General features: G+C 73.6%; 43 protein-coding genes, 1 tRNA gene and 2 pseudogenes (1 of these 46 only partly in view). 24 read left to right on the plus strand and 22 right to left on the minus strand.

The features are described from left to right. Positions 1–69 carry the 5' portion of an anthrone oxygenase family protein gene (locus tag OO48_RS20125; RefSeq protein ID WP_033218220.1) on the minus strand. 423 nt of this gene lie to the left of the window's left edge, so only the first 69 of its 492 coding nucleotides appear in the window; the start codon lies at positions 67–69; its stop codon lies off the left edge, out of view. A 131-nt stretch (positions 70–200) separates the two neighbouring features. Between OO48_RS20125 and OO48_RS20130 the strand changes: the two genes are divergently transcribed. Further along, positions 201–1,205 (plus strand): AraC family transcriptional regulator, encoded by a 1,005-nt coding sequence (locus OO48_RS20130; protein ID WP_051732347.1) that lies wholly within the window; start codon positions 201–203, stop codon positions 1,203–1,205. Between the two features lie 231 nt (positions 1,206–1,436). Then, positions 1,437–2,945, plus strand: coding sequence for a hypothetical protein (locus OO48_RS40735; protein WP_033218222.1), 1,509 nt, complete (start codon positions 1,437–1,439; stop codon positions 2,943–2,945). A gap of 48 nt (positions 2,946–2,993) precedes the next feature. Here OO48_RS40735 and OO48_RS20140 read toward each other — a convergent pair whose 3' ends face one another. The 3 genes from OO48_RS20140 to OO48_RS20150 all read right to left on the minus strand — a co-directional run bounded on the left by OO48_RS20140 (position 2,994) and on the right by OO48_RS20150 (position 6,145). Then, a complete protein-coding gene (locus OO48_RS20140) occupies positions 2,994–3,581 on the minus strand; it encodes a TMEM165/GDT1 family protein (RefSeq protein WP_033218223.1) in 588 nt (195 codons plus the stop codon). Between the two features lie 217 nt (positions 3,582–3,798). Beyond that, a complete protein-coding gene (locus OO48_RS20145) occupies positions 3,799–4,593 on the minus strand; it encodes an ABC transporter permease (protein ID WP_033218225.1) in 795 nt (264 codons plus the stop codon). Positions 4,594–4,600: 7 nt separating this feature from the next. Then, entirely contained in the window at positions 4,601–6,145 is a 1,545-nt protein-coding gene (locus OO48_RS20150) for a dolichyl-phosphate-mannose--protein mannosyltransferase (protein ID WP_033218228.1), read from the minus strand. Between the two features lie 169 nt (positions 6,146–6,314). Here OO48_RS20150 and OO48_RS20155 point away from each other — a divergent pair, with 169 nt between their 5' ends. Beyond that, positions 6,315–7,328, plus strand: a complete 1,014-nt coding sequence (locus tag OO48_RS20155) for a DNA polymerase III subunit beta family protein (RefSeq protein ID WP_245194723.1) — start codon at positions 6,315–6,317, stop codon at positions 7,326–7,328. Between the two features lie 187 nt (positions 7,329–7,515). On the opposite strand, the gene OO48_RS20160 is transcribed toward OO48_RS20155, so the two are convergent. Then, complete coding sequence (locus OO48_RS20160; protein ID WP_033218232.1) at positions 7,516–8,802, minus strand: MFS transporter; 1,287 nt, start codon at positions 8,800–8,802, stop codon at positions 7,516–7,518. Between the two features lie 142 nt (positions 8,803–8,944). Here OO48_RS20160 and OO48_RS20165 point away from each other — a divergent pair, with 142 nt between their 5' ends. Beyond that, the gene (locus OO48_RS20165; RefSeq protein ID WP_033218234.1) at positions 8,945–9,508 is read left to right on the plus strand and encodes a MarR family winged helix-turn-helix transcriptional regulator; all 564 of its coding nucleotides are present in this window, start codon (positions 8,945–8,947) and stop codon (positions 9,506–9,508) included. Positions 9,509–9,629: 121 nt separating this feature from the next. Here OO48_RS20165 and OO48_RS20170 read toward each other — a convergent pair whose 3' ends face one another. The 3 genes from OO48_RS20170 to OO48_RS20180 form a co-directional block, all read right to left on the minus strand. Next, positions 9,630–11,453: a glycosyl hydrolase family 18 protein gene (locus OO48_RS20170; RefSeq protein ID WP_033218236.1), complete on the minus strand. Its 1,824-nt coding sequence runs from the start codon at positions 11,451–11,453 to the stop codon at positions 9,630–9,632. Positions 11,454–11,719: 266 nt separating this feature from the next. Next, complete coding sequence (locus tag OO48_RS20175) at positions 11,720–12,238, minus strand: hypothetical protein (RefSeq protein ID WP_081952249.1); 519 nt, start codon at positions 12,236–12,238, stop codon at positions 11,720–11,722. Positions 12,239–12,356: 118 nt separating this feature from the next. After that, the gene (locus OO48_RS20180) at positions 12,357–12,920 is read right to left on the minus strand and encodes a DoxX family protein (protein WP_033218240.1); all 564 of its coding nucleotides are present in this window, start codon (positions 12,918–12,920) and stop codon (positions 12,357–12,359) included. 116 nt (positions 12,921–13,036) lie between these two features. Here OO48_RS20180 and OO48_RS20185 point away from each other — a divergent pair, with 116 nt between their 5' ends. Both OO48_RS20185 and OO48_RS20190 read left to right on the plus strand, forming a co-directional pair. Then, complete coding sequence (locus OO48_RS20185; RefSeq protein WP_051732348.1) at positions 13,037–13,354, plus strand: barstar family protein; 318 nt, start codon at positions 13,037–13,039, stop codon at positions 13,352–13,354. Between the two features lie 17 nt (positions 13,355–13,371). Further along, entirely contained in the window at positions 13,372–14,010 is a 639-nt protein-coding gene (locus tag OO48_RS20190; protein ID WP_033218242.1) for a MarC family protein, read from the plus strand. A gap of 24 nt (positions 14,011–14,034) precedes the next feature. Here OO48_RS20190 and OO48_RS20195 read toward each other — a convergent pair whose 3' ends face one another. Beyond that, positions 14,035–14,466, minus strand: coding sequence for an Lrp/AsnC family transcriptional regulator (locus OO48_RS20195; protein WP_033218244.1), 432 nt, complete (start codon positions 14,464–14,466; stop codon positions 14,035–14,037). Between the two features lie 165 nt (positions 14,467–14,631). On the opposite strand from OO48_RS20195, the gene OO48_RS20200 reads away from it, so the two are divergent. Together OO48_RS20200 and kynU are read left to right on the plus strand one after the other, a co-directional pair. Then, positions 14,632–15,474, plus strand: a complete 843-nt coding sequence (locus tag OO48_RS20200) for a tryptophan 2,3-dioxygenase (RefSeq protein ID WP_033218246.1) — start codon at positions 14,632–14,634, stop codon at positions 15,472–15,474. Positions 15,475–15,494: 20 nt separating this feature from the next. Continuing rightward, positions 15,495–16,724 (plus strand): kynureninase, encoded by a 1,230-nt coding sequence (gene kynU, locus OO48_RS20205; RefSeq protein WP_033218248.1) that lies wholly within the window; start codon positions 15,495–15,497, stop codon positions 16,722–16,724. A gap of 68 nt (positions 16,725–16,792) precedes the next feature. Here kynU and OO48_RS20210 read toward each other — a convergent pair whose 3' ends face one another. Further along, positions 16,793–18,154 carry a choice-of-anchor A family protein gene (locus OO48_RS20210; RefSeq protein WP_167346461.1) on the minus strand — a complete coding sequence of 454 codons (1,362 nt, stop codon included), beginning with the start codon at positions 18,152–18,154 and terminating at the stop codon, positions 16,793–16,795. Positions 18,155–18,335: 181 nt separating this feature from the next. On the opposite strand from OO48_RS20210, the gene OO48_RS20215 reads away from it, so the two are divergent. Beyond that, on the plus strand, positions 18,336–19,004 hold the full coding sequence (locus OO48_RS20215) for a 4'-phosphopantetheinyl transferase family protein (RefSeq protein WP_033218249.1): 669 nt from the start codon (positions 18,336–18,338) through the stop codon (positions 19,002–19,004). Between the two features lie 257 nt (positions 19,005–19,261). Here OO48_RS20215 and OO48_RS34490 read toward each other — a convergent pair. Further along, positions 19,262–20,286, minus strand: a pseudogene (locus tag OO48_RS34490) (IS701 family transposase); the annotation flags it as partial. A gap of 579 nt (positions 20,287–20,865) precedes the next feature. Further along, positions 20,866–21,674, minus strand: a protein-coding gene (locus tag OO48_RS36435) for an IS5 family transposase (RefSeq protein ID WP_106970366.1) whose coding sequence is annotated in 2 segments (ribosomal slippage) — positions 20,866–21,335 and positions 21,335–21,674 — 810 coding nt in all. Because the reading frame shifts where the segments join, the coding sequence is not laid out codon by codon here. A 62-nt stretch (positions 21,675–21,736) separates the two neighbouring features. Here OO48_RS36435 and OO48_RS20230 point away from each other — a divergent pair. The 8 genes from OO48_RS20230 to OO48_RS20265 all read left to right on the plus strand — a co-directional run bounded on the left by OO48_RS20230 (position 21,737) and on the right by OO48_RS20265 (position 29,793). Next, positions 21,737–22,132: a hypothetical protein gene (locus tag OO48_RS20230; protein WP_033218250.1), complete on the plus strand. Its 396-nt coding sequence runs from the start codon at positions 21,737–21,739 to the stop codon at positions 22,130–22,132. Positions 22,133–22,310: 178 nt separating this feature from the next. Next, a complete protein-coding gene (locus OO48_RS20235; protein WP_209439517.1) occupies positions 22,311–24,263 on the plus strand; it encodes an ATP-binding protein in 1,953 nt (650 codons plus the stop codon). Positions 24,264–24,493: 230 nt separating this feature from the next. Next, positions 24,494–25,060, plus strand: coding sequence for a TetR/AcrR family transcriptional regulator (locus OO48_RS20240; RefSeq protein ID WP_033218252.1), 567 nt, complete (start codon positions 24,494–24,496; stop codon positions 25,058–25,060). Positions 25,061–25,158: 98 nt separating this feature from the next. Then, a complete protein-coding gene (locus OO48_RS20245) occupies positions 25,159–26,607 on the plus strand; it encodes an MFS transporter (protein ID WP_051732351.1) in 1,449 nt (482 codons plus the stop codon). 63 nt (positions 26,608–26,670) lie between these two features. After that, positions 26,671–27,111 (plus strand): SRPBCC family protein, encoded by a 441-nt coding sequence (locus OO48_RS20250; protein WP_033218254.1) that lies wholly within the window; start codon positions 26,671–26,673, stop codon positions 27,109–27,111. Between the two features lie 41 nt (positions 27,112–27,152). Next, entirely contained in the window at positions 27,153–28,508 is a 1,356-nt protein-coding gene (locus tag OO48_RS20255) for a carotenoid oxygenase family protein (protein ID WP_033218255.1), read from the plus strand. A gap of 78 nt (positions 28,509–28,586) precedes the next feature. After that, on the plus strand, positions 28,587–29,180 hold the full coding sequence (locus tag OO48_RS20260; RefSeq protein ID WP_051732352.1) for an SRPBCC family protein: 594 nt from the start codon (positions 28,587–28,589) through the stop codon (positions 29,178–29,180). 64 nt (positions 29,181–29,244) lie between these two features. Next, positions 29,245–29,793, plus strand: a complete 549-nt coding sequence (locus OO48_RS20265; protein ID WP_033218256.1) for a hypothetical protein — start codon at positions 29,245–29,247, stop codon at positions 29,791–29,793. 370 nt (positions 29,794–30,163) lie between these two features. Here the strand turns inward: OO48_RS20265 and OO48_RS20270 are convergent, their stop codons facing one another. Continuing rightward, positions 30,164–30,949 carry an inositol monophosphatase family protein gene (locus OO48_RS20270; protein WP_033218261.1) on the minus strand — a complete coding sequence of 262 codons (786 nt, stop codon included), beginning with the start codon at positions 30,947–30,949 and terminating at the stop codon, positions 30,164–30,166. 95 nt (positions 30,950–31,044) lie between these two features. Between OO48_RS20270 and OO48_RS20275 the strand changes: the two genes are divergently transcribed. Next, positions 31,045–32,040: an Lrp/AsnC family transcriptional regulator gene (locus OO48_RS20275; RefSeq protein ID WP_033218263.1), complete on the plus strand. Its 996-nt coding sequence runs from the start codon at positions 31,045–31,047 to the stop codon at positions 32,038–32,040. Positions 32,041–32,069: 29 nt separating this feature from the next. Then, entirely contained in the window at positions 32,070–32,306 is a 237-nt protein-coding gene (locus tag OO48_RS20280; protein WP_033218265.1) for a DUF2277 domain-containing protein, read from the plus strand. On the opposite strand, the gene OO48_RS20285 is transcribed toward OO48_RS20280, so the two are convergent. The 3 genes from OO48_RS20285 to gcl all read right to left on the minus strand — a co-directional run bounded on the left by OO48_RS20285 (position 32,275) and on the right by gcl (position 35,644). After that, entirely contained in the window at positions 32,275–32,760 is a 486-nt protein-coding gene (locus OO48_RS20285) for a membrane protein (protein WP_033218267.1), read from the minus strand. The genes OO48_RS20280 and OO48_RS20285 overlap by 32 nt on opposite strands. A gap of 135 nt (positions 32,761–32,895) precedes the next feature. Beyond that, positions 32,896–33,714, minus strand: a complete 819-nt coding sequence (locus tag OO48_RS20290; protein ID WP_033218269.1) for a S1 family peptidase — start codon at positions 33,712–33,714, stop codon at positions 32,896–32,898. Positions 33,715–33,862: 148 nt separating this feature from the next. Then, entirely contained in the window at positions 33,863–35,644 is a 1,782-nt protein-coding gene (gcl, locus tag OO48_RS20295) for a glyoxylate carboligase (RefSeq protein ID WP_033218271.1), read from the minus strand. Between the two features lie 274 nt (positions 35,645–35,918). On the opposite strand from gcl, the gene OO48_RS20300 reads away from it, so the two are divergent. After that, entirely contained in the window at positions 35,919–36,569 is a 651-nt protein-coding gene (locus OO48_RS20300; protein ID WP_033218273.1) for an NAD(P)-dependent oxidoreductase, read from the plus strand. A gap of 63 nt (positions 36,570–36,632) precedes the next feature. Here OO48_RS20300 and OO48_RS20305 read toward each other — a convergent pair whose 3' ends face one another. Then, positions 36,633–38,192, minus strand: coding sequence for an APC family permease (locus OO48_RS20305; protein ID WP_033218276.1), 1,560 nt, complete (start codon positions 38,190–38,192; stop codon positions 36,633–36,635). Between the two features lie 316 nt (positions 38,193–38,508). Between OO48_RS20305 and OO48_RS20310 the strand changes: the two genes are divergently transcribed. Beyond that, positions 38,509–39,855 (plus strand): acyltransferase, encoded by a 1,347-nt coding sequence (locus tag OO48_RS20310; protein ID WP_033218279.1) that lies wholly within the window; start codon positions 38,509–38,511, stop codon positions 39,853–39,855. A gap of 7 nt (positions 39,856–39,862) precedes the next feature. Here OO48_RS20310 and OO48_RS20315 read toward each other — a convergent pair whose 3' ends face one another. Continuing rightward, the gene (locus tag OO48_RS20315) at positions 39,863–40,432 is read right to left on the minus strand and encodes a flavoprotein (RefSeq protein WP_033218281.1); all 570 of its coding nucleotides are present in this window, start codon (positions 40,430–40,432) and stop codon (positions 39,863–39,865) included. Between the two features lie 113 nt (positions 40,433–40,545). After that, positions 40,546–40,617, minus strand: a tRNA-Val gene (locus tag OO48_RS20320). A 178-nt stretch (positions 40,618–40,795) separates the two neighbouring features. On the opposite strand from OO48_RS20320, the gene OO48_RS20325 reads away from it, so the two are divergent. After that, complete coding sequence (locus OO48_RS20325) at positions 40,796–42,043, plus strand: coiled-coil domain-containing protein (RefSeq protein ID WP_245194725.1); 1,248 nt, start codon at positions 40,796–40,798, stop codon at positions 42,041–42,043. A gap of 25 nt (positions 42,044–42,068) precedes the next feature. After that, positions 42,069–42,287: an FmdB family zinc ribbon protein gene (locus tag OO48_RS20330; RefSeq protein ID WP_033218282.1), complete on the plus strand. Its 219-nt coding sequence runs from the start codon at positions 42,069–42,071 to the stop codon at positions 42,285–42,287. A 94-nt stretch (positions 42,288–42,381) separates the two neighbouring features. On the opposite strand, the gene OO48_RS20335 is transcribed toward OO48_RS20330, so the two are convergent. The 3 genes and pseudogenes from OO48_RS20335 to OO48_RS20345 all read right to left on the minus strand — a co-directional run bounded on the left by OO48_RS20335 (position 42,382) and on the right by OO48_RS20345 (position 47,199). Beyond that, positions 42,382–43,200: an HAD family hydrolase gene (locus OO48_RS20335; protein ID WP_033218285.1), complete on the minus strand. Its 819-nt coding sequence runs from the start codon at positions 43,198–43,200 to the stop codon at positions 42,382–42,384. Between the two features lie 30 nt (positions 43,201–43,230). Then, positions 43,231–45,749: pseudogene (locus OO48_RS38955) on the minus strand (phosphoribosyltransferase). Positions 45,750–46,026: 277 nt separating this feature from the next. Further along, complete coding sequence (locus OO48_RS20345; protein WP_033218288.1) at positions 46,027–47,199, minus strand: HpcH/HpaI aldolase/citrate lyase family protein; 1,173 nt, start codon at positions 47,197–47,199, stop codon at positions 46,027–46,029. Between the two features lie 358 nt (positions 47,200–47,557). On the opposite strand from OO48_RS20345, the gene OO48_RS35265 reads away from it, so the two are divergent. Further along, the coding region (locus tag OO48_RS35265; protein WP_051732354.1) for a TerD family protein at positions 47,558–48,409 on the plus strand (852 nt) is incomplete at its 3' end.

The raw sequence follows: 48,409 nt of genomic DNA on the forward strand, positions 1-48,409 counted from the left end.
GAACAGCCCGGCGCTGAGCCCGGTCAGCAGGACCGCGCCGACCAGCGTCGCCGTACGGAGAACTGCCATGCCGGGAACCCCCGTTCGTGTCGTCATGCCCCCCAGTCAACCCGCCCGGCGGACCATGATCCATGGCTCGGACGCTCGTCGGCATGCGCCTGCGTCCACCGCCCCGGAGGGCCCCGACTACCCTGGCGGCCATGGACGCGCTCACCGCCCTGCTGACCGGCCCCCGGGCGAGCGGGGCGTTCCTGCTCCGCTCGGTGTTCGACCCGCCGTGGTCGCTGCGGATCGAGGACCGCGCTCCGCTGACGGTGCTGACCACGGTGCGCGGCACCGGCTGGGTCGTCCCGGACGGCGCGGCGCCGGTGCCCCTGCACCCCGGCGACCTGGTGATCGTCCGCGGCCCGGAGCCCTACACCGTCGCGGACCTGCCGCAGACCCCGCCGCAGGTGGTGATCCACCCGGGGCAGGTGTCCACCACCGTCGGCGGCGAGCGGATGTGCGAGGAGCTCGACCAGGGCGTGCGCACCTGGGGCACCGGCCGGGACGCGGCGACGGTGCTGCTCAGCGGCACGTACCAGTTGCACGGCGAGGTGAGCGGACGGCTGCTGCGGGCGCTGCCGCCGGTGCTGCGGCTGGACGCCGGGGAGTGGGCCTCGGCGCTGCCGGCGCTGCTGGAGGCGGAGATCGGCCGGGACGAGCCGGGCCAGGACGCGGTGCTCGACCGGCTGCTGGACCTGCTGCTGATCTCCGCGCTGCGCAGCTGGTTCGCCCGGGAGGACGGCCGGGCCCCGGCCTGGTACCGGGCCCACTCCGATCCGCTGGTGGGCCGCGCCCTGGGCCTGCTGCACGCCGACCCGGCCCGGGCCTGGACGGTGCGGGACCTGGCGGCGGAGTGCGGGGTCTCCCGGGCCGCGCTGGCCAGGCGCTTCACCGACCTGGTCGGCGAGCCCCCGATGGCCTACCTCACCGGCTGGCGCCTGGCCCGGGCCGCCGACCTGCTGGCCGAACCGGACGCCACGCTGTCCGCCGTCGCCCGCAAGGTCGGCTACGGCAGCGGTTTCGCCCTCAGCGCCGCGTTCAAGCGGGTCCGCGGGATCAGCCCCCAGCAGTTCCGCGACCGGTCCGCCGCCGCCGGAGCCGGTGCGGACGGCCGAGACCCGGCGGACTGGAGCCCGGACGGCCGGGGCCCGGGCGGCTGAGACCCGACGGTCGAGGCCCGACGGCCGAGGTCCGGCCCCGTCGGCGGAGACGCCCGGCGGGCGGCAAGCGACGGCGGGCGGCAAGCGACGGCAGGCGGCAGGCGGCGACAACCCGGCGAAACCCCGGCAAACCGGGCGGGAAGCGGGCCCGGGCCCGGCCTTCCCTGTCGCCCCGGGGAATGCTCCTGCATAATCACCCCCGTTCGATTCCGACCCGAGGAGGACCGGCCCATGCCGGCAGAGCGCTGCCCCCGTTGCGGTACCCCGCGCACGGCCGGCAGTTGCGGGTGCCACGCCGTCTCCCCGGTCGAGGAGACCGCCGTCCTCCCGCACCTGGAGGGGCCGCCGCTGGTGCGGCCGTACGTGGCCGGGGCGTCCGTGGTGGAGCCCGGGGACCCGGCCCTCGACCCGTTCGCCACCAGGAGCGCCCCGCCGCCGGTGCAGCCGATCGCCGCGTCCCCGCAGGGCCTGCCGCAGCCGCCCGCCGCCGGACCGCCGGTCGCCGTGCCGACCACCGCCGCACGGCCGCCCGCCGTGCAGCCGATCACCGCCCCGCCGGCCGCGCCCGCCACCCCGCCCCCGCCCCCGCCGCCGGACCGGGCCCCGCACGTCCCGCAGGCCGCCAGCCCGTTCGGTCCGCCGCAGCCGGAGCCGGACGCCGCCGCGACCCAACTGCTGCCGCCCGTCCCGCAACAGCAACAGAGCACGCCGCAGCAGAGCACGCCGCAGCAGACCCCGCCGCAGGGGGCGCCGGGCCGCTTCGTCCCGATCCCGCCGCCCGGCCCGGCGCGGGGCCCGGGCCAGGTGCCGGCGGCCGAGCAGACCATGCCGCTCACCCTGGGCCCGGTGGTGGCACCGCCGCCGCCCTCGCCGGTCTCGGCCGCGTACCCGCCGGTGGCCCCGGCGCCGGCCGGCCCCGAGGCGCTCGAAGCGACCCGGGTGCTCAAGCTCGACGGGCACGGTCCGCGGCACGACAGCGGTGACGCGCACGGCGAGGAGGCGTCGCCCCGGCAGGCCGCCGCGCCCACCGCCGACCTCGGCATGTTCACCTTCCGCGAGGACGGCGCCGAGGGCCCGGTCAGCCGGGCCGACCGCCGGGAGCGGCGCCGGCAGAGCGCCGACCGCCGCCGGCTGGTGATCGCGGGCGGCGCGGTCGGGGTGACCGCGCTGGGCGCGAGCCTGGCGATGCTGCTGTCCTCCTCGCCGGCGAAGGTCGACAACGCGCTGCCCGCGCCGACCGGCCCGGCGGTCTCCTCCCCCGCCGAGGTCTCGCCGAGCCCCACCGCCCCCGCCCCGGCCACCGAGACCTCCGCCCCGGCCCAGCCGACGGGGAGCGCCTCGCCGACCCGCACCACGGCCCGTCCGACCCAGGCCGTCACCAGCAAGGCCGCCGCCGCCCCGACCGGCGAGGCCCCGCCCGCGCCGAGCACCCCGGCCGCGCCGAGCACCACCGCCCAGCCGTCGGCCTCCGGCAAGGTGCTGAAGTTCGGCGACACCGGCCCGGAGGTGACGCAGATGCAGCAGGCCCTGATGGCGTACCGGTGCGACCGGATCGGGCCGCTGACCATCGACCGCACCCGCAGCGGCCAGCAGGGCTTCGGCGACTGGACGCGGCAGGTCCTGTCCGGCGTGCAGCACGACCTGTTCGGCGACGCCAAGCCCCGGCCGTACCAGGACGGCGTCTACGACGCGGCCACCCAGGCCGCCCTGGCCCAGACGCCGCGGGGTGCGAGCTGCTGACCCCGCGCCGCCCGGGCCGGGCCCGCCGACCAGGCGGTCGACGCGCCGTCAGCCGGTGACCGCCCTGAACAGGCTCCAGCCCGCCAGCACGATCATCGCCAGCGCGGCGACCCGCACGATGACCTTCATCGGCACGTGCCGGAGCAGCTTCTGCCCGCCGACGACGGCCACGCCGCCGACCGCGCACAGCGCCAGCCACGCGCCGAGGCCGACGGCCGGCGGGTCGGCGTACTTGGCGGCCAGGTTGGCGGTCATGATCTGGGTGAGGTCGCCGAACTCGGCGACCGCGACGACGGCGAAGCTGGTCCCGGCGACCTTCCAGAAGGAGTCGTTCGCGGGTTCCCTGCCCTCGGCGCCGTCGTCCTCCTCCTCCTTGTGCCACAGCAGCATGGCCGCGCCGCCCAGGAACAGCAGTCCGGTGACGCCCTCGACCCAGCGGTGCGGCAGCAGGGCCAGCAGGCTGCCGGCGGCCAGCGCCAGGCCGACCTGGAGGGCGAACGCGGCGGCGATGCCCGCGAAGACGTAGCCGGCCCGGTACTTGGTGCCGAGGACCAGGCTGGCCAGGGCGGTCTTGTCCGGGAGTTCGGCGAGGAAGATGATGCCGAACGTCAGCGCGGCGATGGTCAGGCTGTTCATCGGTGGCGGGGTCTCTCGGTCTCGGGCCGCCGGCCCCGGGGCCACCCGCAGCAGGGGACGCCTCGGCCCGGCAGCACTGGTTCATGGTCACAGCACTGCGGCCGAAGGTCTCGCCGACACCCCGCGGGGTGCCCCGGGCGCCGGGCGGTCCACGAGGGACGGGCCAGTGTGTCGACGGTCCGGTGGAGGGCTACTCCCCTTCAACAACGCGCCGAGCCTACCGGACGCCGGCGGGCGCCCCGACCAGCCCCCGGCCGACCAGTTCCAGCACCGCCGTCACCGCGACCGCCTCCACGGCGAGCAGCGCGACCAGCACGAACAGCTGCACCGCCCCGGCCTGCACGGGCGTCGCCCCGCCGAGCAGCATGCCGACGAACGCGCCGGGCAGGGTGACCAGTCCGACGGTGCGGGTCTGGTCGAGTGCGGGGACCAGCGAGGTCGCGGCGGCGGCGCGGCAGACCTCCAGCCGGGCGTTGCGCTCCTCGAAGCCCAGCGCGAGGGCGGCCTCCACCTCGCCGTGCCGGGACCGCAACTCGTCCAGGGCCCGCCGGCCGGCCAGCGAGGTCGCGGTGAGCGCCCCGCCGATCAGGATCCCGGCCACCGGGACGACGGTGATGCCCTTGGCGGGCAGCAGTCCGGTCGCGGCGAGCAGCAGCAGGACGGGCAGCACCCCGGCGGCGATCGGCACCGCCGCCCACGCCCACTCCCACCTCGCGGCGGACCTCCCGCCCTCGCCGACCCGCCGCCCGGCGGTCCGCACCGCGACGGCGAACATCAGCAGCACGAACAGCGCGGACGTCCACAGCGAGCGCACCACCCAGGCGATCACCAGCGCGACCAGCGCCAACTGGACGGCCGCCCGCAGCCCGGCCCGCAGCACCGCCCGGCCGTGCCCGAGCCCGCCCCGCCCGGCGACCAGGGCGGCGACGGCCAGCAGCACCGCGCAGGCGGCACCCAGCGCCGGGGTGACCGGCAGCAGTCCGGCGCCGCCCGCGGCGACGAACCCGCTCATCGCGGCATCAGATCCAACTGATGAACCACATCCGGTCGTGCCAGTCGGACATCGGGATCACCTCCGCCGTGTACAGCGGGTAGAAGAACGCGAAGCACCCGATGACCGCGACCACGATCAGCCCGGCCCCGGCCGCGCCCCAGCGCCGCCGGCTCGGCGTGCTGCCGGCCGGGCCGAGCATCGCGCCGAGCATCTGCGCGACGGCCAGGCACAGGAACGGCACCAGCACCACCATGTAGAAGGAGAAGACGGTGCGCTCCTGGTACTGGAACCAGGGCAGGTAGACGCCGGCGACGGCGGCCAGGATCGCCCCGGAGCGCCAGTCCCGCCGGAAGAACCAGCGGTAGAGCGCGTACGCCAGCGCGAAGCAGGCCGCCCACCACAGGACCGGGGTGCCCAGCGCGAGGATCTGGCTGGCGCAGCCCTCGGACGCGGTGCAGCCCTTCTGCCCGGCCGCCGGCTGCTCCCAGTACATGGAGACCGGGCGGCCCTGCACCAGCCAGCTCCACGGGTTCGACTGGTAGGTGTGCGGGTCGTGCAGGTTGGTGTTGAAGTGCCAGATCTCGGAGTGGTAGTGCCACAGGCTGCGCAGCGGCGCGGGCACCCAGTCGAACGCCCCGGACCGCCCGTCCGCCCAGTGCCGGTCGTAGCCGCCGTCGGTGGCCAACCAGCCCGTCCAGGACAGCAGGTAGGCGGCCAGCGCGGCGAAGGGCATCGACAGCGCGGCGGGCCACAGGTCGCGCCGGAGCATCGACCGCCAGGGGCGGTGGGCCCCGGCGGCGCGGCGGCCGGCCTGGTCCCAGAGCAGGACGAGGACGGTGAAGACCGCGAGCACGGGCGCGCCGGTCCACTTCACCGCGCAGGCCGCGCCGAGCAGCACGCCGGCGGTGAGCCGCCAGGGGCGCGGGCCGAGGCGGACTTCGTCGGCGGCCCGGCCGCCCTCGGCGCGGGCGGCGCGCAGCAGGCTCCGGGTGCGGTCGCGGTCGACCAGCAGGGCGCCGAACGCGCCGAGCACCAGGAACGCCGAGACGCCGTCGAGCAGGCCGACCCGGCTCATCACGAACTGCAGGCCGTCGACGGCCAGCAGCAGCCCGGCGACGCAGCCGATCAGGGTGGAGCGGAACAGCCGGCGCCCGATCCGGGCGACCATCAGCACGCCGAGGGTGCCGAGCAGCGCGACGACGATCCGCCAGCCGAAGGGGTGCAGGCCCCAGAAGTGGGTGCCCAGGCCGATGATCCACTTGCCGAGCGGCGGGTGGGCGATGAACGCGGCGGCCTTGCCCAGCGGGATGATCTGCGGGTCGCCGAGGATCTGCTGGTTGGCGTTGTCCGGCCAGGTCGTCTCGTAGCCCTCGTGCCACAACGACCAGGCGTCCTTGGGGTAGTACGTCTCGTCGAAGACGAAGGCGTGCGGGTACCCCAGGTTCCACAGCCGCAGCACCCCGGCGAAGACGGCCACCGCCAGCGGCCCCCACCACCGGTACCTGTCCTTCGCCGGCGCGGCGTGCACCGTCTCCCGTTCCTGCCGCCGCTCCGCTACCGCCAGCGCCATACCCTCCCCGTTCGAACGCAGTTGACGACTTGTCCGCAATGTCCGCATCCTAGCCTGCGGCCGCGCGGCCCCACGGGCATCGGCCCGGGGTGCCCGGAGCATTCTCCCCCGTGCGCGCCGCACGGTTACGGTTGACCCTCGACCAGGTCGAGGGCCCAGGGTCAACCCCGTGGAGAGCACCATGCGCAGCATCGGCGAGATGGCCAGGGCCAGCGGCCTCGGCCCCGGCACCCTCCGGTTCTACGACGGCGCGGGCGTCTTCGTCCCCGCCGAGGTGGACCCGCGCACCGGGTACCGCCGGTACGCGGACGAACAGCTGCGGGACGCCCGGCTGCTGGCCCGGCTCCGCCGGGTCGGGATGCCGCTGGCCGGGATCACCCGGGTGCTGACCGGCTCCCCGGCCGAGGCCCGGGCCGAACTGGACGCGCACCTGCGCCGCCTGGAGGACGGCCTGACCGACGCCCGCCGGGAACTCTCCACCGTCCGTGACCTACTCGACTCCCGGGAGTTCCCCGTGCCGCAGACCCGCCTGACCGTAGCCGCCCCCGCACTGGCCGCCGCCCTGGACGCGGTGCGCTTCGCCGCCCCGGCCGACGCCGCCCTGCCCGCCGTCGCCGGCGTCTTCCTGGACGCGGAGGACGGCGCACTGCACCTGGTCGCCACCGACCGCTACCGCCTCGCGGTCGCCGACTGCCCGGCCGCGCTGGACGGCCCGCCGGCCTCCGCCCTGCTGCCCACCGCCCTCGCGGACGCCGCCCGGGCCCTGCTCGCCGACGCCGAGGAAGCCGAACTGACCATCGACGGCGGGCGGTTCACCATCCGCGCGGCCGGCCGAGCCCTCTCCGGCGAGCACGCCGAAGCCGACTTCCCCGACTACCGCCGCCTGCTCCGCCTGGAACCCACCCACCGCATCACCCTGACCGCCGCCCAACTGCGCGCCCTCCCCGGGGGCACCGACTCCGGCGCCCCCACCGCCACCCTCACCGCCACCCCCGCCGACGCCGTCCCCGGCACCCCCGCCCCCGGCGACCTGCTGGTCCACGTCAACCGCGACTTCCTGCTCGAAGCCGCCGGCGCCGCCGAACAGCTCGTCCTCGAACTCGGCGGCCCGATCGCCCCCCTCGCCATCCGCTTCCCCGCCCGCACGGACACCTTCTCCCTGCTGATGCCGGTAGCCCCGTAGGGACGGGAGGGAACGACCAGGGGCCCGGGGAACGGCGGGACCGTGGCCGTGGCCGTGGCCGCTGACGGTGCACCGCCGTCGCGCGCACCGGCTTCCGGTTCCGCCACCGCGGTGCGGCAGCACGGAACCTCCGACGGGCTCCGGCCACCGGCGGCAGCGGCTCCCCGCTCCCCGGGCCCGGTTCCGCTCAGGCCGCCGTCTGCAGCTCCCGCGCCGCCCGCGGCTCGCGCTGCGGCACCGCCAGCACCCGGACGTTGTCCTGCGCGGGCGTGAGGTGCCCGCGCAGGCGGACGGCGAGGGCGACGATCAGCAGCGTGCACAGCGCCATCGCGGCGAGGTACAGCGGCCACGTCCCGGAGCCGACCAGCAGCACGCCGACGGCGGGGCCGACGGCGACCGCGATCTGCTTCACCAGCGCGTACCCGGCGTTGTAGGTGCCGAGCAGCCGGCTGGGGGCGAGGTCCGCGACGATCGGGCCCATGGTGGGCGCGAGCAGCGACTCGCCGACGCCGAACAGGGCGTAGACGGCGACGATCGCCACCGTCGCGGCCACCGTCTCGGTGCGGATCAGCCCGGCGACCACGGCCATGCCCCAGGCCGCCAGCCAGACCGCGCCGGCGGCGGCCATCGCGGTGGTGCGGCGGCGGCGCTCGGTGATCCGGACGACGAACATCTGCAGCAGCACGATGGTCAGCGCGTTGGCGCCGATGGCCAGGCCGAGGGTGGAGGGCGCGGTGCCGACGGTGTCGGTGGCGAACGCGGCGACACCGGACTCGAACTGCCCGTAGCAGGTGAAGAAGATCAGCCCGGCGAGCGCGCACAGCCGCAGCATCGCCTTGTCGGCGACCATCGCCCGCAGCCCGCCGCCGCTCTTCGCCCGGCCGCCCGCCGGGTCCGGTTCGACGACGACCGGGGGCGTCTTCGCGGTGCCGGTGACGGCGGCCAGGCCGAGGAAGGTCAGCGCCTCGATGGTGAACAGCCGGGTGAGGCTGGCCGGGTCGGAGGTGTCGACGATCTGGCCGCCGACCAGGGCGCCGATGCCCATGCCCAGGTTGACCAGGGTGAACTGGAGCGCGAAGGCGCGCGAGCGCTCGGTGCGCCCGGTGCAGCGGACGATCATCGTGGCCAGCGCGGGCTGGCAGGTGGTGACGCCCGCGCCGAACAGGAAGGAGGAGAGCAGCAGCCCGGTCGTGCCGGTGGCCTGCCCGAAGGCGAACGCGCCGGCCGCGGCCATCGCGGTGCCGGCCAGCAGCACCGGCCGCGGCCCGTACCGGTCGATGCCGCGGCCGGTGAACGGCAGCACGGCCAGCGCGGCCAGCGCGAACACGGTGAACACCGCGCCCGCCGCCGCGGCGCCGAGGCCCCGCACCTGGTCCACGTACACGAACATGTACGGCAAGGTGAAGCCGCTGCCGAAAGCGCTGAGCGCGTTTCCGATCTGGACGCGGCGCAGTCGGCCGCCCCGCTCCTTCACTGCACACCCCTCTTCGCATGCGTCGGGCCGCGGCTCCTCGCCCCGGCCTTTACTCCGTAAGATTTCAGACCTAAAGTCTTACCATCCGAAGCCTAAGGCGTCAAAGGCTTAACGGCTGCACCCTGCGTGGGAGGATGGGCGCATGAGCACACGCAGAGCGGAGCCCCAGACCGCCACCGAGCTCGGCATCGCCGAACAGGTGGCCGTCTACCAGCGGGAATTCCCCACCGTGGACCCGCAGGTGGAGACGATCGTCTCCACCCTCTCCCGGCTGGCCCGCCGGATGAACGTGGCGTACGGCCGCCAGCTGGCCACCCTCGGCATCACCTCGGCCGAGTGGGAGGTGCTCAAGGCGCTGGTGTTCGCCGGCGCCCCGTACCGGCTGGGCCCGGGCGAGCTGGCCAAGCGGCTCGGCCTGACCCCGGCCGCGATGACCCACCGGATCGACCGGATGGTCGCCGAGGGCCTGGTCACCCGGGACCGCGACGAGGCCAACCGGGTCCGGGTGATCATCGAGCTGACCGCCGAGGGCCGCGACAAGTGGCTGGAGCTGATGCGGATGGCCGCCGTCTTCGAGGCCGACCTGCTCCAGGACGTGACCGGCGCGGCCCGCCCGGAGCTGGCCGCCGCGCTGACCAGGATGCTGCGCCGGATCGAGGAGACCCAGCCGGACGCGCTCGGCCGCACCGACGACCTGACCTGCTGACCGCCCGGACGCGCCGTCCGGACGCACCGCCCGGGCGCACCGTCCGGGAAAAGCGGACGAGGGGCGCGGGGAGATTCCTCTCCTCGCGCCCCTCGCGGGGTTCAGCTCAGCCGATCAGCGATCAGCAGGCGCCGTTGTCGGTCCAGACGCCCCACTGGCCGCTCAGGCTCGGGTCCTCGTTGGTGGTCCACCACTTGTTGGTGTAGTAGTGGCCCTTCCAGGAGACCTTGGTCGGGGTGGCGTACACGGTGGCCGCGCTCCAGCTCGGGGCACCGGCGCAGGCGCCGGTCGAGGCGGAGGACGACGCGGAGGCCGAAGCGGACGCCGAGGCCGAGGCGGACGCCGAGGCCGAGGCGGACGCGGACGCGGACGGCGACGGGCTGGCCGACTGCGAGGCGGAGGCCGAGGCCGAGGGGCTGGCCGAGCCGGTCGGGGCGGCCGGGCAGGAGGCGGCGGAGCCGTTGGTGGCGCTCACCGTCTTGTCGAACAGCGCGGTCTGGGTGCCCAGGTCGTACATCGAGAACATGAACGAGCCGCCGAGGCCGTTGCAGTGCGCGTAGTCGAGCTTGGCCTGGATGGACTGGGCGTTCTCGCCGGACCAGAAGGTGGTGCCGTCGTAGAAGTAGGCGGCCTTGGCGGTGTCGTCCCAGTAGGTGTAGCCGGGGTTGTCGACGAAGCCGTTCAGCTCCTTGTACATCTTGATGCCGGCGACGCCGCCGGAGTAGGTGCCGCCGGGGGCCGGGGCGGACGCCTTCTGGAACAGGCCGTGGGTGGTGCCGGCGGAGACGCCGGTCCAGCCGCGGTAGTAGAACGGGACGCCGACGTTGATCTTCTTCGCCGGGAAGCCGCCGGGGATGCCGTACTGCGGGTCGCCCACGGTGTAGGCCTTGACCGCCGCGTCCACCGAGTACTTGCCGTTGCCACCCGGGACGGGGTTCATCGGGTCGTTCGGGTTGGTGTAGATCGGGGCCTGGTGGTTGGTCGGGCCCTGGGCCTCCCAACCGCCGTGCATGTCGTACGTCATGATGTCCAGGAAGGTCAGGTACTGGCCGATCTTGTCGGTCTCGACGTACTTGATCTTGTCCTGGCCGGCGCCGACCGCGGCCGCGAGGCCGTAGGTCTTGTTGTCGGTCTTGCCCTGGGCGTCCAGCTGGCTGCGGAACTCGGCGAGCAGCGCGGTGAAGTTCTGCTTGTCGTTGGGCGAGGAGTGGTTGCCGGTGTGGCCGTTGCCACCCGGGTACTCCCAGTCCAGGTCGAAGCCGTCGAAGATGCCGGCGCCGGTGCCCGGGCCGCCGTAGCCGCCCTCGGAGGGCAGGTTGCCCTTGATGAACATGTCGATGCAGGAGGACACCAGCTTCTTGCGGGAAGCGTCGGTGGCCGCGGCGTCGGAGAAGTACTTGGAGTACGTCCAGCCGCCGATCGACATCAGGACCTTGAGGTTCGGGTTCTTCGCCTTCAGCTTCTTCAGCTGGTTGAAGTTGCCGACGATCGGCTGGTTCCAGGTGTCGCCCACGCCGTCGACCGAGATGTCGGCGCCGAAGCTCTTCTGGTAGTCGGCGAACGAGTCGCCCGCGCCGTCACCCGCGTTGGGGTCGTCCTCGTTCTGCGACGCGGCCTTGTTGGCCTCGAAACAGGAGAGGGTGGTCGGGTTGATGTTCGCGAAGTCGTAGATGATGTAGTCGAGCTTCCCGGCGGCGCCGGTGTCCTGCATCGTCTTGAGGTAGTACGCGTTCGAGTAGATCGACCACTGGTCGAAGTACGCGACCTTGATGCCGCCGCTGGTGGCGGGGGCACCGGTGGAGTTGCCCGGCGCGGCCTGGGCGGTGCCGCCGGTCAGCGCCAGGGTGCCGCCGAGCAGCAGGGAGGCCGCGGTGCCGGCCGCGAGCGCGGCCCAGCCCTTCGGCCGCCGGCGCGAAGGCGCCGGGGAGGAAACGGAACGAAGCATGGCTGCGTGACTCCTGGTTGTGGGGGTCCTGTCAAGACCGGGCACGAACCGTGCGAGGTGGGGTCACACGGCCTGGGCATGACAGGGGAATCGAGCTTTGGCCTGCACAAACACCGGATGCGGGTAAGCCGAACCGGCGCCGGTGGTGTAGACCACCGACGCCGGCCCAGGGGCTCCCTGCACCTGCCAAGTAAAATGGACTAGACCAACTCGGCCGTCAAGAGCGGGATCTGACGCTTACGCCGCGCTTAAGGTTCGGTGTCCGGTCAGTAGCGCAGCGCGTTGGCCACCACCGGCTTCACATCGCCCTGCAGCGAACGGTTGCTCTCCGCCGTGGCCTGCGCGGACGCCCCCGCCGCCACCTCCGGCACGTTCACCACCACCGCGTCCAGCAGGTTCCCCGACCCGTCCTCGAAGTTGACTTGAATCGTGTACTTCCCGGACTGGGAACCGTGGTTGGTGACCGTCAGCGGCACCGAGACCTTTCCGTCCGAACCGGTGGCGGCCGTCCCCACCGCCACGTCGTCCTTCGCGTCCAGCCCGCCCTTGACGCTCGCCAGCGCCGAGGAGGCGGCGGCCTGCGCCGAGGCGCCCAGCGAGGCGACGGCCGAACCGACCGCCGCCGTGGCCGAGGAGGCCGCCGAGGCCACCGCCGACTTGGCGCCCTCCACCGCCGAGGACACCGCGGGGGACGGCGAGCCGTCCGAGGAGCACCCGGCCAGCACCGCACCGCCCAGCAGTGCGGCTGCCGTCCATCCGGCGGCGGCCCGCATCGATCGCTTCATCAGCACAAGATCCCTTCGGTTGCGGACGCCCGGCGGGCGCACGGGGGTTCGTGGCGGGCCCGGGTTCCGAACGGGCCCGGCGTCAGGGGCGGGCCCGGGTTCCGGGCGGGCCGGGCGCTCAGGAGAGCCCGGTGCCGTCCTCGCGGGCCGCCTCGTCGGCGGCCCGCGCCTCCCGGCGGCGCACCTCGTCCTGCCGGCGGGCCACCACCGCGGCCGCGCCCAGCGCACTCGCCGCGAACGCCAGCACGCCCATCCACGGGCGGGCCAGCCGGTGCCCCAGCGCGGCGTCCAGCGAGTAGCGGCCCGCGCCGGCCACGCCCAGGGCCAGGCCGCAGGCCCCCAGCAGGGCCGGGTACTCGTAGCCGCCGCCGTGCGCGAAGAAGCCCGCCGGGGCGTGCACCGCGACCGCGCCCGCCATCGTCCCGGCGACGACGGAGCCGGCCGCGGGGGTGGCCAGGCCGATCGCCAGCAGCGCGCCGCCGCCCGCCTCGCCCAGGCCCGCGGCCCGCGCGCTGCGCTCGCCCGGGACGAAGCCCATGTGCTCCATGGCCTGCGCGGTGCCCTCCGGCCCGGCGCCGCCGAACCAGCCGTACAGCTTCTGCGTCCCGTGCGCGAACAGGACACCCCCGACGGCCGCGCGCAGTGCCAGCAGGCCGAGATCCTTGCGGTGCAGACTGGTCATGGTGTGCCCCTGGTGTGGAAAGAGAAGACTTGGGGCCCATCCCAACGCGCGCGCGGGCCCCGTTCGACCCGGCGAACCCATCCGGGCGACGCGCACCGGCAGACAGGAGCCCTCCGATGCCCACCGCACCGAAGCCGCCCGAGTACGCCCTGCACGGCGAACGGGTCACCGACGAGCCCGCGCTCTGGGCCGAACTGGGCCGCGCCGTCGGGGCCCCCGACGGCTACTACGGCCGGAACCTGGACGCCCTGGCCGACTGCCTGCGCGGCGGTTTCGGCCCCGAGCCGCCGTTCGTCCTGGTCTGGCGGCGGGCGCTGGTCTCCGCGCAGGTCCTGACCCGCCGGGTGACCGGCCCCGACGAGGAGGAGCGCTCCTACTTCGACGCGGTCCTCGACGTGCTGCGCCAGGGTGGCGTCACGGTTCGGCTGCGCTGACGGCCCATCATGGGCGCATGTCGGCGATCTCCCTGAGCACCGTCTTCGTCACCTTCTTCGCCGTGGTCGGCCCGCCCAAGGTGCTGCTCGCGTTCGCCCAGCTCAGCCAGAGGCGCACCCCCGCCGAGCTGCGCAAGCTCACCCTGGTGTCCTCGCTGGTGGCGGCCGTGGTCGGTCTGGTGCTGGCCTACAGCGCGGACTTCATGGCCGCGCTGTTCCACATCTCCGACCAGTCGCTGCAGCTCGCCGGCGGGGTGATCTTCTTCATCTACGCGGTGGCCCTGGTCCTGGGCGTCCACCTCGGCGGCGGCAAGGACCAGGGCCACCTGGCCAACCCCCTGGCCGACGGCATCCGGGAACTGCTGCTGCCGTACGTGGCCAGCCCGCTGGCGATCACCGCGCTGCTGGTCGAGTCGCTGACCCGGGACACCCTGGGCTGGCACTCCACCGTCGCCGCCATGTACGTGGCGGTGATCGCGGTGGACTGCCTGTGCGTGCTGCTGCTCGCCCCGCTGCTGCGGGCCAGCCGGCGCACCTCGCTGGAGGTGCTGTCCCGGCTGCTGGGGCTGCTGCTGGCGGCGGTCGGCGTGGAGATGTTCCTGTACGGCCTGGAGAGCCTGGGCGTGCACCTGGCCGAGCCGCGGAACGGCTACTGACCCGGGGCGGCCGCCCGTCCCGGGTCAGGGGCTGAGCGGCCGCCACGGCACCGGGCTGGACAGGATCATCGAACTGGTCGGCTGCCCGTAGCCGCCGAGCCGGTCGGTCAGCCGGGCGAACGCCGGCATGTCCGGCACCCCGACCAGCAGCACGCAGCACGCCCCGCCGGTGACCCGGTGCAGCTGGAACACCTCCGGCCAGGCGGCCACCTCCGGGTCGCGCAGCAGGCAGCGCACCCCGTAGCACTCCACCGTGACCAGCGCCATCACCGCCGCCCCGGCCTTCTCGGGGGCCAGGTGCGCGTGGTAGCCGGTGATCACGCCGTCCGCCTCCAGCCGGCGCACCCGCTCCGCCACGGCCGGCGGGGACAGGTTCACCCGGCGCGACAGCTCGTTGTACGACAGCCGCGCGTCGGCCTGCAGTTCGGCCAGCAGCAGGCGGTCCACCGCGTCCACGGCGGCTCCTTCACGTTCGTCAGGCGATCGGGGCCGAGCGCCTCGCGAACGAAAGGCCGATGCCCCCATCCGGGCTACGACGCCCATTCAAGAGCAGGGCCCGGCGCCGCACAATGGGTGGCGCCCGCCGCACCCCGAGCGGGCGGACCCGAGGAGGTACCGGCCATGACCGGCCAGACCCACCGCCCCCACCTGCGGTTCGGCCCCGACCAGGACCCAGGCGACCAGGACCCCGGCGCGTCCACCCCCTACGCCCGGTACGTGCGCCTGGCCGAGCTGCACGCGCTCCAGCGGCCGCGCAGCACGGAGCCCGCCGAGTACTCGTTCATCGTCACCACCCAGGTGATGGAGCTGCTGTTCGACCTGCTGCACCGCGACTGGGACGCCGCCCGCACCGCCCTGCGCGCCGACGACCTGGACGGCGCGCTGGCCGCGCTGCGCCGCGGGCAGCACACCCAGGACGTGCTGACCGGCTCCTGGGACCTGCTGGCCACCATGACGCCCGCCGAGTTCAGCGCCTTCCGCCCGACCCTGGGCGAGGCCTCCGGCTTCCAGTCCTCGGCCTTCCTGCTGCTGGAGTTCCTGCTCGGCAACCGCAGCGAGGGCCTGCTGGAGATGTACCGGGACTCCCCCGCCGAGTACGACGCGCTGTTCGCCGCGCTGCGCACCCCCAGCCTGTACGCCGAGGCGCTGGCCGTGCTGGCCCGGCGCGGCCTGGAGATACCCGCGCGGCCGGTCACCGCCCGGCACCACCCCGACCCGGCCGTCGAGGCCGCCTGGCGCGCCGTCTACACCGACCCGGCGCTGGCCGACCTGGTCCCGCTCGGCGAGGCCCTGCTGGACACCGCCGAGCGGGTCACCCGCTGGCGCCAGCGCCACTACTCCACCGTCAAGCGGACCATGGGCGGCAAGCCCGGCACCGGCGGCTCCAGCGGCCTCAGCTGGCTCAAGCACTCCGCCGACCAGGACGTCTTCCCCGAGCTGTGGTCCGTCCGCGACAACCTCTGAGCACCCCCGGGAGCAACGCCGTGACCCCCACCCGCGAGCAGTGCGCGGCCCTGGACGCCGCCGACCCGCTGCACGCCCTGCGCGCCGAGTTCGACCTGCCCGCCGGGGTGCTCTACCTCGACGGCAACTCGCTGGGCGCGCTGCCCCGCCGCACCCCCGGCCGGCTGGCGGAGGTGGTGGAGGGCGAGTGGGGAGCCGGCCTGATCAGGTCCTGGAACGACGCCGGCTGGTTCCACCAGCCCGGCCGGCTCGGCGACCGGCTCGGCGCGCACCTGCTGGGCGCCGCGCCCGGGCAGGTGGTGGTCTGCGACTCCACCTCCGTCAACCTGTTCAAGGTGCTCGGCGCGGCCCTGCGGCTGCGCCCCGCCCGCCCGGCGCTGCTCGCCGAGCGGCACGCCTTCCCCACCGACCTGTACGTGGCCGACGGCCTGACCGCCCTGCACCCGGGCGCCAGGCCGGTGCTGCTGGACTCCGCCGCCGGGTTGGACGCCGCCCTGGACTCCGACGCCGCCGTGGTGCTGCTCTCGCACGTCGACTACCGCACCGGCGAACTGCTGGACATGGCGGCCCTCACCGAGCGGATCCACGCCGCCGGGGCGCTGGCCGTCTGGGACCTGTGCCACACCGCGGGCGCGCTGCCGGTCGAACTGGACGCGGCGGGCGCCGACTTCGCCGTCGGCTGCGGCTACAAGTACCTCAACGGCGGCCCCGGCGCGCCCGCCTTCCTGTACGCCGCGGCCCGCCACCAGGCGGACGCCAGGCAGCCGCTGACCGGCTGGTTCGGGCACGCCCGGCAGTTCGACTTCGAGCCCGGCTACCGGCCCGCCGAGGGCGTCACCCGCTTCCTCACCGGCACCCCGCCGATCCTCGGCCTGGCCGCGCTGGAAGCCGGCCTGGAGGTCTGGGAAATGGCCGACCCGGCCGCCGTCCGCGCCAAGAGCCTCGAACTGACCGACCTCTTCCTGGAGTTGACCGCCGACCTGGACGTCGAACCGGTCACCCCGCGGGAGCACGCCCGGCGCGGCAGCCAGGTCGCGCTGCAGCACCCCGACGGCTACGCGGTCGTCCAGGCGCTGATCGCCCGCGGCGTGATCGGCGACTTCCGCGCCCCCGACCTGATGCGCTTCGGTTTCACCCCGCTCTACCTCTCCCGCACCGACGTGCACGACGCGGCGGCCGCCCTGCGCGAGGTGCTGGCGAGCGGCGAGTGGCGCGCCGAGCGCTTCGCCCGCCGCGGCGAGGTCACCTGACGGGCCGCCCGCGCACGGCGACGGCCGGAGCCCGTCCGGGCTCCGGCCGTTCCTCGCTCCGGGCGCTCTCAGCTGTGGCGGCCCCGGGCGCGGCGGGCCAGCGCGATCACGCCGCCGCCCAGGCCCAGCAGCACCGCGGCGGCCCCCGCCGCCGGGGCGACCAGGTCACCGCCGCCGGTGTCCGGCAGCGGCGGTCCGGCCGGGGTCGAGGTGGAGCCGGTCGGCGGCGGGGTGCTCCGGCTCGGCGACGGCGCGGAGGTGCTCCCGCTCGGCGAGGGCGACGGGGACGGGGACGGGCTGGTGCTTCCACTCGGCGACGGGCTCGGCGAGGGCGACGGGCTGGGGCTGTCGCCGCACTCCGGCAGGTCGCCGTTGAACGGGTAGTTGTGGATCTCGGTGCCGGCGCTGCCCTGTTGGAGCAGGCTGCCCGCCAGGTAGACCCGGCCGTTGGTGCCCGGGTTGGAGAGCGTGGTGTTGCTCGCCGGGTTGCCCGTCATGATCGAGCCCTGCCACTGGGCGTCGCCCTCCACCACCACGTTGGTGGCGGTCGGGAAGTTCCACATCAGGTTCGGGCGCAGGATCGTCAGCGGGTCGTCGACCGCGCCGGTGCCGCTGCTGGTGTTGACCGTCACGTCGCTGCCGGTCATGTTGACGATCACCGTCGCGCCGGCCGGGATGCCCGCGAACACGATGGCCCGGCGGCCGCCGTCGGTGCCGATGTTCTGGCCGTAGTCGAAGACCTGCCGGGCGCTGGTGCCGTCGCCGGTGAAGGTGACGGTGGTGCCGTCGTCCACCACGGTGCCGGTGGCGGTCTGCCGGGCCATGCAGGCGGAGTGGTTCTCGATGACCGGCCGCAGCGGCTTGAACTTGTCGATCGCGGCCGGGTCCTGGACGGCCTGGCCGTCGGGGGTGATGTCGTAGGCGCCGGTCAGCGTGGTGCCGTAGACCAGGTTGCCCCACAGGGCCTTCGGCGGCTGGACGAAGAAGTCGGTGCCGCCGATGAACAGTCTGCTGGGGTTGGCCTGCGAGGCGTCCATGGTGACCGAGCCGCCCACCGTGACGTGGTCCGAGCCGTTCGGCGGGGTGACCATCGAACCGACGCCCACCACGCCCATGTTGAACGCGCCGCCCATCGCCTTGTCGATGTCGAGGCTGCCGAGGACCGCGATCTCGCCCTCCGCCTCGGCGGCGTTCTGCCGCACCAGGTAGTCGCCGCCCACGTACACGTTGAGCGAGGCGTCCGCACCGTTGAACGGCCCGGTGTGCGGCGGGTCCCACTGGCTCGGGCAGTCCGGACCGGAGCACGGACCCAGCGGCGGGAGCATCTGGGCGGCCTCGCCGGACGCGGCCAGGGTGATCAGCGGGGCGGCGAGTGCCGCCACAGCAGCGAGGCGGAGCAGCGGGTTCTTGCCACGGATGCCGTGTCGCACGGACACCCCTCTCGTTGACGGTGGGTCAGCAGGCAGCAGACCCGGCCAGCGAAGAGGAGGCCGGCACGGCGTCTCGAACAGCGGGACACCGACTCGCCGGAGAACCATTCGAACGGACTATTTTGATGTCACGTCACTGAATCTCGTCAGCGACCCCGCCAGTACCCGGAAAGGGAGAACCGTGCCGAACCCGCCGTTCGCCATGCTCGCCACCACCGCCGAGGTGCTCGCCCGGCCGGACGCCGACGAGCGGTTGCTCACCGGGTTCGAACGCGAGCGCCTGCAGCGCTTCCGGCGGCCCGCCGACCGCGACGACTACCTCGCCGCCCACCTCCTGGTCCGCCACTGCGCCGCCGCGCACCTCGGCACCGACCCGGCCGACATCGCCTTCGGCCAGCACTGCCCCGGCTGCGGCAGCACCGCCCACGGCCGCCCCCACCTCACCGACCGCCCCGGCACGCACCTGAGCCTCTCCCACACCAGCGGCATCATCGCCGCCGCGGCCGCCCCCGTCCCGGTCGGCGTCGACGTCGAGCACCTCGGCCTGCGCACCAACGACCCGGCCACCCTGCAGCACGTCCTCACCCCCGCCGAGGCCGCGCTGGTCCAAGGCCACCCCGACCCCACCGCCGCCTTCCTCCGGCTGTGGGTGCGCAAGGAGGCGCTGATCAAGCTCGGCCGCACCACCCTCGACGCCCTCACCGGGCTCGACCTCTCGCACCTCCCGCTCGACCCGCCCACCGCCCACCGGGACGGCGACCTCCACTACCTCGAACTCGCCACCCCCACCGCCGTCTTCACCGCCGCCGCGACGCTCCCCGTCGAACTCGTCCCGCTCGCCGGGTTCTAGTACTCCAGTGCGGTTTCGCGATCTACGTGGATGAGGGTGCGGAGAGTCGTCGTCGGTAGTGGCTGCGGCGGGCTGAAGCTTGGTGGCTTCTGCGCCAGTGCGACCACTCCAGGAGTCTCCTGAGAGAGCTGGTGGGTGGGGTTCAGCAGAGCGTCGACCAGGCGGCGGATCTCCGGGACGGTCAGGTCGACCGGGTCCTCGCTGCGGGCGGCGCGATTCGGGTCCGCTGGTCTGCTCGGCCTGGCGTCGTCCACGGCGACGGCGAGGAACGCGAGGGCGAGCATGGCCAAGGTGATGTGCCGGTGCCAGGCGGTCCAGTTGCGGACCTGATAGTGGTCCAGGCCGACCTGGCCCTTGGCCGCCTGGAAGCACTCCTCGATGCTCCAGCGAGACCCGGCGACCCGCACCACCTCCGGAAGGGGCACGTTCCTCGGTGACCAGCAGACGTAGAAGGCGAGCACGCCTGTTGCAGGGTTGCGCCGGATGAGCAGGTGGCGATGTTCCTCGGTTCCGGTGTGCACCCAGGCCCAGTCGTAGTAGCGCGGGCCCTGGCACCGGTCCCGGCACTGTGCCGATGCCAGGCAGCGACGGGCAGCCGACGGGCGGCTTCGTCCGCGCGGATCGCGGTGCGGCCTGAGTTGATCCAAACCCTGGTCGCGCAGGAGACCGCCAGCACGTAGCCGACTCCGCGAGCCTCCAGGCCAGCTCGCAGGCTGGGGTCCTGCCCGTAAGCCTCGTCACCGGTCACCCACGATGCGCCCACTCCCGCGTCCAGGGCCGCCGCGATCATCTGCAGAGCCAGGCGGGGCTTGGTCGCGAACACGACCTCTGCCGGAACACCAGCCAGGCGGCGCCGCTCAGGATCCTGGCACCAGGTCTGCTCGGGAAGGTAGAGCCGACGGTCGATCAATGCCCGGCCCCTGCTGGAGGCGTAGGCGAGGAAGACTCCGACCTGGCTGTTCTCGATCCGCCCGGCGGTGCCGGTGTACTGCCGTTGGACGCCTGCGGAGGCGCGGCCCTTCTTCAAGAAGCCCGTCTCGTCCACGACCAGGATGCCGTCGTCGGCGCCGAGGTGGTCGACGACGTAGCGGCGGACCTGGTCGCGCAGCGCGTCCGCGTCCCAGCGAGCGGTGCGAAGCAGTCGCTGCATCGGTCCGGGCCGGGCGTGCCCGGCCAGCCGCCAGCAGTTCTTCCGCTCGGCGCCGGACAGCAGTCCAAGCAGGTAGGCGCGGGCAGTCGCACGCGGTTCCACCCGCCCGAACAGGCCGGCGATCCGGGCCATGGCCTGGTCGAACAACTCCCGCCAGCGGACAGGGTCTACGCTATGGCCCACGGCCACCGCACGATCTTCAAGAGTCCATACAACCCTTGATCATCTCACGGTGGCCGCATCCGTCTGGCGTCGTAGCACTCGCCGTCGTCGCCTTGGACCCACGCGTCCAGCACTCTCGCCACCTGACACATCTTGGCGAGCAACACGTCGCTCGGATGCTTGGTCGTGATCCGCCCATCCCACCGGTACAGAGCCCCTCCGGACTCACCACCAACTCGGCGATCCATCGCCCCCCTCCGGGCCAGCCACCGCCAGGAATAACCATCACCAGGTCGGGATGCAGCGACCGCTGCCTACCACTCGTGCGTGCTGATGTCCCGCCCCTGCTCGTCCCACCAGTTCTCGCGGCACGTGATGTGCACGTCGTACCTATGGGCAGGCACGGTAGGCCATGGAACCGACAAGATCGCGAAACGGCAGTGGAGTACTAAGCGTTTGCCGTGGCTTGTACGGTGGCGATCCGGGTCGGTGCGTGGTTCGTCTCCACCGAGATGGTTCCATGAGCGCCCACCGCTGTATCTGATCGTTTCAGAATGATCGCGAGAGCCGCCGCAGGCAGATGATCGAGCACGCAAGTTCGAGCAGTCCCTGGTGAAGGTCCGCCCGGCGCTCGTAGCGGATGCGCAGGCGCTTGAACTGATGCAGCCAGGCAAACGCACGCTCCACGACCCAGCGAACTTTGCCAAGGCCGGAGCCGTGAGCGACTCCGCGTCGGGCGATCATGGGCTTGATGCCAAGCTTCCACAGCTGACGCCGGTACTTGTCGAAGTCGTAGCCCCGGTCGGCATACAGGCGTCGGGGTTTGCGGCGGGGGCGCCCTCGCAAGCCTCGGATCGGCGGGACTGCGTCCAGCAGCGGTAGAAGCTGGGTGACGTCGTGTCGGTTACCGCCGGTGAGCTTGACGGCCAGCGGGGTGCCGTGGCGGTCGACAATCAGGTGGTGCTTGGAGCCAGGCCTGGCGCGGTCGACTGGCGAGGGGCCGACGTGATCCCCCCTTTGAGGGCCCGGATGTGCGAGCCGTCCACGGCGCAGTCGTCCAGGTCCAGCAGGTCGGCTCGGCGCAGTTCGGTCAGCAGTGCGGCATGCAGGCGGGGCCAGACGCCCGCCTCGGTCCAGTTCCGCAGCCTGCGCCAGGCCGTCACCCCGGAGCAACCGACGACCTGACTTGGTACGTCGCGCCAGGCGACGCCCTTGCGTAGGACGTAGACGATGCCGGCCAGCGCGACCCGGTCGGGCACTGGGAGCCGCCCGGGATGGCGGTGCCGTCGCGCGGGCTGTGCCGGCAGCAGTGGGGCTATCCGATCCCACAGCTCGTTGGGGACAAGGTTCGCGGTCACGATGCGGAAGCATGCCAGAGAACCCGGTTGAGCCCTTCGAGTCCGCTCGACATACTCCCCGAATGACCAACACTGGGACCGAAGACGCAGAGCAGGGATGGGACGGACCCTGGTACCGCGTCCGAACGGATCAGTTCGAGGCGTCGTTCCTACCCAACGCGGGCGAAGCTCTGGACAGCGTCTGCAACGTCGATGTCGAGGTCCGGCTCACAGCGGACGGCTCACGCTGGAGCGCGACCGTATTCACGCTTGCCGAGGTAGAACGCATCATGGAGCGGTGGTCCCGCACCGGCGAGGCACTGGGCGGCCGCTACTTCTGGTGCTCCGATGGCCTCATCGTCCGAGATCCCGGAATCGACAGTATCACCCAGGTGCTGGCCGGCCTCCTCGACGACGGCGACTTCGCGCAGGTTCTCCAGCAGCTCGACGGCGAAGGACCGTCCGACGCCTCATTCTGAAATGATCAGTATGTCATGGTCGCCATAGTCGCGGGGGATAATTTGCTCTCTGGCCTGCGGCGATGATGTGGCGGGCGGTTACTGACGTCAGTGGGTCCGTCGCGGATTCTTCGAGGACAGGGGAGGCCGGATGCACTCGCTGGGTGCCAGGCTCAGCACTGCCCGGGCACGTGCTTTCGTGGGTCGTGAGATCGAGCTGGACTGCTTCGGCAAAGCCCTGCGCGGGGACGTCGACGCCCCGTTCGTGTTCTGGCTGGTCGGGCCGGGCGGGATCGGGAAGTCGGCTTTGCTGCGGCGTCTTGGGGATCGGGCGCGGGCCGAGGGACGGGTTCTGGTCGAGTTGGACGGCCGGTTCCTGGGACGCGACCCGGCGGACTTCGAGGATGCGGCGGACGCGTTCGTGAGCGTCCCCGGAACAGTGCTGTTCATCGACTCGTTCGAGCACTGTCAGTGGCTGGAGAGCCGTCTGTGGCAGCGGTTCCTGCCGCGGGCCGCTCCAGGGGCACTGGTGGTGTTGGCCGGGCGGCTCGCTCCGCTGCCGCAGTGGACCGCCGATCCGGCGTGGGCAGGTCTGCTGCAGGTCCGGGAGCTGCGGCCGCTCAGCGGTGGCGAGGCCGAGGCGTTGCTGGAGGCGGCATCGGTGCGGCCGGAGCGGCGGGACGCGGTGCTGCGTTTTGCCGGGGGCAATCCCTTGGCGTTGACCCTGGCGGCCGCAGCCGACTCCGCCGGGCGGGTGGGCAGTGAGTGGTCCCCGTCTGCCGAAGTGCTACGCACGTTGGTGGCCGGACTGGTCGGGGAGGTCCCCTCGGCGGCACATCGTCGAGCACTTGAGGTGGCAGCGCAGGCTCACGCGACGACCGAGGAGTTGCTCACGGCGGTACTCGCCGAGCAGGACGCGTCGGGGTTGTTCCAGTGGTTGCGTGAGCTGCCGTTCGTCGAATCGACGCCCTTGGGGCTGTATCCGCACGACGCTGCGCGGGAGACGTTGATGGCCGACCTGCGATGGCGGGCGCCCACTGCGTTCCAGGCGATGCGGCAGCGTCTGGCGGAGGAGTACTTGCGTTTGCTGCGCGAGGCACGGCCGGAGCGGGTGCGGGCGGTCACCGACGATCTGTTCTACCTGTTCCGGGACGTCCAGAAGTTGCAGCGGACGAGGGTGTGGGTCAGCACCGAGGAAGACCTGTACGAGGATGTGCTCGAAATCGAGGACCACGACCTGGTGCTGTCCATGGCCGAGCAGGCTGAGGGGCCGGAATCGGCCGAGTTGGTGCGTTACTGGCTGACGCGGCAACCGCAGGGCTTCAGCGTCTTCCGGCTGATCTCCAGCGGGCGCATCGTCGCGTTCACCACGCGCCTGGTTCTGCCGGCCCCGCCGGACATCACCGACACCGACACCGATCCGGTCGTGGCGGCGGCGTGGCGGTACAGCCAGGAGACCGCGCCGGTGAGGCCGGGCGAGCACATCGCCATGACCCGGTTCTCGATATATCCCGGGCGCTATCAAGTACCTTCCCGCGTCATCGACTTGAGCAACTCCAGGGTCCAGGCGGAAGCCATGCGGGCGCGCGGACGCGCGCACGGGTTCCTCGTCTACCGCGACCACCCGGCGTGGGCGGAGCGGCTGCAGGGAGTCCTGGCCGACTCCGGGGTCCGCTGCGACGTCGGCGGCCGTGAGTACGGGCTGTTCACGATCGACTGGCGCAAGGTCCCGGTGGAGCGGTGGCTCCGGCACCTGATCGACGCCACCGAGATGCCGGCTCTGTCCGGGCCGTCGGGTACGCCGCGCCCGGCTTTCGACCAGGCCGTCCGCGAGGCGCTGCAGCTGTGGCGCGACCCCGGCGCGTTCGCCGCCTGCGCCCTGCTGCGCACCCGCCTGGTGGCCGACTGCGACGACCCGGTGCAGGACCTGAAAGACCTGCTGCGACAGGCAGTTGAGGCGCTCGCCGCCGACCCGCGCGGTGTGCGGGCCAAGGAGGCCCTGGCGACCGCGTTCTTCTCGGGCGCGCCGACGCAGGAGGCTGCGGCGAGGCGCTTGGGCCTTCCCTACGGGACGTTCCGGCGCCACCTGCGGCAAGGTCTCGACCTGCTGTGCGCGTCCCTGTGGGAGAAGGAGCTGTACGGCACGGACTGAGCCTCCGGCGTCGGCCGAGTGGACAGGCGTGGACAGCAACGGACAGCGCCGGGGCTGGGAAGTGGACAGCCGATGGGGCCAGGCTATGAGCCATGAACCCCACCGGCTGCAAGCCACGACGATCCCGCCCCGGCGACCCAGGGCGGGCACCGCCCGACCGTGAGCCTCACCGGCCGCGGACCCTACAGGTCCGGGTTGACTCCCCAAAGTGTGAGTGGTTGAGTACTCACATGAAGAGCGAACGATCCCGCCAGCTGTCCACCGCCGAGGAGCGCCGCGAGACGGTGCTGCGCACCGCCATCGGGGCCTTTGCCGCCCGCGGTTACTGGGGCACCACCACGACCGAGGTGGCCAAGGCGGCGGGTATCTCGCAGGCCTATGTGTACCGCCTGTTCCCGAGTAAGGAACTGCTCTTCACCGCGGTGGTCGAGCACTGCTTCGTGCAGGTGCGGGCCGCCCTGGAGCGGGCGGCCGCCGACGCCAAGGGCAGCTCCTCGGAGGTGGTCCTCGGGGCCATGGGAGAGGCGTACGCCCGCCTGATCAGCGACAACGACCTGATGCTGATCCAGCTCCACGCCCAGGCGGCGGCGGTGTCCGAGCCGGCTGTGCGCGAGGCCGTGCGGCAGGGCTACGCCCGGCTGGTGGAGTACGTGCGCGGCGCCTCCGGCGGCACCGAGCAGCAGATCCAGGAGTTCTTCGCCCTGGGCATGCTGTGCCATCTCATCGTCTCCATGGGGGCCGAAGAGGTGGACGCCCCCTGGACCAGGACGCTTTCGGCCGGCATCAGGCACTACTGAGCCGAGCGCGACGGCGCGACCAGGTCATCGGCGGGGCCCGCGGCCCCGCCTTCCTTGGCCAACAAATGTGAGTGGTTAACCACACAGGGAGTGTTCTCGTGAAGTCCACCGGCACCACCCGCAGCCCTGGAGCCGCTCTCGCGGCGCTGGCCGGGGCGCAGTTCACCGTCATGCTGGCCACCTCGATCGTGAACGTGGCGCTGCCGCAGATCCGGTCGGGCGTGGGCCTGTCGGACAGCGCCACCACCTGGGTGGTCAACGCCTACGGCCTGGCTTTCGGAGCCCTGCTGCTGGCCGGCGGCCGGGCGGCGGACCTGCTGGGCCGACGGCGGCTCCTGCTGGCGGGCCTGGGGATCTTCGCCGCCTCGTCGCTGGCTGCGGGGCTCGTCTCCTCGTCCGCAGCGCTGATCGCAGCGCGGGCGGCGCAGGGCCTGGGAGCGGCGGCGATCGCCCCCGCGGCACTGGCCCTGGTGATGGACGTGTTCCCTCCGGGCCCCGGTCGCGGGAAGGCGCTCGGCGTGTGGGGTGCGGTGTCCGGTGCGGGAGGTGCGGCCGGGGTCCTCCTCGGCGGCGTGCTCACCCAGGCATGGGGCTGGCCGTGGATCTTCTACACGGTCGCGATCGGCGCCGCCCTCGTCCTGGCCGCCACGGTCGCCAGCGTGCCACGGGCGCCCGCCCAGGTGAGCGGACGCTTCGACGTCCTCGGTACCGCCACCGTGACCCTCGCCCTCACCGCGCTGGTGTGGGGTCTGACGACCGCGCGCCGCACCGGGTGGAGTGATCCGTCCGTCCTGGGGAGCTTCGCCATCGCCGCCGCACTGCTGACCGCGTTCGTCCTGGTCGAACGCCGCCACCCGCACCCGCTGCTGCCGCCCCGCCTGTTGCAAACAGGTCGGGTCGCCACCGGCAACGCGCTGATGGCGCTGCTGGGATCGGTGTGGATCGCCCTGTTCTTCTTCCTGCCGCTCTACCAGCAACAGGTCCTCGGCGACAGCCCGCTGACCACAGGGCTCGGCCAACTCCCCCTCGCCTTCGCCAACATGCTCGGCTCCACCCTCGCACCACGGATCTCCCGCCGCATCGGCGCCACCGCCACGATCACCGGCGCGCTGCTGACCGAGGCAGCCGGACTGCTGTGGCTATCCCGGCTCAGCGCAGACGGCAGCTACGCCGTCGACGTCCTAGGCCCCAGCCTGCTGATCGGCCTCGGCCTGAGCATCGCCTTCGTCCAGCTGACCGCCCTGTCCGTCGAGGGCGTCCCCGCCCAAGACGCAGGTCTGGCCGGCGGCCTGGTCAACACCACCCGCCAGGTCGGCGGCGCCATCGGTCTGGCCGTCCTGGCCACTCTCGCCGGCACCGTCACCACCCACGCGGCCACCCACCAACCGCACCTGGAAGCACTGACCGCCGGCTACCGCACCGCCTTCGCCATCAGCTCCGCGGTCCTGGCCGCCACCGCCGTGCTCGCACTCCTGCTCTCCTGCCGGCACACCACGACCCCGGCGACCGGCCGACGCCTCCCGCAGCCCGCAACCAACCGCCACTGACCAGCCGAACCCCTTCAACTCACCGAACCTGACACCCCGTCAATCGAAAGAGGAACCACCGCCATGTTCACCATCGACGAGACCGCCCCCGTCATCGTCCGCCTGTCCACCGTCATCGACGCCCCCCTGGAACGCATCTGGGCCCTGCACACCGACATCGACACCTGGGCCGAATGGAACGCCGACGTCGACCAGGCCAAGCTCGACGGCCCGCTGCTGCCTGGCAACTCCTTCCACTGGAAGACCCACGGACTGGACATCACCTCCACCATCCGCGAGATCGTCCCCGGCGAGCGCCTGGTGTGGGGCGGCCCCGCCAACGGCATCGACGGCATCCACGTGTGGACCTTCGAGCAGACCGGCAGCCACGTCACCGTCCACACCGAGGAGTCCTGGGCCGGGGCCCCTGTCGAGGCCGCCGCCGACCAGCTCGGCCAGGCCCTCAAGGAGTCCCTGACCACCTGGCTCGCCAGCCTCAAGACCCGCGCCGAACAGCACGCCTGAATCCCCCTCCCATCCCGCCCCATCGAATCGAGGTTCCTGCCATGACCACCGCCAAGCCGTACCTGACCGGCCACTACACGCCCGCCGTCGACGAACTGACCGCCACCGAGCTGACCGTCGAGGGCACCCTGCCGCCGGAGCTGACCGGCCGACTGATCCGCAACAGCCACAACCCGAAGGCCGGCGTCACCCCCACCCACTGGTTCAAGGGCTCCGGCATGGTCCACGGCGTCCGCCTGCGCGAGGGCCGCGCCGAGTGGTACCGCAACCGCTGGGTCCACACCCCCGCCCTCGACGGCGCCCCCTACATGACCGAGCGCGGCCCCGACCTGACCGCCAGCACCGCCGGCACCCACGTCATCGAGCACGCCGGCCGCCTGCTGGCCCTGTGCGAGGCCAACTTCCCCTTCGAGCTCACCCCCGAACTGGAGACCGTCGGCCCCTACGACTTCGACGGCAAGCTGCGCAGCGCGATGACCGCGCACCCGAAGACCGACCCGGTCACCGGCGAGCTGCACTTCTTCGGCTCCTCCCCGTTCCCGCCCTATCTGATCTACTACGTCGCCGACGCCAAGGGGCAGATCACCCACAGCGCCGAAATCCCCGGAGCGACCGCTTCCCTCAAGCACGACTTCGCCATCACCCGCCACCACGTGATCTTCGTCGAGGGCACCGTCACCTTCGACCCCACCGAGCACTCCGGCATCCCCTACTCCTGGCAGGACGCCCAGCCTGCCCGGATCGGCGTCATGCCGCGCGGAGCGCAGGGCGCCGGGAAGATCCGCTGGTTCTCCATCGAGCCGGGCAACATGCTGCACGCCGCCAACGCCTACGAGGACGGCCAGGGCCGGATCGTCCTGGAGGGCCCCACCGTCGACCGGGAAGGCTTCCAGCTCTCCTGGAACTGGTGGGTCGGCGCCCCCGGCCGCGGAACCGAACCCAACACCCGCTCCTACACCCGCCGCTGGATCATCGACCTCAACACCGGCAGCGTCGACGAGCAGATCATCGACGACCTCGCCGTCGAATTCCCGACCCTCAACGACGACTTCCTCGGAGCCGAGCACCGCTACCAGTACGCCATCTCCTTCCCCGACCAGGAAGGCTTCGGCGGCTACGGCGTCGTCAAGTACGACCGCACCACCGGCGCCCGCCGCATCCACCAGGTCGGCGACGCCCGGCTGCCCAGCGAAGCCGTCTTCGTCCCCGCCACCGGAGCCACCCGCGAAGACGACGGCTACCTGCTCACCGTCGTCTCCGACCTCAAGCAGGACGCCTCCCAACTCCTGGTCCTGGACGCCTCCGGCCTCGACACGATCGCCACCGTCCACCTCCCGCGCCGCGTCACCGGCGGCATCCACGGCTCCTGGATCCCCGACAGCGAGCCCAACAACTGACCCACCCCTGCGGCGGGGCGGGCCCGCCCCGCCGCAGGCAAGCCCCCGACCAACCCGCCTCCACACAAGGACCTGACCATGCGCATCCTCACCGCCACCAAGTTCTTCGCCGCCACCACCGGCGCCCTCCTCCTCGCCACCGGCACCGCCTACGCCCTCAGCGACGACCAGCTGGCCGTCTCCTCCAGCCAGTCGCTGACCTGCGGCGGCGTCCACCCCGACGAGTCCGCACCGGTGATCACCCGCAAGAGCACCGTGATCCACGCGCCGCTGAAGACCGTCTGGAAGGTGCAGACGGACGTCGAGAACTGGCCTGCCTGGCAGCCCAATGTCACGTCGCTGGTGAAGGACACCCCCGGCGCTCTGCGGTCCGGGTCGGTGTTCCGCTGGGCCACCGAGGGCCTGGACATCACCTCCACCGTCAAGAAGGTCGAACACGACAAGTGCCTGGCCTGGGGCGGCCCCGCCCAGGGCATCGACGCCATCCACGTGTGGACGTTCACCCCGACCGCCGACGGCGTGCTCGTGCGCACCGAGGAGTCGTGGACCGGCGCCCCGGTCGTGGCGAACACCGCCTACCTGCAGGCAGCCCTGGACAACTCCCTCCAGAACTGGGTCAACAACCTCAAGCACGAGGCCGAGGCCCAGGCCCAGGCCCAGGCCACCAAGTAACCCCCTATCCAGCCTCCGGAGCCCTCACCAGCTCCGGAGGCGCCCATTGCCGGAGAGGTCCACCATGCCGCTCGACAGCGCGCTGCTCACGATCCACGTCCTCGCCGCCCTCGTGATGCTCGCCAGCCTCTCCCTCGACTGGATCGGCGTCCTGCGGCTGCGACGCGCCAGCACGCTTCCCCACGCCCGTGAAGGCGTCACCGCCCTCGAACGGTCGGCCGCTTTCGGCGCCTGGGCCCGCCTGATCACCCTGGCCGCCGGACTCTGGCTCGCCATCGACACCGGCCACTGGCCCGGCTGGATCATCGCCGCACTCGCCGGATGGACCGCCCTCGTCCTCCTCGGCGAACCCCTAACCGGCAAAGACCTGCGCACCATGGCCAAAACCGGGCGCAAGAGCGACGGCCTGACCCCCACACTCGCGGCCGAGATCCACCACCCGCGCCTGTGGTCCTCCCTCCACACCTGCACCGCAGTGGTAGCCGCCGCCCTCACCGACATGCTCGCCAAGCCTGCCCTGGCCCTCGCCCTCACCCTTCTGGCCGCCGGATACCTCACCGGCACCCTCACCGCACGACTGACCCGCAACCGCCAACCCGAGCCAAGCCCGTGAGCCGGGCGTAACCGCCACAGACTCCCCGCCCGGAGCCCCCGACCGAACGCGCGCCCCCCTACAAGCGACGCGCACCGAGCCCCGCCCGCCCTGCGGGCGGGGCTCACCGACTTGGAGGACCCGTCATGACCAGCGCCCACAACATTCGCCAGCGCACCCGCGATGACTTCCTGAAAGAAGTCCGAACCGTCGCGCACCAGCACCTCGCGCAGCACGGCACCCCACGGGCTGGCCCTGCGCGCCGTCGCCCGAGACATAGGAATGGCCCCGTCCGCGCTCCACCGCTTCTTCACCAGTCGCGAGGCTCTCCTGAGCGCGAAACCGCACTGGAGTACTAGGCGCACCGGCGGCGGGGCCCGGAAGGCGCCGGTCACACCTGCCGCAGCAGGGCGACGAGTTCGGCGTGCGCGCCGGGCGCGGCGGCGAGGAAGGACGGCGCGGCGGGCGTCCAGGGGGCGCCCTGCGCGTCGCTGACGACGGCCCCGGCCTCGGCGGCGAGCAGCGCGCCGGGCAGCAGGTTGGCGGGGTCGGCGCCGTACTGCCAGAACAGGGTGAGGTGGCCGGAGCCGACCTGGGCGGCCTGCAGGGCGGTGGGGCCGAGGTTGCGCACGGCGGGGACGTGCGGCAGGACGGCGGCCAGCGAGGCGCCGGCGGCGCGCAGCGCGTCCGGGTCGCGGGCGACGCCCGGCGGCTGGGAGGTGGCGGCGAGGGCGGTGGCCAGGGTGCGCGGGCGGGGCGCGCGGCGGCGGCCGTTCAGCCGGGCGCCGCCGCCGGCCGCCGCGGTGTAGGTGGCCCCGGCGAGCGGGGCGTGCACCACCGCCAGGACGGGGGCGCCGTCGCGCAGCAGCGTCGCGGTGACGGCCCACTGCGGGAGGGCGCTCAGGTACTGGACGGCGCCGTCGGTGGCGTCGCACAGCCACCACTCGCCGTCCCCGGGCACCTCGCGCGCCCACTCGTCGTCCAGCCAGCCGGCCCGCGGGCGCAGCGCGGTGAGGCGTTCGCGCAGCAGCCCGGCGGCGGGCCGGTCGAGCGCGTCGAAGGCGGCGCGCGTCTCGGCGGGGGTGGCGGCGGCGAGCGGCTCGGCGCCCTGCCGCCCGGCCAGGTGGCGGCCGACTTCGCGCACGGCCCGTTCGACGGCGTCCAGCAGTTCCTGCACGGCGGGGTCCTCCTTCGTCCGGTGGTGGTCCAGGAGTACCGTCGGGGCGGCGCTCCGGGACGTCCCGGAGCCCGGAGCGACGGAGATCGGACACCATGGACACCGAGGCGACGGATCCCGCCACCGTGCTGGACGCGCTGGACCGGCGGCTGGTGCACGCCCTGCAGGTGGACGGGCGGGCCGAGCCGGGGCGGATCGCCGAGGTGCTGGGAGTGTCGGCGCGGACGGTGACCAGGCGGCTGGGGCGGCTGCTGGGGACGGGCGCCGTCCGGGTGGTGCGGATGCCGGACGCCCGGGCGGACGCGCTCGGCGCGCTGCTGCTGCGGGTGCGGGTGCTGCGCGGGCGGACGGACGCGATCGCGCTGGCGCTGGCCGCGCACCCGGAGGTGCCGTTCGTCGACGTGATGCTCGGCGGGCAGGAGGTGTCGGCGGTGGTGCTGGGCGACGCGTCCGCCCGCGACCGGCTGCTGTACGGGCGGCTGCCCGCCACCGGCGCGGTGCTGGAGTCGACCGCGCACGCCGCGCTGCACCTGTTCGCGGACGCCTCCGCCTGGCGCTGCGGCGCGCTGACGGCCGATCAGGAGGCCGCGCTCGCCCCGCCGCCGGCCGCCCCGGCCGACCCGCTGCCCGCCCTGGACGCGCTGGACCCGCTGGACCACCGGCTGCTGGACGCGCTGGGCGCCGACGCCCGCCGCTCGCACGCGGCGCTGGCCGCCGCTCTGGACGTGTCCGAGTCGACCGTCCGGCGCCGGCTGCACCGGCTCGGCGCGGGCGGGCTGCTGCGCACCCACGTCAGCGTGGACCCGCGCCTGCTGGGCGTCACGGTCGACGCCAACCTCTGGCTGGACGTGGCTCCCGGCGACCTCGCGGCGACCGGCGAGGCGCTGGCCCGGCACCCGCAGGTGCACGGGGTGCTGGCCACCAGCGGGCCGAGCAACCTGATGGCCGCCGTGTTCTGCCCCGACCACGCGGCGCTGTACCGGTTCCAGACCGAGGTGCTGGGCCCGCTGGGCGTGCGGCGGGTGGAGACCGCGATCGTGGCCCGCGCGGTCAAGCGGGCCGGGGCGCGGCTGCGCCAACTCCCGGGCTGAGTGTCAGCGGGGCGCGGCAGACTGGAGGCATGTGCCGAAGCATCAAGACGCTCCGCCCGCCGATGACGCCCGACGCCACCCCCGAGGACGTGCACGCGGCGGCGCTCCAGTACGTCCGCAAGATCTCCGGGTTCCGGGCGCCGGCCGCGCACAACCGGGAGGCGTTCGACGCGGCGGTGGCCGCCGTCGCGGCCGCCACCGCCCAGTTGCTCGCCTCGATCGAGGTGCGCGGGGTCACGCCCCGTTCGTCGACCCCGGCCGGATGACCATCAGCACCAGGACGACCGCCCACAACAGGTTGAACACGCCCGCCGTCATCGGCAGCGTCCGCAACTTGCCGGTGGCGCGGGCCGTTTCGGCGTCCTTGTCCTCGGTGGCGTCCAGCGCGTCCACGGTCGCCTGCTGACCGGGCAGCACCACCAGCAGCAGCACGCCTGCGGCGACGGCGGTCAGCACGATCGAGGTGACCAGCCAGGCGTTGCCCAGCACGCCCATCGCCTGGGCGGTGCCGATGCCCAGCACCGGGATGCCGACGCCGATCAGCGCGTACACGTTGCTGATCCGGTGCAGCAGCCGCACCGAAGCCTGCGCGGCCGGCTGCTCCGGGCCCGCCGCGAGGGCGGCCTTCGCCCTGCGCGGGAACATGCTCACCGCCACCGCGACCGGGCCGATGCACAGCGCCACCACCAGCAGGTGCAGACTCAGCAGGAACTTGGCCATCGCCGGCGCGACCCTTCCACCACAACGGAACCTCGACGGCCGCCACGCTAGCAGCGCTTATCCCGTGGGGTTCCGGGAGCCGGACGGGCGGCGCCGGGGGCCCGGGGAGGTCGCCGCCCCCGGGCCCGGGGCGCGCTACGGGCGGGGCAGCACGCAGCCCGCCCTGGTCAGGTCGAGCACGTTGCCCGGCGCGAAGCAGTTCGGGATGGTGTACGTCTCCTGGGCGTAGCCGATGCCCGGGTGGATGGTGACGGTGCCGTTCTGGTCGACCTCGCAGGGGTTGTTCAGGGTGCAGGTCTGGCCGTCCTCGTTGATCGTGTTGTTCACCGCGACGACCTGCCCGCTGACCGCGTCGACCACCGGGGAGCCGGAGGTGCCGCCGATGACGTCGCAGCCGGAGGTGTAGCGGACCGAGTCCTTGAAGGTCCAGCCGCCCTCCTTGAGCCGGTAGGCGAAGCCGTCGACGCTGCAGGAGTAGGTCTTCTTCCAGTACCCGGAGACCACCTTGATCGAGCTGCCGGCCACCGGGTGGGCGGTGGACATCGTGAGCGGGGATATCCCGTAGCGGCTCTTGATCGTCGCGTAGCTGGTGCTCAGCCGGTAGAGGGTGACGTCGGTGTCGGTCATCGTCGAGTAGAGGACCCGGTTGGCGCGCACCGTGCCGAGGCTGCCGCCGGAGGCGCTGAGCAGGGTGAAACCACGCGTGGACGCCTGGTTGGTGACGACCTGTCCGGCGGCGGGCATGCCGCTCTCCAGGCAGTGGCCGTTGGTGAGGATCAGCCCGGGGTCGCTGTCCACGGAGTTCGGCATCCGCACCAGCGAGCCGGAGCAGTTGCTGAGCGCGACCGTCCCCGCGAAGGTCACGGTGGCGGCGGAGGCGGGGGCGGCGGTGGCCAGGGCGGTGGCCCCGGCGAGGGCCAGCGCGCAGAGCGCGCCGGTGAGCGGCTTCTTCATGAGGGTGCCTCTCGGGGTGTGGGGGTACCACTGGGGTCCTACTGGGGTTCCCCTAAGTTGGCGCGCCCATGACATCGTGTCAAGGGCGCCGCCGCACCCGACGCACCGTCAACCCGCTCCCCCCGCGGGGCCACCGGCCGGCCGGCGCTCAGACCCGCAGGGCCCGGACCGCGGTCGGGGCGTGGCCCGGCTCGGTGGCGGTCTCCTCCCACTCGACGACCTTGTCGATGTCCGCGGCGGCCATCGAGATGTTGGTGACGCGCTCCAGGATCGCCTCGACCACCACCGGGACGCGGAACTCGGCGGCCAGCTTCTTGGCCTGCTCGAACGCGGGCAGCAGCTCCTCGGGGCGGGTGACCCGGATCGCCTTGCAGCCCAGCCCCTCGGCGACCCGGACGTGGTCGACGCCGTAGACGCCCAGCTCGGGCGCGTTGAGGTTCTCGAACTCCAGCCTGACCTGGAAGTCGATGTCGAAGTTGCGCTGCGCCTGCCGGATCAGCCCGAGGTAGGCGTTGTTGACCAGCACGTGGACGTACGGGATGCGGTGCTGCGCGCCGACCGCCAGTTCCTCGATCATGAACTGGAAGTCGTAGTCGCCGGAGAGCGCGACCACCTGCCCCTCGGGGTCGGCGGTGGCGACGCCGAGCGCGGCCGGGATGGTCCAGCCGAGCGGGCCGGCCTGGCCGCAGTTGATCCAGTGCCGGGGCTTGTAGACGTGCAGCAGCTGGGCGCCGGCGATCTGCGAGAGGCCGATGGTGGTGACGTAGCGGGTCTCGGGGCCGAAGGCGCGGTTCATCTCCTCGTAGACGCGCTGCGGCTTGAGCGGCACGTCGTCGAAGTGGGTCCGGCGCTGGAGCGCGGCCCGCCGCTCCTGGGTGCTCGCGGCCCACTCCCGGCGGTCCTTCAGCCGCCCGGCGGCGGCCAGTTCGCGGGCGACCTCCAGCAGCAGCACCAGCGCGGCCTTGGCGTCGGAGGCGATGCCCAGGTCGGGGGCGAAGATCCTGCCGATCTGGGTGGGCTCGACGTCGATGTGGACGAACGTGCGGCCCGCGGTGTAGACGTCCAGGCCGCCGGTGTGGCGGTTGGCCCAGCGGTTGCCGATGCCGAGGACGAAGTCGGAGGCGAGGAAGTTCTCGTTGCCGTAGCGGTGCGAGGTCTGCAGGCCGACCATGCCCGCGTTGAGCTCGTGGTCGTCGGGGACGACGCCCCAGCCCATCAGCGTCGGGACGACCGGGACGCCGGTCAGCTCGGCGAACTCCAGCAGCAGTCCGGCGGCGTCCGCGTTGATGACGCCGCCGCCGGCCACGATCAGCGGCCGCTCGGACTCCTGGAGCAGGGCGATCGCCTTCTCGATCTGCACCCGGTTCGCGGCGGGCTTGTAGACCGGCAGCGGCTGGTACGCCTCGGGGTCGAACTCGATCTCGGCGAGCTGCACGTCGATCGGCAGGTCGATCAGCACCGGCCCGGGCCGGCCGGAGCGCATCAGGTGGAAGGCCTGCTGGAACACCCCGGGCACCTGCGCGGCCTCCAGCACCGTGGTGGCGGCCTTGGTGACCGGCTTGGCGATCGAGGCGATGTCGACGGCCTGGAAGTCCTCCTTGTGCAGCCGGGTGACGGGCGCCTGGCCGGTGATGCACAGGATCGGGATCGAGTCGGCGATCGCCGAGTACAGGCCGGTGATCATGTCGGTGCCGGCCGGGCCCGAGGTGCCGACGCAGACGCCGATGTTGCCCGCCTTCGCCCGGGTGTACCCCTCGGCCATGTGCGAGGCGCCCTCGACGTGCCGGGCCAGGGTGTGCCGGATGCCGCCGGAGGCCTTGAGCGCGGCGTAGAAGGGGTTGATCGCGGCGCCGGGCACGCCGAACGCCACCTCGACGCCTTCGAGCTTGAGGATCTCCACGGCCGCGCGGGCGGCTGTCATGCGGGGCATCGGCTACTCCTACCGTCGACGCTTCTTCCGCGATGCGGAAGAATAGTTTTGGAATGCGAAAGCAAGCTAAGGCGGCCGCGCCGGGGCCGTCAAGGTGGGTTTCAACAAAACGTTGCAGAGTCGCCCGCCCGGGCCGCTCTCCCGCGCCGACGGCTGTCCGATTCTCACCAGGTGCTGTCGGCCCGGCACCTCGCCCACCTGGTCGGCCCGCCCGTACCGTCGAGCTGTCGACGGAAAACGCCAAGCGGCGGACCTACCAGAGGAGACAGTCACGATGAGCACCATCACCCTGTACGGCGCCACCGGCACCATCGGCTCCCGCGTGCTGGACGAGGCGCTGCGCCGCGGCCACACGGTGACCGCCGTGGTCCGCGACCCCGCGAAGCTGCCGGTCGAGCACCCGGCGCTGACCGTCGTGGCCGGCGACGTGCTGAACCCGGCCTCGGTGGCCGACAGCGCCAAGGGCGCGGACGTGGTGGTCAGCGCGGTCGGCGGCGGCGACGGGCCGGGCCACCAGGCGCTGATCCGGCCGTCCTTCGAGTCGCTGGTGGCCGGGCTGCGCACGCTGGGCGCCGACGCGCCGCGACTGGTCACGGTGGGCGGGGCGGGCTCGCTGCGCACCCCGGACGGCAAGCGGGTCTGGGACGCCGAGGGCCTGCCGGAGTTCCTGCTGCAGATCATGCACGCGCACGGCGACGCGCTGGACTACCTGCGCACCGTCACCGACCTGCGCTGGACCAACCTCTCCCCGGCCGGCACCATCGCCCCCGGCGAGCGCACCGGCACCTACCGCGAGGGCCTGGAGGACCTGCTGATCGGCGCGGACGGCGAGAGCCGGATCTCCACCGAGGACTACGCGGTGGCGCTGCTGGACGAGGTCGAGGACCCGAAGCACGTGGGCGAGCGCTTCACCGTCGCGTACTGACCCGCGAGGACGCCGGAGGGCCCCGAACCACCCGGTGGTTCGGGGCCCTCCGCGCTCCCCGGCTCAGTCGGGGATGACCAGGGCGGGGGTGTCCCGGGTGAGCACCTCGCCGCGGAAGAACGCCGGGCTGCGGCGCGTCATCACGGCCATCACCACCAGGCCCAGCGCCAGCAGCCCGGCCCCGACCACGAAGACCGAGCCGACGCCGAACACCGAACTGCCGCTGCCGTAGGAGGGGTCGGCCATGTCGACCAGCGACTTGCCGAAGATCGCGGCCAGGGTGAGCCCGCCGAGCAGCGGGAAGACGCACTTGAGCAGCGCGTCGCGGACCGAGCGGCGCAGGTCGTGGCGGAAGTACCAGGCGCAGGCGAACGCGGTCAGCGAGTAGTAGAAGCAGATCATCAGCGTCAGCGCGGCGATGGTGTCGGCCAGTACGTGCGAACTGACCAGCGTCATCACGGTGTAGAACGCGCCGGTGCCGACGCCGGCGGTGACGATCGCCCGGCCGGGGGTCTTGTGGCGCTCGTTGACCTCGGCGAAGGAGGCCGGCAGCGCCTCGTACACGCTCATCGCCAGCACGGTGCGGCTGACCGGGATGAAGGTGGTCTGCAGGCTCGCCGAGGCGGAGGCCAGCACGGCGACGAACAGCAGGACGCCCAGGCCGGTGCCCATCACCGGACCGGCCAGCACCGCCAGCACGTTGGAGGAGGTCTCGGGGTTGCCCAGGCCGGTGCCGGTGGTGCCGATGCCCGCGTACATCTGCACCGCGACGGCGGTGAACAGGTAGGAGCCGACCAGCACCGCCATCGCCAGCATCGCGGCCCGGCCGGGGGTCTTCTCGCTGCCGCCGGTCTCCTCGTTGGCGCTCAGGCAGGCGTCCCAGCCCCAGTACATGAACAGCGAGAGCGACAGGCCCGCCACGAAGGAGGTGAAGGAGGTCGCCCGGAACGGGTCGAGCCAGCTCCAGGAGAAGTGCAGCGAGCCGGCCGCGCCGTGGCCCGACGCCTTGACGATCGCCATCACGCCGAACAGGCCGAGCACCGCGAGCTGCAGCCCGACCAGGGCGTACTGGACGCCCTTGGTCGCGGTCATGCCGCGGTAGCTGATCATCGTGGCGACCGCGATCAGCGCCAGGCAGGTGAGGACGTGGACCAGCCTGTTGTCGTTGAGAGCCGCGACCGAGTCGCTGCGGGTGATCTCGCCGAGCAGCAGGTACAGGTACTCGGTGGCGACGCCCGCCAGGTTGGACAGCACGATGATCGTCGCGATCACCAGGCCCCAGCCGCACATCCAGCCGACCTTGGGGCCGAACGCCTTGACCGTCCAGGTGAAGGAGGTGCCGCTGTCGGGGATCGCCTTGTTCAGCTCCCGGTAGGCGAAGGCCACCAGCATCATCGGCAGGAAGCCGGCCAGGAAGAGGGCCGGCATCCGCAGGCCGACGGCGGCCACCGTGGTGCCCAGGGTGGTGGTCAGGCAGTACACCGGGGCGACGGTGGACACGCCGATCACCGCGTTGCCGAGCAGGCCCACCGAGCCGCTGTCGAGGCCCTTGGAACGGACGCCCCCGGGGGCTTGGGCGCCGGGGGCTTCGTTGCCGCCCGGGCGGTTGTGGAGCTGAACCATGCCGGAACCGTAACCCCCACTGTTTCCGCAGCGAGCCGAGGCGGAAGCCGGTCGATCACCTTCACTTCACCCTGATGATAGGGTGAGTTTCCGTTGATTGCATGATCTTTTGTGGCCGATTGCCTTCGTTTCGACCTCCCGAGCGGCCGCTCGGCCCGGGACGAAAACCGCACCGCACCCCGTTTCCGCCTTTTCGGGCATGAGTATGAGAAACGCCACATACCCTCCCGAACCGGAACCGATCGTTCGGACACCTCTGGTGTCCCCCGCCCGCGGGCCCCTATCGTTCCCCCGTCACTTCAGGGAGGGGACCGGGATGACCGGCACGCTGACGTCCGACACCGGGATCCGCACCGTCCGGGCCGGCCGCCCGGGCCCGGGCTCCGTCCGCTGCTCCGTCGGCGACCTGCTGCTCGCCGACCTGCCCGTCTCCGTGGTCTTCTTCCACGACCGCCCGCTCGACCCCGACGCCCTCGCCGCCGGGCTCGCCCGCGCCCTGCGCCGGCTGCCCGAGTTCGCCGGGCGCCTGCGCACCGACGGCGCCGGCGACCTGTGGATCGACACCGACGACTCCGGCGTCCCCTTCACCGTCGCCGACGCCCCCTACACCCTCACCGAGGCGTTCGACCGGATGGTGCTGCCCGCCGCCGGCCTGGTCGACCACGTCCGCGCCGCCGAGGCCCGCCGCGAACCGCTGCCGCTGCTCACCGTCCGGCTCAACCGGCTCACCGACGGCACCTGCGCGCTCGGCGTCTCCTGGCACCACGCCGTCGGCGACATGCAGACCTTCGCCCTGCTGATGCGCGCCTGGTCGGCCGGCACCGGGGGCACCGACCTCCCCGAACCCGTCCGCGCCCCCGACCGGGACGCCCACCTGGACGCCCACCTCCCCGCCGAGGACTGCGGCACGCCCGCGCTGCGGCTGCCCGACCCCGCCGAGAGCGCCGAACTGCGCCGCACCGTCGCCGCCGCCGCCCTCGCCAACCGCACCGTCCAGGCCTGGTTCTCCCCCGCCGAGACCGAACGCCTGCGCGCCGCGTACAGCGCCGAGGCCGGCCGCCGCCTCTCCGCCAACGACGCGCTCTGCGCCCACCTGCTGCACGTGCTGCGCGAGGTCGACGGCGCCGACGCGGAGGAGCAGACGCTCACCATGCCGGTCAACCTCCGCCGCCCCCTCGGCCTGCCCGACACCACCCTCGGCAACCTGCTCGGCGAGATCCGCCTGCCCTACCGGCCCGGCACCGCACCCGCCCGGTACGCCGCCGAACTGCGCACCGCCGTCGAGGAGTTCACCGAGAAGCACCTCAGCGTCCGGAGCAACCTGCGCTTCCTCGAACAGGTCGGCCGCGACCGCGCCGCCGAGTGCGTCCCGGTCGGCTTCGACCCCGCCCGCCGCACCCTGACCATCTCCAGCTGGTGCCGCCTCGGCCTCCAGGACCTCCCGCTGGCCGGCCACCGCCCCGTCGCCTTCAGCCCCGCCGCCACCCTCCAACTCCCCTGGACCTCCTGGCTGGTCGAGGGCCCCCGCGGCGAGGGCCACCTCTACACCCTCGTCCTCCCCACCCGCACCGCCGCCAGGCTCCGCGCCGCCGGCGCCCTCCTCCACCCCCACCGCCACCCCGACGACCCCGCCCCCGCCCTGGCCCCGCGCAAGCTCCTGTGAGCCCCGCTCACCCGGCGCCCGGCCCGCCGGGCTCCAGTGCCCGGGCGACCGCGTCCAGGGCCGCCTCCCACGGGTACGGGCCGGCCGCGCCCGGCTCGTTCGGGACGAAGGCCCCCTCCCCGAGCAGGACCTCCACGCCCGCCTCGCGCAGGGCGGCCACGCTGCGCGGGAACTGCGGGTGCGCGGCCAGGGCGGTGTTCACGCACGGCATCACCAGCACCGGGACGCCCTTGCCCGCCGCCTCCGCCGCGTAGCCCGCCACCCAGGACGAAGTCAGCCCCAGGGCCAGGCTGTTGACCGAGTTGAAGGTCGCCGGGGCGAACAGCACCGCGTCGGCCGGCGGCAGCACGTCCGGCTGCCCCGGCCACCGGTACGCGGACTTCACCGGGTGCCCGGTCAGCCCCTCCAGCTCCGGCACCCGCCCCTCCAGCCACCCCCGCGCCGCCGGGGTCAGCCCCACCGCCACGTCCCACCCCCGGGCCAGTCCCGCCCGCACCGCCCCGTCGATCCCGAGCACCGCGCCCGCCGCCGACCCGAACAGGTACACCACCGGCCGTCCGGCCCCCGCGTCTGCCATGCCCCCATGCAACCGGGTCGGCGCCCCGCTCCGCAACGGCCCGGAAAAAGCAGCAGGCCCCGGCCGGGATGCTGCTCCGACCTGGGCCTTCGGCTGTACTGCGGGGTGCGAAGTGGGCGCAGACGGTTTCGAACCGCCGACATCCGCCTTGTAAGGGCGGCGCTCTACCGCTGAGCTATGCGCCCTCGCCGAAGTGGACCGGCGCGGCCGGTCACACGACGAGTGGACAGACTACCTGGTCCGGGGAGTGCTTCGCCGCCCCCTCCCCCGACGGGGACGGGGACGGGGGGTGCCGGGCGGGGCGGGTGATCGGCAAGAATGGCGGGGAGAGCGGCGGGACGGATCCGGAGCAGGGAGCGCGCGGTGAGCAGTGGCGGTGGTCGGGGCGGCTGGTGGGGCGGCGGCCGCCGGGACGGTGTCCGCGCGGACGCCAGGGCGGCCCGGGAGGCCGCCCAGGAGTCGTTCTACGAACTGGACTCGGCCCAGCGGGACGCGCTGCTCGCGGTGGAGACGGTGAAGTCCGCGGGCGAGCCCGCCACCGCCCGCCGGGTGGAGCAGGAGTTCGCCGACCTGACCGCCAGGATCGACCAGGTCACCGTCGCCTACCTGGGCGCGCTGGACTCCGTCGACCTGGAGTCCGCCGAGACCGACCCGGGGACAGTGTCCCGGGCCAGGCAGCAGCTGGACCAGGCCAAGCGCGAACTGGACGCCAAGCGCGCCGAACTGGGCACCTTCGTCAGCCGCCTGCAGCCGGTCCTCGACCACGCCGAGGCCCAGCTGATCCGGGTCGCGCCCGCCGTCGAACGGGCCAAGCGGACGCTGCTCGCCGCGACCACCGCCCTGGAGCAGGCGCGCGGCGCCGGCCTGCGCGCGGACGACCTGGCGGCCCGGCTGGCCGAGCTCGCGCCCGAGCTGACCAGGCTGAACCAGGGCGTCTCCCAGCACGGCGTCCCCGCCACCCTGCAGCGCGCCGAGGACGTCGCCCGGCGGGCCGAGGAAGTTCGCGTCGAGGCCGTGCAACTCCCGGAGCGGGCCGCGGAGATCGACCGCCGGGTGGCCTCGCTGCGCACCCGCATCGACGCGCTGGAGAACCGGGCCCACACCGTCGACCCGGCGCTCAGCGAGCTGCGCCGCCGCTTCTCGACGGCCTGCTGGCAGGACCTCCAGCAGGTGCCCGCGCAGACCGCCGACGCCGTCCGCACCGCCCGCACCAGGCTGGCCGAGGCCGGCCGGGCCCGCGACGAGCAGCGCTGGGCGGACGCGACGGCGGCGATCGGCACCGTGCGCGCCCTGCTGGACACCGCGGGCGGCTCGGTCACCGCGGTCAACGACCGGCTGCGGCAGCTCGACGAAGTCCAGCACGACCCGAACCGGGAGATCGAGCGGGCCAGGTTCGCGATCCGCGACGCCCAGCGCCTGGCGATGGCCGGCCGGCAGGCCCCCGACCCGCGCCACGCCGGGCCGCTGGACGCCGCGGTGGGCCGCCTGGACCGGGCCGTCGCCGCACTGGAGGAGTCCGGCCGGCACCCCGACTACTGGCGCTTCCTGACCGAGCTGGCCGCCGTCCGGGAGACGGCGGCCGAAGTGGTCTCGATGATCCGCGGCCACTGAACCGGCTCTCGGTACCCTGCTCGGTATGCCTCGCTACGACTTCCGCTGCCGCTCCTGCGGCACCACCTTCGAACTCAACCGGCCGATGGCCCGGGCGAACGACCCGGCCACCTGCCCCGAGGGCCACCCCGACACCGTCAAGCTGCTCTCCACCGTCGCCGTCACCGGCGCGAAGGCCTCCGCGCCGTCCCCCGCCGGCGGTGGCGGGGGCGGCGGCTGCTGCGGCGGGGGCTGCTGCGGGTAGCCGCACGCCCGGGGCGCCGGGGCGGTGTCGGCGCCGCCGCCGGTGACGGTTCCGGCGCGGTGCCGGGGCCGGTTCCGCCGCCGGGGCCGGAACCTCAGCTGATGTGCTTGAGCACCTGGCGGAGGATCTCCTCCCCCGCGCCCACCCCGGTCTCGCTGAGCGCGGTGACGCTCGGCGCCGTCCAGCCGGTCTCGGCGAGTTCGCCGTGCCCCGGCCGCCAGGCCAGGTCCGCGGCGAGCAGGAGTTCGGCGTCCAGCAGGGAGTCGCCGGCCGCCAGGACCGTCCCGGCGCCGCTGCGCCGCCGCACCTCGTCCAGGGCCGCGCCCTTGGAGAGCGGCGCGGGCACGGCGTAGACCTTGCGGCCCTGGAGGGAGACCGTCCAGCCGCGCTCGGCGCACCAGGCGGTGAGCTCGCCGATCCAGCCGGGCGGGAGTTCGGCGCGCTCGACCACCAGGTAGGCGAACAGCTCGTCGGCGACGCGCCGCTTGTGGGTCCACTCCGGGTCGGCGGCCAGGGCGAGGTGCTCGACGACCTGGGCGAGCGGGGCGCTCTCCGCGTCGAGCCGGGTGCGGACCTGCCGCTGCCAGTCCTGGTCGGGGACGCCGTCGACCAGCAGGTGGCCGCCGTTGGCGCAGACCGCGTACGGGGGGATCCAGTCCGCGGTGGGGCCGGGGAGGTGGATCCGCTCGTACTGGGCGCGGGTGCGGGTGGTGACCGGGACGACCGGGGCGAGGGCCGCGATCTCGGCGAGCAGGGCGGCGGCCTGCTCGGTCATGAAGGAGAGCGCCTTGCCGTCGTGCACCTCCACCGCGAGCAGCCGGGGGGCGAGCCGGTCGGGCACGTCCAGGCCGAGGGCGCGGTTGGAGTAGACGAGGGTGCGGTCGAGGTCGCTGGCGACCAGGAACTGCGGCACGGGCGGGGTCTCCTTCGTTCGGGGGCGGGGTCAGGTCTGGACGGCGGTGCCGTCCGCGCCGGTGGCGCCACGGGTGTAGCGCGGGTGGATCAGGCCGACGCAGGTGTAGGGCAGGTCGTCGGTCTCCTCGACCGGGACGCCGCGCTGCTCGGCCAGCAGCCGGACGTGGTCGAGGTCGGCTCCGGCGCCGCGGCGGGCGAGGATCCGCCAGGGGACGCGGCGCAGCAGGACGCGGGTGGTCTCGCCGACGCCGGGCTTGACCAGGTTGACGCTGTCGATGCCGTACTCGGCGCTGATCCGTTCGACGGCGGCCCAGCCCTCCCAGGTGGGGGTGCGGTCGGCGGTGGCGAGCCGGGCGGTCTCGGCGGCGACGGCCTCGGCGACGGCGGGGAACGCGGCGGCGACGGTGTCGACGAAGTGGCGGGAGACGTCGGCCCCGGCCAGTTCGCGGTAGAACTTGGCGCCGTGGAACTCGTCCGGCCCGGTCAGGTCGGCGCGCAGCACGGTGCGGGAGACCAGGCCGGAGACGGTGGAGTTGAGGCAGGCGGAGGGGATCAGGAAGTCGTCCCGGGTGCCGTAGGTGCGCACGCAGCCGCCGGGGTCGGCGAGGACGGCGAGCTCGGGGTCGAAGCCGGTGCCGGCCAGGGCCTGTTCGAGTTCGCGGGTGATGGCGCCCTTGCCCGTCCAGCCGTCGACGAAGACCACGTCGGCGGGGCGGTGGTGGGCGGCGAGGTGGCGCAGGGCGACCTGGTCGATGCCGCGGCCGCGGACGATGGAGACGGTGTAGTGCGGCACGTCGAGGCCGTGGGCGTGGGCGAGCCAGCGGCGGATCAGGATGCCGACGGGGGTGCCGGCCCGGGCGAGCGAGGCGAGCACCAGGTGCGGGCCGCGTTCGCGCAGCAGCGTCTCGGCGACGGTGCCGACGGCGGTGGCCAGGCGGGTCGCGGAGGCGTCGAGGGCGGTGTGGAAGAGCTGCTGGTAGGCGGCGTCGGGCTGGTACTCGACGGGCAGCGACTCGGCGTAGTGGGCGCCGCCGGACTGCACGGCCTCCTCGCGCTCCTCGGTGGGCGCTTCGAGGTGGACGTCGGAGAGGTCCTTGAGCAGCCAGGTGACGTCGGCGGCCGGGTAGCTGGAGAAGGCCGGCCCGTGCAGCGGGCGGGCGGCGGTCGGGGAGGGGGCGGTGTGCGCGGTCATGCTGGGTGCCTTCGACGGGGTACGGGTCATGCTCGGGCAGCGGGGCGTCGGGCGGGTGGCTCGGGGCGGTACGACGGGAGAACGGCGAGCACCACCCGGTCGGTGGTGGTGCGCAGGGCGGGCAGCAGGGCGTCGGGGCCGTGGTGCAGGGCGGGGGTGTCCGCGGGGTCGTCGACGACCAGGACGACGGTGTCGAAGCGGCGGGCGGGGTCGGCGCCGGGGGCGACGTTGTAGGCGTAGCGCTCGGTGGAGCGGTCGGCCGGGTCGTCGTGGGCGGCGAAGGCGAGCCGGGTGCGGATGGCGTAGCCGGGCTCGTCGAGGGCGAACACCGGGGAGCGGGTGGTGGTGGAGAAGCGCACCTCGGTGTCGGGGCGGGCGTGCTGCAGCGCTTCGGCGAGCCGGAGCGGGGCGTACATCAGCTCTTCGCAGCCGAGCACCAGGACCCGGCCGGGGCGGGGGCCGACGGCGGCCGCGAGCGCGGTGCCGAGGGCGGGCAGGGCCGCGTCGAGGCGGCGTCGGTGGTCGGGGGTGAAGCCGTGCCGGCCGCCGTCGGGCAGGTCGGCGGGCCAGGGCAGGTCGAGCCTGACCAGTTCGCCGGGCGGGCCGGCGGAGGGCCGCGGGGCGGGGGCGGCCTCGATCAGCTCCCGGGCCCGCTCCAGCACGCCCTCGGGCAGTTCGACGCCGCCGGCGGCGGTGGCGACCAGGTCGAGGCGGGCGCCGAGCGCGGCGGCCGCGGCGTGCAGCCGCTCGCGGTCGGCGGGGGTGCGCAGGTCGACCAGGGCGACGGCGACGTACCGCTCGCGCGGGTGGGCGGCGTGCAGGGCGCGGATGGTGTTGATGACGGTGGTGCCGGTGGAGAACTCGTCGTCGACCAGCACCAGCGGGCCGTCGCCGGCCAGCAGCAGCGGGTCCTCGGGGAGCAACAGGTGGCTGGTGGCGTGCGAGTGCTCCTCCTCGAAGCCGCCGAGCGGGGCGACGCCGGGGACGGGCCGCCGGGTGGAGTGCAGGTAGGGGGCGTCGAGCCCGTCGGCGACGCTGTGGCCGAGGGCGGTGGCGGTCTCGGCGTACCCGAGCACCACGGCCCGCGCGGCCTCCTCGGGGCCGAGCAGCGCGGCGACCCGGCGGCCGAGGTCGAGCCCGGTGCCGTGCACCGTCGCGGGCCGCTGCGGGACGTGCTTGCCCAGCACCCGGGAGACCAGCAGGTGGGCGCGCTTGGGGTTGACCCGCAGGGCGAGGCCGATCAGCCCGGTCAGTTCGGGCCCGCCGGTGAGGCGCAGGCCGAGCCGGTCGGTGACCCACTGGCCCGTCCAGGGCTCGGCCCCGACGGGCCCGGGGGCGGTGGTGTCGGCGGTCATCGGGGCTCCTCTCGACGAGCACGGTGGCACGGAAGGCGGTGCGGATGGTGCTGGTGGTGCTGGTAGTGCTGGTGGTGCCAATGGGACGGACGCGGACGCGCGGGTGTGCGGTTCGGGTTCGAGCGTACGGGGCGCGCCGGGACCCCCGGATCACCCGACCGGCCGGGAAGCCCGCGCCGACCGGCCGGGAAGCCCGCGCCGACCGGCCGACCCGCCCGTCGTCCGACCGGCTGATGCGGCATCGGCCGAACCGGCCGCGGCGGGCAGTCCGGCCGGTTCAGCCGATGCAGGCGGACAGCAGCTCCGCGAAGGTGACCTCGGGGCGGGCGACGCCGAACACCTCGGCCCGCAGCAGCACCCGCTCGGCCCAGGCCCGGTGCGGCTTGGCCTCGTTCATCTTGTTGGTGTACGCGGAGCGGCTGACCCCGCCGCCGCCGCGGTGCTGCTGCAGGATGTCCTGCGCGTCGCACAGCTCCTCGTGGGTGACCACGGACAGCGCGTGCACGGCGGCGACGTGGCTGGGGTGGATGCAGGTCTTGCCGAGCAGCCCGTTGGCCCGGTCGAGCTCGATCTCCCGGATCAGCCCGTCCAGGTCGTGCTCGATCAGCCGCTGGCGGACCCGGTCGGCGGGCGGGATGACCTCGGCGAACGGGGTGCGGCGCAGCTGGGGCTTGAACATCCGCTCCTGGAGCGGGAAGTACTCCCAGACCGGCCCGGTGACGGTGTGCCCGGTGCCGTCGGCCCGGCCGAGCACGTTGACCACGTCCCCGATCACGCCGGCCACCAGGGCGACGTCGTAGGCGGTCAGGTCGGGCGAGCGGCGCAGCCCGTACGCGGAGCACAGGTCGGTGACGCCGAGCCGGACGGCCAGGACGCGTCCGCGGTGCTTGTCGAGCAGCCGGGCGATGCCGTGCAACTGCTCGCGGCGGCTCTCCAGGTGGGCGAGTTCGGGCGATTCGAGCACCGGCATGACGAACAGCCGCTGCCCGGTGCGCTCCTCGGCGCCGGTCAGCGCCTCCAGGAAGGGCAGCCCGCTGTCCTCGGTGAACTTGGGCACCACGAAGCCGCTGAGCAGGCGCAGCGCGGGGCCCAGCCGTCCGGTCAGGTCGGTGATCTGCTCGGGGGTCCGGACCCGGACGAACAGCAGCGGCAGTTCGGCGTCGGCGCCCTGCTCGGCGAGCGCGGTGAGCTGGTCCACCAGGTTCCGTTCGGCGTCGTCGACCTCGTGGTCGGCGATCGCGTCCTCCAGGCAGAGCACCATGGAGACCACGCCGCGGGCGGCCTGCTTGAGGACGTCCCGGGCCAGGGTGGGCCGGGTGGCGGGGCTGTAGAGCGTGGCTCCGAGGGCGGTGGCGAGGACGGCCGCCTCGCTGTCGCGGTCGAAGGCGGCGGGCTGCTCGTGAAAGAGCCGGCTGCGGACGTCGTCCGCGAGATGCCCGAAGTGGCGCAAGGTGCTCTCCCGCTGTGGTCTGGTGGGCCCGCCGGCGGCGGGAACGGCTGCCGCCTCTCTGTCCATGGGACGGTCGGCACGGCCGGAAAGTTCGCCGGAGCGCGCACGCCGTCGCCGGGTGGGGAGCACCGGGGGCCGTTGGCCGCTTATCGTACGGCCGGATGACCTCGACCGAAGAGTTCGAAACATCGAATTCTCGCAAGGTTGTCAGCGCCGTCACCGAGCCCGCCGGGCACCCCGGCCCGCGGCACCGCCGGCGCCCGCGCCACCGGCACCCGGCGGGGCCTCCCCGACGGGGCGCGCCGATGACGCGCCCCGCGTTGTCCCGGGCCCCCGGCAGGCGGCAGGATGGTGCGCTATGACGCACGTGATGGCGAAGGGCGCCAACATCCCGCTGACGGCGGCCGCCGTCCGTGCCGTCCTGCGGTGGACGGACAGCCCGGGCACCCCGGACGTGGACGCCTCGGCCCTGCTGGTGACCGCCCACGGCAAGGTCCGCGACGACTCCGACTTCGTGTTCTACAACCAGCCCCGGCACCCGTCCGGCCTGGTCCGGCACCTGCCCAAGCAGGTCGCGGACGGGACGGTCCGGGACGGGCTGGAGATCGACCTGTCCCAACTGCCCGCCGAGGTCGACCGGGTGGTGCTGGCCGGTTCGGCGGAGGGCGGCGCCTTCCCCGCGGTGCCCGACCTGCGGGTGCTGCTGTTCGACGCGGCCGCGCCCGAAGGGTCGCCCGCGCTGGCCGAGTTCGTGGTGGACGAGGGCGAGCAGGTGACCGCGCTGGTCGCCGCCGAGCTCTACCGCCGGGCCGGCGGCTGGAAGTTCCGCGCGGTCGGCCAGGGCTACGTGGACGGGCTGCTCGCGCTGGCCACCGACTTCGGCATCACGGTCGAGGACGAGGACGCCGCCCCGGGCGGCTCCGCGGTCGACCTGACCGACCGCGGCGGCGACCCGCGCGTCCCCGCCCAGGCCCCGCAGTCGCAGCCCGCCGCCCAGCCCCAGTCGCAGCCGCAGTCGCAGGCGCAGTCGCTCCCGGTCGACGAGGACGACTGGACGATCGCCCCGGCGACACCGCTGCCGACCCCGCAGACCGCCCCGCCCGCCCCGGAGCCCCAGCCGGTCCAGGCCGCCCAGCCGGTCCGGCCCCCCGCCGCCCCCGCCCCGCCCCCCCCGCCCCCCCCCCCGCCGCCGCCGCCCCGCCCACCACCC

This window comes from Kitasatospora phosalacinea (assembly GCF_000716545.1).
In the GTDB taxonomy this organism is placed as follows: domain Bacteria; phylum Actinomycetota; class Actinomycetes; order Streptomycetales; family Streptomycetaceae; genus Kitasatospora; species Kitasatospora phosalacinea.

What these genes read in the sequence shown, in the direction of transcription:
- OO48_RS20330 (WP_033218282.1), top strand. Translation starts at nt 42,069, where the DNA reads ATGCCTCGCTACGACTTCCGCTGCCGCTCCTGCGGCACCACCTTCGAA.
- OO48_RS20300 (WP_033218273.1), top strand. Translation starts at nt 35,919, where the DNA reads ATGAGCACCATCACCCTGTACGGCGCCACCGGCACCATCGGCTCCCGC.
- OO48_RS20190 (WP_033218242.1), top strand. Translation starts at nt 13,372, where the DNA reads ATGTCGGCGATCTCCCTGAGCACCGTCTTCGTCACCTTCTTCGCCGTG.
- OO48_RS20275 (WP_033218263.1), top strand. Translation starts at nt 31,045, where the DNA reads ATGGACACCGAGGCGACGGATCCCGCCACCGTGCTGGACGCGCTGGAC.
- OO48_RS20170 (WP_033218236.1), bottom strand. Translation starts at nt 11,453, where the DNA reads ATGCTTCGTTCCGTTTCCTCCCCGGCGCCTTCGCGCCGGCGGCCGAAG.
- OO48_RS20290 (WP_033218269.1), bottom strand. Translation starts at nt 33,714, where the DNA reads ATGAAGAAGCCGCTCACCGGCGCGCTCTGCGCGCTGGCCCTCGCCGGG.
- OO48_RS40735 (WP_033218222.1), top strand. Translation starts at nt 1,437, where the DNA reads ATGCCGGCAGAGCGCTGCCCCCGTTGCGGTACCCCGCGCACGGCCGGC.
- OO48_RS20305 (WP_033218276.1), bottom strand. Translation starts at nt 38,192, where the DNA reads ATGGTTCAGCTCCACAACCGCCCGGGCGGCAACGAAGCCCCCGGCGCC.
- OO48_RS20180 (WP_033218240.1), bottom strand. Translation starts at nt 12,920, where the DNA reads ATGACCAGTCTGCACCGCAAGGATCTCGGCCTGCTGGCACTGCGCGCG.
- OO48_RS20260 (WP_051732352.1), top strand. Translation starts at nt 28,587, where the DNA reads ATGCGCATCCTCACCGCCACCAAGTTCTTCGCCGCCACCACCGGCGCC.
- OO48_RS20130 (WP_051732347.1), top strand. Translation starts at nt 201, where the DNA reads ATGGACGCGCTCACCGCCCTGCTGACCGGCCCCCGGGCGAGCGGGGCG.
- OO48_RS20240 (WP_033218252.1), top strand. Translation starts at nt 24,494, where the DNA reads ATGAAGAGCGAACGATCCCGCCAGCTGTCCACCGCCGAGGAGCGCCGC.
- OO48_RS20185 (WP_051732348.1), top strand. Translation starts at nt 13,037, where the DNA reads ATGCCCACCGCACCGAAGCCGCCCGAGTACGCCCTGCACGGCGAACGG.
- OO48_RS20265 (WP_033218256.1), top strand. Translation starts at nt 29,245, where the DNA reads ATGCCGCTCGACAGCGCGCTGCTCACGATCCACGTCCTCGCCGCCCTC.
- OO48_RS20175 (WP_081952249.1), bottom strand. Translation starts at nt 12,238, where the DNA reads ATGAAGCGATCGATGCGGGCCGCCGCCGGATGGACGGCAGCCGCACTG.
- OO48_RS20230 (WP_033218250.1), top strand. Translation starts at nt 21,737, where the DNA reads ATGACCAACACTGGGACCGAAGACGCAGAGCAGGGATGGGACGGACCC.
- OO48_RS20315 (WP_033218281.1), bottom strand. Translation starts at nt 40,432, where the DNA reads ATGGCAGACGCGGGGGCCGGACGGCCGGTGGTGTACCTGTTCGGGTCG.
- OO48_RS20255 (WP_033218255.1), top strand. Translation starts at nt 27,153, where the DNA reads ATGACCACCGCCAAGCCGTACCTGACCGGCCACTACACGCCCGCCGTC.
- gcl (WP_033218271.1), bottom strand. Translation starts at nt 35,644, where the DNA reads ATGCCCCGCATGACAGCCGCCCGCGCGGCCGTGGAGATCCTCAAGCTC.
- OO48_RS20280 (WP_033218265.1), top strand. Translation starts at nt 32,070, where the DNA reads ATGTGCCGAAGCATCAAGACGCTCCGCCCGCCGATGACGCCCGACGCC.
- OO48_RS20310 (WP_033218279.1), top strand. Translation starts at nt 38,509, where the DNA reads ATGACCGGCACGCTGACGTCCGACACCGGGATCCGCACCGTCCGGGCC.
- OO48_RS20140 (WP_033218223.1), bottom strand. Translation starts at nt 3,581, where the DNA reads ATGAACAGCCTGACCATCGCCGCGCTGACGTTCGGCATCATCTTCCTC.
- OO48_RS20200 (WP_033218246.1), top strand. Translation starts at nt 14,632, where the DNA reads ATGACCGGCCAGACCCACCGCCCCCACCTGCGGTTCGGCCCCGACCAG.
- OO48_RS20150 (WP_033218228.1), bottom strand. Translation starts at nt 6,145, where the DNA reads ATGGCGCTGGCGGTAGCGGAGCGGCGGCAGGAACGGGAGACGGTGCAC.
- OO48_RS20145 (WP_033218225.1), bottom strand. Translation starts at nt 4,593, where the DNA reads ATGAGCGGGTTCGTCGCCGCGGGCGGCGCCGGACTGCTGCCGGTCACC.
- OO48_RS20250 (WP_033218254.1), top strand. Translation starts at nt 26,671, where the DNA reads ATGTTCACCATCGACGAGACCGCCCCCGTCATCGTCCGCCTGTCCACC.
- OO48_RS20165 (WP_033218234.1), top strand. Translation starts at nt 8,945, where the DNA reads ATGAGCACACGCAGAGCGGAGCCCCAGACCGCCACCGAGCTCGGCATC.
- OO48_RS20285 (WP_033218267.1), bottom strand. Translation starts at nt 32,760, where the DNA reads ATGGCCAAGTTCCTGCTGAGTCTGCACCTGCTGGTGGTGGCGCTGTGC.